A 57,671-nucleotide genomic window follows, 5' to 3' on the forward strand; every position below is an offset into this window, starting at 1 on the left:
AAAACTAATTTCAGACAAAAAAAGGGCCGCGGCAATGCCGCAGCCCGGGAATTATAGGTCAGGCCTCTTGTCTTAACGTTTCGGGCCTTTTGCAGCCGCTTTCGGCTTCATATCGTTATTCGGTTTGTTTACCGCACCGGCAAACAGAACCGTACCTGTTTTGATGTCTTGCAATGCGAAGGCAAAAGAACGGTCAAATTTGATGTCAATCCGTTTCGGCGGCATCTGGATGGATGTCGCGCGGATCACGCCGATTGTCGTCACGGCGGCGGCTTCACTGCCTTCCTCATCGGTTTTGAACACAACATCATGCGTGACTTTGTTCACGGCCAGCTGTTCATTCTTTTCTTCAATCATGGCTTTCAGATCCGCACGGTCTTCGTCAAACACCGTGTTGATGCCCATTTCTTTCAGAACGGGGATCAGATCATGTTTTTGCTTGATATCCATATGCGGCAGCTCGACCTGACCGATCACGCGTTCAAACGCATTCGGGTCGGTCCATGCCGGAACCTGGCCATCGGCCTGATCGGACAGCCAGTCGCGTGCGGCATTGCTGTCATCTTTCGGGCGCATCAGCACCAGACGCATGGTCGGCTCTTTGCCTTCCTTATAGTCCTGCTCACCATAAGTCATGGCAACGGCTTCGTAATCGCCGCCGTCAAGATAGGTGATGTCGCCTTTTTCGCTGAAGTTTTGCTGCATCATCGGCGTATCCGAGATTGCACCGTCATCCGTTGTAAAGCCGCGATCTTCGGTCAGTGCCTTGTCGAATTTCTTCGTCCAGTCACCTTTAAAGTAAAGGGCGGAGGCCAGGATGGCGTAATCATCTTTTGTCAGTTTCTCAACGATATTGTCGATCAAACCATTGGTGTTATCGGATGCCCATTTGTTGATTTTCGCCGGAACCGTGGGGTCGGAAAAACGCTCGCCGTTGATTTCCGCATCGAAGATGTTTTTCAGATCGGCAGCGTAATTGCCGTTCAATGTCAGAATGTCATCATTCGTCCAGATACCGTTTGCGGTTTTCAGCGTCACTTGCTCTTTATTCGCATCCAGAATTTCCGTGTTTAGCGCAGCCAGTTTGTCAATTTCAGCGTCCATCGCAGCGGCATCGGTGCCGAACAGCGTTTGCGCCAGCTCTTCCTTGGTCTGACCATTGGCAGCTTTGGACAGCATTGATAAAGCCGTCGTTGCGTTATAGGACGACAAAACGAGATTGTCGGATTTGTCATCCTGATGTTTTGCGGCGGCTTTTGCAAAAACCAGCGCCAACTTGTTCAGCGTGTTGACTTCCGGCTTATATTGGCGGCCGGCCTCATGTTGCGGTTGTCCTTGTCTTGAATCGCGGGGCATTGCGTATCCTTCCTGAATATTCAAATGAATTGTCAAAATGCTTATAACGGCGCCAAGCGCCAGAATCATGCGTAATTTTCCGGTCATGGCTTTATTCACCTTTCATGCCGAGCGGTAGCAATAACATGTTTACGAAATACAAGTCAATACGCTCTTGCTGATTGAGGTAACTGTGCTATATTTCCTAGTGTTAGAACGCTTTCTAGATAGGTATGGACGGTAAAAAATGAAAACGACAAACGATATCCGCAAACATTTTCTGGACTATTTCAAAAAGGCCGGGCATGAAATCGTGCCGTCCAGCCCTTTGATTCCGCGCAACGACCCGACTCTGATGTTCACATCCGCCGGGATGGTGCAGTTTAAAAACGTCTTTACCGGACAGGACAAACGCCCCTATTCCACCGCATCAACGGCGCAAAAATGCCTGCGCGCGGGCGGTAAGCATAATGACCTTGAAAATGTCGGTTATACCTCGCGCCACCATACGTTTTTTGAAATGATGGGCAATTTCTCCTTTGGCGACTATTTCAAGGAAGGGGCGATCGAACATGCTTGGAACCTTGTCCATAAGGAATTCGGCTTGCCGAAAGACCGTCTAACCGTTACCGTCTATCATACCGATGATGAGGCTTTTGACCTCTGGAAGAAAATCGCGGGTTTCTCCGAAGATAAAATCATCCGCATCGCTACCAAGGATAATTTCTGGTCGGCAGGCGATACCGGCCCTTGCGGCCCCAGCACCGAGATTTTCTATGATCACGGCGACCATCTTTTTGGCGGTCCGCCCGGCACGCCGGAGGAAGACGGTGACCGTTTCGTTGAAATCTGGAATCTGGTCTTTATGCAATATGACCAGATTACGCCCTCGCAGCGCGAAGACCTGCCCAACCCGTCGATTGATACCGGCATGGGGCTGGAACGCATGGCCGCCGTTATGCAAGGCACGCATGATAATTACCAGATTGATCTGTTCAAAAACCTGATTGCGGCCTCCGTTAATCTGACGGGGCAAGCCGAGGACGGCGACCATGCCGTTTCGCACCGCGTTATCGCCGACCATTTGCGCGCCTCCTCTTTTCTGGTGGCGGAAGGCGTTTTGCCCTCCAATGAAGGTCGCGGCTATGTCCTGCGCCGTATTATGCGCCGCGGTATGCGTCACGCGCATCTGCTGGGGGCGGATGATCCGTTGATGCACCGCCTTGTGCCAACACTGGTCTCCGAGATGGGCGATACCTATCCCGAATTAAAGGAAGCGCAGGAACTCATTACCGAGACACTGCGCCTTGAAGAACAGCGATTTAAAAACACGCTGGAAAAAGGCTTGTCCCTGCTGGAGGCCGAAACCGCGAAACTGGGCGAAGGTGAAGCACTGCCCGGTGATGTTGCGTTTAAACTCTATGACACATTCGGATTTCCGCTGGATTTGACCGAAGATGTACTGCGCCGTGAACAAAACCGCGCCGTTGATAGTGAAGGTTTCGAAACCGCGATGGAAAAACAGCGCGAAGCCGCCCGCAAATCATGGAAAGGCTCCGGCGAAGCCGCAACGGAAGAGCTATGGTTTGAAATCCGTGAAGAAAGCGGCGCAACGGAATTCCTCGGCTATGACTGCGAAGAAGCCGAAGGCCGGATTACCGCTCTGGTCGATGCCAAAACCGGCAAACGCGTTGACAGCGCCAAAACCGGTGACGAGATTTTCGTCATTGTAAATCAAACGCCGTTTTACGGTGAATCCGGCGGTCAGGTCGGCGATACCGGTGTCATTAAAACCGCAAGCGGTGCGGAAATCGCCGTTAGCGATACGCAGAAAAAACTTGGTGCAATTTTCGCGCATCTTGGAATCGTCAAAACGGGCACAGTCAAAACAGGCGAAAATGCAACACTGACAATTGACGCGCAGCGCCGCCGCGATATCCGCGCCAATCACTCGGCCACCCATCTTCTCCATGCCGCATTGCGCCGCCATCTGGGCACGCATGTCGCGCAGAAAGGTTCGCTTGTTGATAATGAAAAGCTGCGTTTTGACATCAGCCAGCCTGTTGCCTTAACGGATGAGCAGATTGCCGTGATCGAGGCCGAGGTCAATGACCGCATTCGCGCCAATAGCGAAGTCACGACACGTCTGCTGCCGATTGACGAGGCACGTGAGGCAGGCGCCATCGCCATGTTCGGTGAAAAATATGATGACGAGGTCCGCGTACTGGCCATGGGCGGCACAGACCCCGACCATCCGTCCAAAGCCTATTCGATGGAGCTCTGCGGCGGCACGCATGTGCGGCGCACGGGCGATATCGGGCTTTTGAAAATCACCGCTGAAAGTGCGGTTTCCGCAGGGGTACGCCGGATCGAGGCTGTGACAGGCCGCGGTGCCTTTGCTTATCTGACGCAGCAAGCTGCAACATTGCAGCAGGTCGCGCAAAATCTGAAAGCCTCCCCTGCCGAAATTCCGGCACGTATCGAAACCTTGCTGGCAGAACGTAAAAAGCTGGAGCGTGACGTCTCCGATATGCGTCAAAAACTCGCCACCATCGGCGACGGCGGCGCAGCAAATAGCGGCGCTTCCGCAACCAAAGATGTGAACGGCATTCCCTTTGCCGCACGCGTCTTGCAGGATGTGCCGCCGAAAGAGTTGAAACCGATGGCGGATGCCCTGAAAAAGCAACTCGGCACAGGCGTCATCGCGCTGATCGCCGTCAATGAAGGCCGCGCCTCGCTGGTCGTCGGTGTCACCGATGATTTGACCGGAAAACAGAATGCCGTGGAACTTGTCCGCATCGGCGCGGAAGCCGTCGGCGGCAAAGGCGGCGGTGGCCGCCCCGATATGGCGCAAGCCGGCGGTCCGGATGGCGGTAAAGCCGATGACGCCATCCACGCCATAGAAACCGCTCTTGCAAGTTAAGTTACCGCGTTTATCTCCTCAGAAGTTGACATGATAGCCTCTTATGCTATGATGCGGCTGTGCTTGTTGGCAAGCCTGCTCGTTCGTGCAAAGATTTCATCGGCCAATATCAATAGATAATGTAACCTTATCAAGTTTGTTATCTGATCAAAGTTTACGAACGCTAAAATATTCAGATAATCGGCTTGAGTAACATAAGGATATGTTATCATGACACCTATAAACTTTTTCAAACTCCAAGCAAAAAATCTTTTCAAAGATTATAAAACCCAAACACCTTATATTGATGAGGTGAATGGCCGCTCCTACTACAAATACACCCCCCAATATTTCGATATAGAGCGCATTTCCTTAAAATATGATTGGGATGAAGAAAATTTCAGTCTAATGAAAGCACAGCATCTCTTTGCACTTATGCTCGGATTTGACAAATGGACACATTTAGTGAAAGCCTCAGATGTAGAATTAGAGCTCACGAAACTATTATGGGACAATCAACATAAAATTTCCTTAGAAGACTGGCAGATGTATATTGCCAACGTAGAATTCGATAACAGCATTACTCTCAGCACTACGGATGAAATAGAAATCTTGAAACAAGTCTTTATTAATGTGGATGGGCATCACAACCCTTTTGGAGACTATCGCCTGAAGAAAAACCGACACCGTGTAGCCGAGACACCACAGCAAACACCCACGATCAGCACAGCTCCGCAAATTACCTCTCTTCCCTTAGACCAGGCAAATCGTGCAGAATTCATCGAAGCAGCCAACAGAGTTTTTGAAGCCGTCATATGGCGAATGGAACCGAACAACCCGGAACAAACACGCAAACTTTGGAACGCAGAAAATTATATTGATAACCTTCTATTGACTGACGATATGCTGCCCATCAGCAAGGACTATGCGCTATCATTGATAGATGCTTTTTTGGTTCACCATGTCCTTGATCTCGCTGTGCAAGCCGACAAAATGGCGGCATAATCTTATGGATAACAAATTACAGAATTAACTCTCTAAATTTATAGAACAAGACAAAAAGAAAAGACTGCGGACATATCCGCAGTCTTTTTTTATTCTGATCTGTCAGAAGTAATCAGGCTTCGCTGACACCTGCGGCGTCTTCGTCCTCATCATCTTCTTCCAGTTCAAGCGTACCGCTGGGATCTTGCTCCAGCAGATCGGCGACTTGCTCATAAACATCAGCATTGTCGTTCATCTGCTCTTTCAGCGGCTCATTCTGTTCGCCGACATTGCGGAAAAAACCTGCGGCATCGCGCAGAAGCTTTACAGCAAGATCGGAATAGGTCGTTGTTGCCATTGTCTTTATATCCTTTTATCCGTTGTTTTCGTGTCCGTTGATTACCGTTCCGGAACTCCTTGTCCTTTTCCAAGACTATCACAGGCTTTTTCCTCTGTCACCCGCCCCCGCCAAGTTTTTTAAGATTCTCATGGATTATAACCGGATTCTTGACATCGCCAGCATTATGTAATATTGTATTTCCCTGAAACCAATATATGGATCAATGTAAAATGCCGACAAATGCCGGAGAAAATCCCGCCCAGTTCTTTTTGGATGCCGTAAAAAACGGCAGTAAAAGCGGCGTTGAGGCCGCATTGCAACTTGGCGTGCAGATTGATGCCCCGATCGACGGTGACCTGACGGCGCTGCATATTGCCGTACAGCAACGGGACTATGATATGGTTGTCGAATTGCTGGCGCAGGGCGCAAATCCCAATATTCCGGACAGTCTCGGCGATACGCCCCTGTTTCTGGCGGCAGGTTACGGCGAAGCCAAAATCCTGACAAAACTGATTGAAAAAAACGGTGATGCCGATGCATTGAACAGTAGCAAGGCGAATGCCCTGATGCGCGCCGCCTATCACGATCATGCCGAATGCTGCGAAATCCTGCTGAAACACATGAAAACACTGAGCATCGACCATCAGGACAATTCCTACAGCACCGCTGTCATGTGGGCGGTCATCAGCGGACGCACAAAAGCACTGGAAGTGCTGTTGCAGCACGATCCCGATCTGAGCTTGAAAGACGGGCAAAACCGTACGGCTTTCGGGGTTGCCTCATGGTTCGATATGCTGGATGCCAATAATATGATGATTGACCATCAGAAAAACAGCCTTGCCGTTGCTGCGAAAGCCGCTTTTTCCGCGCAGGAGGCCGCCGAAAAACAAGCCCGCAACGAAACCCAGACCAGCAACCGCGTTAACCGTCATGCCGCCTTGCGCAGCTATCTGCGGCGCTGATTTTCCCTTTCTCCCCCCTTGCATTTCATATCAGGCGTGGTAAAGTGCCTCGTCATTTCGGAAATATATTAATGCAATTAAGGAGCAGCTCATGGGTGATATCAGTTTTGACTTTTCCAAGGAAGACCGTTTCCGCAAAATAACGTACGGAGCCGGTCTTGTCGGTGCCGTCGCAACAGGTGTCACAGCAGCTGTGCTTGGCGTTGCCGCAACACCGCTGGCCGCAGCAGGCATGATTGTCGCAGGCGGCGTTGCCACGGCCGTTGTCCTGCCTGCAGCCGCAACCGCCGCTTTCGGCCTGCTGTACACCGCCGCAAAAACCGTTGCTGCCGTCGGCAGTTGCCTGACACCTTCCGGCTTTAAGAAACAGCAATTCTATGCCAAAAATCGCAATCAATCCGTGATCGGACGCATTATCGGCAAAGGCCTGAAAGCCGGGAAAGAAGCCGGCGGTATGTCTTTGCTGCTGACAGCCGCTCTTGCGGGAAGTTCGGCCAAAGCCCTCTTCTACACGCCTTTCGTAGAACTGAAACAGGCCATCGGCAATCTCACCTCAGGTAAAGCCGAAGAGAAACCTGCCGCAACAACGCCTGCGACCCCGAAAGCTGCGGCACCGAAAACAAAAACGCAGAAAAATCTGGGTAAAACGGCAACGGAAAGCTTTAAGCCCGCGCCGAAAACGGCCAATGACGATCAGGCGCCGAAAACTGCTGCCAAACAGACGAAAAAGCGCGGCGGCCCGAAGAAATAACAGCGCCAATAATTGACATAATAATACAAATATTCTATACTCCATTCGCATCGTTGTGAATGGAGTATTTTTATGTCCGAATTGCAAAAAACCGTGAATGAGCATTTACGCGAAGCCGCGCAAATCGGCAATATCGCACTTATGCAGGACGCTCTGGATAACGGTGCGGAGATTCACCACGATCATGACAGCGCCCTGCAATGGGTCTGCTATAACGGTCATCGTGAGGCGGCGGAATTTCTGCTGGATAACGGCGCCGATCCGCACGCCGATGGCGGCAAGCCACTCAAACATGCCGCAGAACAGGGACGCTATAGCATTGTTCTGTTGCTGCTGGAGCGCGGAGCGGCATTCTCCACACTCAGCACGGCCATGCAGGTCAAATATGCCGGAGCTTTAGAAGAAAGCAAACTGGCGCAGGTTGAAGAACGGTTGAAAAATCCCTATCAGCTTTTCAACGACCATACCGTACTGAAATTTGAAGGCCGCATCCGCGAGATCGGCGATCTGCATAAAATTTTTGATTTCTCCGCCCGTACCGTCACACAGATGGTCGGTAAAACCCCGGCAACACCGCTGCTGTTTTCGCAGTTCCGTGACAACCGTGACGAAATTATGGACGCCTATGATTGGCTGAAATCCCAAGATAAAAACCCTCCCGCCCCCTTCACCGCTGTACAGCGCAAAGTCAGACACAACCGTTAATCCGGTTTTTTATTGCATTCCCTTATAATTTTTTTCATATACTGCCCTCAACAGGACAGTTTAAAAATCTTTAAAAAACAGGACGCTTTCAAACACGAAAGCGGCAGAAACAATGGATCAACAATCCTTTTGGACTCTGAATCTGGTCAGATATGCCAAAATCGGCGATGTCGAAGGCATTCTCACGGCGCTGGAAAAAGACGCGGATATTCATTATCAGGGTGATTCCGCCCTGCAATGGGCCTGTAATAACGGCAATTTTGACGCTGCCAAATGCCTGCTGGAAAACGGTGCCGACCCGCTTGGTCCCGTGCCGATCAGATGCGCCGCACAAAACGGGCACACCGATATTCTACGGCTGTTGCTGGAATATGGCGCAGACTACACCACCCTGCCCGAAGAGGAAAAGCTGCGGCATATGGAATTATTGGTCGCCTTTCGAACGGAAAGCAAAGAAAGACGCCTCGCCGACCCCTACCAGATTCTGAATGACAATGTCGTTGTCAAATTTGAAGGACAGGCGGAAAAACTGGGAGAGCTGTGCAAGATTTTTGACTTTGCCGCCCGCACGGTGACCCAGACTGTCGATAAACACCCTGCGCATCCTTTGATGTTTGATGATTTCCGCAATAATCGCGGTGAAATTATGGCGGCCTATGACTGGCTGAAAAAGCAGGGGAAGGATGTACCGCATCCCTTTATCACCGGCAACACACGCAATATCCGCCGCCGCTGATTATTCCTCTTCCACCACCTGTTCAAGAACCGGCGGCGCATCCATACCCGTTTCCGGCTTTGGTACGGCTTCCAGAAGATAAGTATAATAAATCAGCAGGGCCAGCACGATCAGGCTACGCGTCACCGTATCGGAGACAGGCTTGTCGTAGCGCAGAAAAATGCGGTGTACGGGCGGGAAGCAAAACAGCAAAGCCGTAATGATCGTGAAATAGCCGGTATAGCCCAGCTCTACCGGCGGATGATTGAAGAAATAATACAGGCAATAGGCAAAAATACCCCACATCCATGCTGTGCGGAATTTATAGGCAAAACCTTCCGCAACCGCGCTGCTGCTCTCTGTTCGCGCGCTTTGGGATGGTTTCTCCGCTTTGTCTGTCTCTTTTTCTGTCATCACAGGAATTATTTTATGCTGAACGCGAAATTCGCGCAAATTTTTTCAATGACAAAGCCTTTCTTATCAATTATATTACCGATGCTTTCATTATAAAGAGTCGGGGCGTGGCGCAGTCTGGTAGCGCGCTGCCTTCGGGAGGCAGAGGCCGGAGGTTCGAATCCTCTCGCCCCGACCATTTTTTTCTCAAAGCTGACACACCATGATCAAATCCACCAAATATGTGATTGCCGTCCTCGACCTTGAGGCTTCCGCGGAATATTACCAAAATATTCTGGGCTTTGAGGTGCGGGAGATCGGCGACCCCGGCTGGCGTTTTTTTGTCAAAGACAATTGCTGCATCATGGCGGGTGAATGCCCCGACGCCACCCCTGCGGGCGCGCTGGGCGACCATTCCTATTTCGCCTATTTTGAGCTGGATGATATTGATGCCTATTTCGAAACCGTCAAATCCGCAGGCGGCGAGATTCTGAAACCGCTGCGCGATGAAGACTGGGGCATGCGCGAATTTGCCCTGCGCACCATTGACGGTCACCGCATCATGTTCGGGCAGGAACTGGATTTTTAATCCTTGCCACCGCCCCGCCCTGTTTCTAAACTTCTCTCATGTCTTACAGCGAAGGATATTTCTACGGGCTGGACAGCGCCGGATTTCATAAACTCGTCTATAGCGACTGGGGCGCGAAAGACGGGCGGCTGATGATCTGCGTGCACGGGCTGACGGGAAACGGCTTTGATTTCGATTACATTGCCCCTGCCTTGGTCGAAAAAGGCTACCGCGTTATCGCCATTGATCTGCCGGGGCGCGGACGCAGTGATTTTCTCAAAAACCCGCTGGATTACAATTACGCGCAATATTGCCATGACCTTGCCGGATTGCTGGCGCATCTGGGTGTGAACAAGCCGGGCAGCGTTGACTGGCTGGGCGTGTCGCTGGGCGGCTTGCTGGGTATGCGCCTTGCCGGTATTCCCTTTTCGCCGATCGGGCGGCTGATTTTAAATGATGTCGGGCCGGAAGTGCCGCAGCCTGCACTGGATTTCATTTATGATGTAATTTCCAGAAGCTACCGCTTTGACGATATTGCCGCGCTCCAGCAGCGCATGCGCGAAACCCGCGGCTTGTCATGGGGACCGATTACGGATGAACAATGGCGGCATATGGCGCAGCATAATGCACGCCCATTGGAGGGCGGTGGCGTGACCTATGCCTATGATCCGAAAATCGCGGTGATTTTTGAAACCCAGCCGATCGGCGAGCTTGACCTGTGGCCGTTCTGGGATCATATCAAATGCCCCGTGCTGACGCTGCATGGCGGACAATCCTTTCTCCTGACACAAGAGATCATTGAAAAAATGCGCAAACGCGGCGGCGGCAAAAAAATGGATGTGATCAGCTTTCCCGATTGCGGTCATGTGCCTTCGCTGATGGCGCCCAATCAAATCACCGCCGTCACGGACTGGCTGGATAAAACTCCGTAAAAAAACAAAGAGCGGCAGTTTCCTGCCGCTCTCTATTTGTCTTTTTGTCAGGCGTGTTACGCGGAAGCGGCTTTGCCTCCGGTTGTTGTTTCTTCGCCTTCCTGCTGATCTTCAAGCTGGACAGCCGCTTCGGCAGCCTGCTCTTCGATCATCGTATGGGCAGCCATCGCGACTTTGTCACGCTCGGCAGCGATACGTTTCAGCGTATGAACAACCGAACCCGTACCGGCCGGGATCAGACGACCAACGATGACGTTCTCTTTCAAGCCTTGCAGACGGTCAACCTTACCATTGACAGCTGCCTCGGTCAGGACACGTGTTGTTTCCTGGAACGATGCGGCAGAGATGAAGGAACGCGTCTGCAGGCTGGCTTTGGTGATACCCTGCAAGACAGGAATCGCCGCCGCAGGCTGTTTGCTTGCCTCGCGCATTTTCGCATTGGCTTCTTCCAGCTCCAGACGGTCAACCTGTTCACCGACAAGATATGTGGTTTCACCCGTTTCCGTGATCTCCATTTTCTGGAGCATCTGACGTGTGATGACCTCGATATGCTTATCACTGATACGAACACCCTGCAGGCGGTAAACCTCCTGAATCTCGTTAATCAGGTAATGCGCCAGTGCCTCGACACCGAGAGCGGCCAGAATATCATGCGGAACCATGTTACCGTCAATCAGCGCATCACCCTTGCGGACATAGTCGCCTTCATTCACGGCAATATGCTTGCCTTTCGGTACCAGATATTCTTTCGGCTCGCCTTTGCCATCCGTCGGACGGACAACAATACGGCGTTTCGCCTTGTAATCCTTACCGAATTCGACCTGACCGTCGATTTCCGAGATGATCGCGAAGTCTTTCGGACGACGCGCTTCGAAAAGCTCGGCCACACGCGGCAGACCACCGGTAATGTCACGCGTTTTCGATGTTTCGCGCGGAATACGGGCAATCACGTCACCGGCCTTGACCTCTGCGCCATTCTCAACGTTCAGAATGGCACCGACAGGCATGTAGTAATTGGCTTCCATGCCGCTGGGCAGGACGACCAGTTTACCTTTTTTATCGACCAGCGAGATACGCGGCTTCAGCTGTGCACCTTTCGGCTGCTGACGCCAATCGGCGACAACTTTCGAAGAGATACCCGTTGCTTCGTCCATTTCCTCATTGATCGAGACGCCTTCCATCAGGTCGCTGTACTGGACGATACCGTCTTTCTCAATCAGAATCGGCACAGTGTACGGATCCCATTCAGCCAGCTTCGCACCTTTCTTGACTTGCTCTTCTTCTGCAACCAGAAGCTTCGCGCCGTAAGGCAGACGGTGTGTTGCTTTTTCCACGCCGTTTTTGTCGATCAGCACCACTTCGGTGTTACGCGACATCACGATCTGGACGCCGTCACTATTGGTGACGATGTTTTTGTTGCGGATATTGACGGTTGCCGGGAAAGCGGCTTCAACAGCGGTCTGCATCGCACCACGCTGTGCCGCACCACCGATGTGGAATGTCCGCATCGTCAGCTGCGTACCGGGCTCACCAATGGACTGTGCCGCCATAACACCGACAGCCTCGCCCATATTGACTTCCGTTCCGCGCGCAAGGTCACGACCATAGCAACGTCCGCAGATACCGTTTTCAGGCGCTTCACATGTCAGGACAGAACGTACCAGCACGGAATCGATACCGGCTGTTTCGATTTGCTCGGACATTGCCTCATCCATCATTTCGCCGGCTTTAACGAGTACCGTTCCCGAAAGCGGATCCAGCACGTCAACAGCAGCCGTACGGCCAAGAACGCGCTCGGACAAGCTGACGATCACGTCACCACCCTCAATAACCGGGCTCAGCGTAATACCTTTATCCGTGCCGCAATCGACATGCGAGATAATGGCATCCTGCGCAACATCGACAAGACGACGCGTCAGGTAACCGGAGTTTGCCGTTTTCAGAGCCGTATCAGCCAGACCTTTACGGGCACCGTGGGTGGAGTTAAAGTATTCCAGCACCGACAGACCTTCTTTAAAGTTCGAGATAATCGGCGTTTCGATAATTTCACCCGACGGTTTCGCCATCAAGCCACGCATACCGGCAAGCTGACGCATCTGTGTGGTGGAACCACGCGCGCCCGAATGCGCCATCATATAGACGGAGTTCATCTGCCCGTTTTCATCCGGGGCGGAAATCGCTTCCATCATTTTCTCGGTAACGCGGTCGGTACAGGTTGCCCAGATATCGACGACTTTGTTGTATTTCTCGCCTTTCGTAATCAGACCTTCCTGATACTGCATCTCGTATTCCTTGACGCGCTCATTCGCTTCATCAACAAGCGGCTGTTTCGCATCCGGAATAATCAGGTCGTTTTTACCGAAAGAGATACCGGCCTTACAAGCGTAACGGAATCCGGTGGCCATCATGCGGTCACAGAAGATAACCGTACGTTTCTGGCCGCAATGGCGGTAAACAACATCGATCAGGCTGGAAATTTCTTTCTTGGTCAGAACACGGTTGATGACCTCGAACGGAATTTCGTGGCTTTTCGGCAGCAGTTCCGACAACAGCAGACGACCCGGCGTGGTTTCGACCAGATTAACGGTCGCATTGCCGTCGGCATCCACATTGTGGTAACGCGCTTTGACTTTCGCGTGCAGAGAGACGGCACCGGCATCCAGCGCATGCTGCAATTCACCGGAATCCGTAATCAGCATACCCTCACCCGGCATACCGTCCACCGCAAGCGACAGATAGTAAAGCCCCAGAATGATATCCTGTGACGGCACGATAATCGGCTTACCATCGGCAGGACGCAGGATGTTGTTCGTGGACATCATCAACACGCGTGCTTCCAGCTGTGCTTCAACAGACAGCGGTACGTGAACAGCCATTTGGTCACCATCAAAATCGGCGTTGAAAGCTGTACAGACCAGCGGGTGCAGCTGAATGGCTTTACCCTCGACCAGTACCGGCTCAAATGCCTGAATACCAAGACGGTGCAATGTCGGCGCACGGTTCAGAAGAACCGGATGCTCACGGATAACTTCGGAGAGGATATCCCATACTTCCGGACGTTCCAGCTCGACCATCTTTTTCGCGGCTTTGACCGTATTGGCAAGTCCGTAAAGTTGCAGACGGTTATAGATAAACGGCTTGAAGAGTTCCAGCGCCATTTTCTTTGGCAGACCGCATTGGTGCAGCAATAGCTCCGGACCAACCACGATAACCGAACGGCCGGAATAATCGACACGTTTACCAAGCAGGTTCTGACGGAAACGACCTTGCTTCCCTTTCAGCATATCGGAAAGAGATTTCAGAGGCCGTTTGTTCGTGCCGGTAATAACGCGACCGCGGCGGCCATTGTCAAACAACGCATCAACAGCTTCCTGCAGCATCCGTTTTTCGTTCCGGATAATGATATCCGGCGCACGCAGTTCGATCAGACGCTGCAAACGGTTGTTACGGTTGATCACGCGGCGGTACAGATCATTCAGATCAGATGTCGCAAAACGACCGCCATCCAGCGGCACCAGCGGGCGCAGTTCCGGCGGAATAACCGGAACAACGTCCAGAATCATCCATTCCGGGCGCGTACCGGATGCAATAAAGGCTTCCAGCAGCTTCAAGCGCTTGATCAGCTTTTTGCGTTTGGCTTCGGAATTGGTTTCCGCCAGTTCCGTTTCAACTTTCACGCGTTCGTCTTCCAAATTGACCGTCAGCAGAATTTCGCGCAGCGCTTCAGCACCGATACCGGCCTGGAAGCTGTCTTCGCCGTATTCATCCTGCATCTCCATATATTCCTGTTCGGAAATAATCTGGTTCGGCTTCAGTGCCGTCAAGCCCGGATCAATCACGATATAGCTTTCGAAATACAGAACTTTTTCAAGATCTTTCAGCGTCATATCCATCATCAGACCGATACGGCTGGGCAGGGATTTCAGGAACCAGATATGTGCCACCGGTGCAGCCAGCTGGATGTGCCCCATACGGTCGCGGCGGACTTTTGACAGCGTCACTTCAACGCCGCATTTCTCACAGATAATGCCTTTGTATTTCATGCGCTTGTATTTGCCGCAAAGACATTCGTAATCCTTTACAGGGCCAAAGATACGGGCACAGAAAAGGCCGTCTTTTTCCGGTTTGAATGTCCGGTAATTGATGGTTTCCGGCTTTTTGATTTCACCGTAAGACCAGGACAAAATCTGTTCCGGGCTTGCAATGGAAATTCTAATCTGGTCAAAGCTCTGGGGGCCGCTGACCTGGCCGAAAAGATTCATCACTTCATTCATCGTCTCGTCTCCTAAAAAATCTTGAGTAACGCTTTTGTTGTTGTCGATAACCTTTTTCGGCTTACAAACCGCTCTGTTTCAGGTCAACATTCAGACCCAGAGCCTTCAATTCCTTGATCAGGACGTTAAAGGATTCCGGAATACCGATCTCGAAGGTATCTTCGCCCTGAACAATCGACTCATAAGCCTTTGTCCGTCCGGCGACATCATCCGATTTGACCGTCAACATTTCCTGCAACGTATAGGCTGCACCGTAAGCTTGCAGCGCCCAGACCTCCATCTCCCCGAAGCGCTGGCCACCGAACTGGGCTTTACCGCCCAGCGGCTGCTGCGTAACAAGAGAATACGGTCCGATGGAACGCGCGTGGATTTTGTCATCCACCAAGTGGTGCAGTTTCAGCAGATATTTGTAACCGACGGTGACTTTACGGTCGAATTGTTCGCCCGTCCGTCCGTCCGTCAGTGTCACCTGCCCCGATACATCCAGACCGGCTTTTTCCAGCAACACGTTAATGTCGGCTTCGTTTGCGCCGTCAAAAACAGGTGTCGCATAAGGAACGCCGCCGCGCAGGTTATCAGACATTTCAAGCAGTTCTTTGTCATCAAGGGTTTTGATGTCCGTTTTGAATGTCTCCTCGCCATAAGCATCCTGCAGTTTGCTCTGCAGATCCTTGCGCGCCTGTGTTTCGGTTTTGGCATCGTTGCGGTCCTGCGCATCATAGATGCGGTCCAGAACTTCACCGATCTGCTTACCAAGCTGTGCGGAGGCCCAGCCCAGATGCGTTTCCAAAATCTGACCGACATTCATCCGGCTCGGTACACCAAGCGGGTTCAGAACCAGATCAACAGGCGTACCGTCTTCCAGATACGGCATGTTCTCCATCGGCATAATTTTCGAAATAACACCTTTGTTTCCGTGACGTCCGGCAACTTTATCACCGGGCTGCATTTTGCGTTTCACGGCAACGAAGACTTTCACCATCTTCATCACGCCCGGCATCAGTTCGGCACCGCGTTGCAGTTTGTCGACCTTGTTTTCGAAGCGGTTATTCAGGTCTTCGATCGCTTTGTCAAAGCTGATACCCATTTCTTCGATATTTTCCATGGTCTTTTCATGGTCGACAACGATTGCACGCAGCTCGGTTTTCTTCAAACCTTCAAGGTCGCTTGCCTTGATGCTGTGGCCTTTTTTCATACCGGCAGCGGCTTTCACCAGTGATTTTCCGACCAGCTCATCTTTCAGACGGCGGTAGAAGCCACGCTCGTAAATGCTGCGCTCGTCATCGCGATCTTTTGCCAGACGGGCGATTTCTTCACGCTCAATCGCCATCGCACGCTGATCTTTCTCAACGCCGCGGCGAGAGAAGACGCGTACATCAACAACCGTACCGGCAACACCGGGGGGCAAACGCAGTGACGTGTCTTTCACATCAGAAGCTTTTTCACCAAAGATGGCGCGCAGAAGTTTTTCTTCCGGCGTCATCGGGCTTTCACCTTTCGGTGTCACTTTACCGACCAGAATATCGCCCGGAGACACTTCAGCACCGATATAAACGATACCCGCCTCATCCAGGTGACGCAGGCTTTCTTCACCGGCATTCGGAATGTCACGGGTGATTTCTTCCTGACCCAGTTTGGTGTCACGCGCCATAACCTCGAATTCTTCGATATGCACCGAGGTGTAAACATCATCGCGGACGATGCGCTCGGAAATCAGGATCGAATCCTCAAAGTTGTAACCGTTCCACGGCATAAAGGCACACAGAACGTTCCGGCCCAGTGCAAGTTCACCCAGACTTGTGGACGGGCCATCGGCGATAATGTCGCTGGCTTTTACCACGTCACCGACTTTGACCAGCGGGCGCTGGTTAATGCAGGTGTTCTGGTTGGAACGCTGGAATTTGCGCAAAGTGTAGATATCAACTGTCGAACGGTCATCTTCTTTAATGTCTGTAGCGCGCACAACAATACGCTGTGCATCAACCTGATCGACGACACCGTCACGGCGTGCCGTTACGGCAGCACCGCTATCGCGGGCGACTGTTGCTTCCATACCCGTCCCCACCAGCGGCGCATCAACGCGCAGCAGCGGTACGGCCTGACGTTGCATGTTCGACCCCATCAGGGCACGGTTGGCATCGTCATTTTCAAGGAAGGGAATCAACGCCGCAGCAACAGATACCATCTGTTTGGGTGATACGTCGATAAAGTCAATCGCATCGCGCGGCGACATCACGTTCTCACCGTTGATACGGCAGGAAACCAGCTCCTGTACAAAGGCACCTTTTCCATCCAGCTCGGCATTGGCCTGAGCAATCGTATATTTGCCCTCTTCCATGGCCGACATATAAACAACTTCATCGGTCACTTTGCCGTTTTTAATGCGGCGATACGGGCTTTCGATAAAGCCGTATTGGTTGACTTGCGCATAGGTGGACAGGCTGTTGATCAGACCGATATTCGGACCTTCCGGCGTTTCAATCGGGCAGATACGGCCATAATGGGTCGGGTGAACGTCACGGACTTCAAAACCGGCACGCTCACGCGTCAGACCGCCCGGTCCAAGCGCCGACAGACGGCGTTTATGCGTAATTTCCGACAGCGGATTGGTTTGATCCATAAACTGCGACAGCTGCGAAGAGCCGAAGAATTCACGGACAGCAGATGCCACCGGCTTCGCATTAATCAGATCATGCGGCATAACCGTATTGATATCGACAGAACCCATACGCTCGCGAATCGAACGCTCCATACGCAGCAGACCGAGATGGAACTGGTTTTCCATCAACTCACCGACCGAGCGGACACGACGGTTACCAAGGTGGTCAATATCATCCACATCGCCCTTACCGTCTTTCAGATCGACAAGGATTTTCAGAATGGCCAGAATGTCTTCGTTCCGCAGAACACGCAGCTGGTCATCGGTTTCCATGTCAAGGCGCGCATTCATTTTAACGCGGCCAACGGCAGAGAGATCATAACGCTCCGGATCAAAGAACAGGCTTTGGAACAATGCGTCGGCGGATTCCAGCGTCGGCGGCTCGCCGGGACGCATCACGCGGTAAATATCCATCAGCGCGTCAAGGCGGCTGGTGCATTTATCAACTGCCAGCGTGTTGCGGATATAGGGGCCGGAATTCGCGCCGTCAATGGCAAGAATATCCAGAACATCCAGACCGGCTTTTTCCAGCGTTTTGAAAGACTTTTTCTCAAGCTCGTCACCGGCTTCAAACAGGACTTCGCCGGTTTTTTCATCAACGATGTCATGGGCGACAAAGGCGCCGCACAGTTCTTCTGCCGTAACCAGATGCTCTTTCAAGCCGTCTTCGGCCAGCATTTTCGCTTTGCGTGCCGTGACTTTCGTACCGGCATCCAGCAGAACCTTTCCGGTTTTCGCGTCAACCAGATCGTAACCCAGCTTCACGCCGCGGTAACGCTCGGGATCATAGGCGCAGACCCATCCGTCTTTGGTTTTCTTGTAAGCGATCGTGGTGTAGAAGAGATTCAGAATTTCCTGTTTCGTAATGCCCTGAATTTTATCGGGCTCGACAGGCTTACCGGATTCAAGCTGTTTGATACGGTATTTTGCGGATTCTTCATTATCCAGCGCCATCAGCAGCGTTGTCACCGGCAGTTTGCGGCGGCGGTCAATACGGACATAAACAACGTCTTTGGCATCAAATTCAAAATCAAGCCAAGAACCGCGGTAGGGAATAACGCGCGCGGCAAACAGGTATTTACCGGAAGAATGCGTTTTACCGCCGTCATGGTCAAAGAAAACACCCGGGCTGCGATGCATCTGGGAAACGATCACGCGCTCGGTTCCGTTAATCACGAATGTACCGTTTTCAGTCATCAGCGGCATGTCTACCATATAGACATCCTGCTCTTTAATGTCATGGATCGAACGCAAGCCCGTATCTTCATCAATGTCAAAGACCGTCAGGCGCAACGTCACACGCAGGGGCGCAGCATAATTCATGTCGCGGTGCTGACATTCCTCAACGTCATATTTCGGCTCTTCCAGCTCGTATTTGACGAAATCAACTTCGGCGCGCTCGGAAAAGTCACGCACCGGGAAAATTGTTTTGAAAGCTTCTTCCAGACCTTCGCGCGCACGCTGGCTGGCCGGAATGTCCATTTGCAGGAATTTTTCGTAGGAACTGCGCTGAACCTCGATCAGGTTCGGCATCTGGCAGACTTCGCCGATTTTACCAAAGCTGCGGCGTACGCGTTTGCGGCCTGTAAAGCTGTGGTTGACGGATTGAATTGCTGGTTTCTTTGCACTCATTATTTTTTCCCCTTTGCTGCAACTTGGCAACACCGTTTATCGTGTTAATCTTTAGATACGACAACACCGCACGCCTTCCTGCTACTATTGCCTGGAAGCTGCGGTTCTTTAATAAAAACTGCGGTTTAAAACACGCCCCTTGATCTCCCCATCTCTTGTGCTGTGATAACACACGATCTTTTCTGCCCTTAAAACACTTATGCCGTTATATAAAAAACGGTGAAAGGGGCAACAGGTCATATTGTCCTGTTGCCACCTTCCAACATTTATTGGTAAGAATAGCTACGCAACGTCTTACTTCAGTTCTACGGTTGCGCCTGCTTCTTCCAGTTTTTTCTTGATTTCTTCAGCTTCCGCTTTGGCAACGCCTTCCTTCACAGGTTTCGGCGCACCGTCAACGAGGTCTTTCGCTTCTTTCAGGCCAAGACCTGTAATTGTGCGAACTTCCTTAATGACGTTGATTTTTTGTGCACCGGCAGCAGCCAGAATGATGTCGAATTCATCTTTTTCAGCAGCGGCATCAGCACCACCGGCAACGGCAGCAACAGCAACCGGTGCAGCAGCGGCGGAAACGCCCCATTTTTCTTCCAGAAGTTTCGACAGTTCAGCCGCTTCCATTACGGACAGTGCGGACAGATCGTCAACGATTTTTGCAAGATCAGCCATTTTAAATTACTCCTTTAATCAAGCTCTATTTTTAGTCGGTTAATATTTTTTTCTTCAAACTTTATTCGTGAGAAACACGCATCATTGCTTTTTTCTCGCGCCTGTTACCCTTTTTCAGCATAGGCCGCCGTTACACGCGCCAGCTGACTTGCCGGGGCTTGCAATACGGTTGCCACACGCGTTGCGGGTGCGACCAGAAGGCCAACCAGCTTGCTGCGCAGTTCATCCAGAGAGGGCAGTTTCGCCAGTGCTTCAACGGCTTGTGCGTCGAGGATTGTTTCCCCCAGCGCGCCGCCCATGATGACCAGCTTGTCATTCTCTTTGGTGAATTCATACGCAACCTTTGCTGCCGCAACAGGGTCTTGGGAAACGGCCATGCCGGTCGGGCCTGTAAACAGGTCAGACATAGCAGCGAACCGCGTTCCGTCGAGCGCAATTTTTGCGAGCGTGTTTTTCGTCACTTTAAAGCTTGCGCCGTTTTCCCGCATTTTTGTACGAAGTTCGCTGATTTCAGCGACAGTCAAACCGCTGTAGTGTGTAACCACAATCAGTTCGTTCTCTTCGAACATTTGATGCAGGTCTGCGACCGCTTGTTTTTTTTGTGCACGATTCACGGACATTCTCCGTTCGGTTTATGCCAATGCTTTTTCAAACACCGGCGGGTTGTACACTGCGAAGATCCGCTTTTCAGGCCAAAACCTTCAAGCTGTTCTTCACGGTTTATTCCCTGCCCGAAAAAGAAACGCCCATCGCCTAAAACCAAAGCGGTCACAGTGATGAAACTTTTTCTTTTCCTATCTATACAGGTCGGCTTGCCGATTAAGTCCTTAAAATTTTTCGGACACCCGTGGTCTTGGACAGGTTTTTTTTACCGTCTGTTTTCCCGAAACAAGTCCGAAAAAACGGGCGGCAAAACTGTTTTATCGCCTCTTACTCTTACGCAGCCTGCTGTGTGGCTGTTTCGATGTTGATGCGATAGCTCGGTCCCATCGTTGAGCTAAGGGAAATTTTCTTCAAGTAATTTCCTTTTGCTCCCGAGGGCTTGGCTTTTATAATCGCCTGAACAAATGCTCCGGCATTTTCAATCAATTGCTTTTCAGAGAAGCTGGCTTTACCGATACCGGCATGTACGATACCGGCCTTCTCTGCGCGAAACTCAACCGCGCCGCCTTTGGCTGCTTCAACAGCCGCGACGACATCCGGCGTCACCGTTCCCAGTTTCGGGTTCGGCATCAGACCGCGCGGACCCAGCACCTGACCGAGACGACCGACCAGCGGCATCATATCCGGCGTGGCAATACAACGGTCAAAGTCGATCTCGCCTTTCTGGATTTTCGCTGCCAGGTCTTCATCACCGACGATATCGGCACCGGCTTTTTTCGCTTCTTCCGCTTTGTCGCCTTTGGCGAAAACAGCAACACGGACGGTTTTACCCGTACCATTCGGCAGCTGCACCATACCGCGGACATTCTGGTCCGAGTGGCGCGGATCAACACCGAGATTGATCGCAATATCGATCGTCTCGTCGAATTTGGTCGTTGCGTTTGCTTTCGCTGCTTTTACAGCCTCTTCCAGAGAGACTTCCAGCATCGGATCGCGGGTTTCATAAACTTTTTTCAAACGTTTTCCGTAGTGACGTGCCATGTTTCCTGCCCCCCTTATCTCGCACCGATGACTTCAAGGCCCATGGAACGAGCGGAACCGGCAATAATACGTGCCGCATTCTCTTCGTCATTGGCGTTCAGGTCGGGCATTTTTTCACGTGCGATTTCAAGGCACTGATCCCATGTAATCTCTCCCGCAACTTCGCGTCCGGGAGCCGTTCCGCCTTTTTTCAGCTTCAAAGCCTTCATAATATAGTAAGACGCCGTCGGCTTTTTCGTGATGAAGGTAAAGGAACGATCCGCATAAACCGTAATAATGGTCGGCAGCAACACGCCGGGTTCCATGTTCTGGGTATCGGCGTTAAAAGCCTTGCAGAAATCCATAATATTTACACCGGCCTGACCAAGCGCGGGGCCGATCGGCGGTGACGGGTTTGCTTTACCGGCAGGAACCTGAAGCTTCAGGACGCCGGCAATCTTTTTCTTGGGTTTCGCCATTATTCTACTCCTTAAAAGTATTGCGAGTATTTTATCGCCGATGTGGTGCGGTCTCTATCTGGCCTTTGAAAGAGCAACCTCCCACAGGGCTGTTTTTCTTGTTTTTTTATCCTCCACAAATGGAGAACGCGCCTGATTCTTTCAGCAGGCTTGCGGAATTTACGTTATTTTCCAAAAATATGCAACAGTGAAAACGCTTTTTTTCAAGCTTTTCGTGTTTTGCAGGCGGATTTTTATAGATTAAAGAGATTTATAGCCGCCATTGACCTGAAAAAGCAGCTCTCCGCGTGTCGTTTTGCGCCCCAGAACCTTTTCCGCGCAATCTTCCACTTCCTGCTTCAGCTCCTGCGACAGAGGGCCTTTTGTACCGACATAAACAGCCGGGTCGCGCCAATCGACATCCGAATTGGTAATGCCGACAATATTCACCCCGTTCTCGTCAAAAGCGCGCGCTGATTTCATAAATGTGTCGGAGAGCGACTCCATGACTTTTTTTGCTTCATCGCGGGACAACGCCATCGAACAGGTCTCCCTTAGCTCGTTTTTTCAACTTGCGTATATTCCAGCTCGACCGGCGTGGAACGTCCAAAGATCGAAACCAGTACTTTCAGACGGCTACGCTCTTCATCCACTTCCTCAACAACACCGTTGAAAGAGTTGAACGGACCGTCACAGACACGTACCTGTTCACCGATATCAAAGCTGATGGTCGGACGCGGACGTTCGGCACCTTCCTGAATCTGATGCATGATATGCGCGGCTTCCTTCTCGCTGATCGGCAAAGGCTTGCTGCCGCCGCCACCCAGAAAGCCTGTGACTTTCGGCGTGTTTTTCACCAGATGCCAGGCATCGTCATTCATATCCATTTTAATCAGGATATAGCCGGGGAAGAATTTACGCTCTGCATTGACCTTCTGGCCGCGGTGCACTTCAACGACTTCTTCCATCGGAACAAGCACTTCCTCAATCGCCTCGGACAGCCCCTGCTTTTTCGCAGTTTCCTTGATGGCGTCCGCCACTTTTTTCTCAAAGCCCGAATAAACGTGCAGTACATACCAGTTTTTTGCCATTATCGTCTCTCTAACCTTAGCTTCCTATGCCCAGAACAAATTGTATGCCGAGGGAAATGAGCCAATCCCCAAAAAACAGGAACAGCGCGACAAAAATAACCATCAGAAATACCACAATCGTGGTAATACGTGTTTCCTTGGCTGTCGGCCAGGTCACCTTCGCACCTTCCAGTTTCACTTCCTGAATAAATTGCGCCGGACCACGTCCTGATGATTTCGCCATTTTATCTTCCTCGTTGCATTTCCTATGTTTTAAAGAACTGGCAGGAGCGAAGGGACTCGAACCCGCAACCCCCGGTTTTGGAGACCGGTGCTCTACCAATTGAGCTACGCTCCTTCTGCCGTTCTCTTATTTCTCTTGAACATCCCGCGGCCCGCTGTGCGGGTATCTTCGTTGCGATAATGTCAGGGAAATATAAAAACTATGCACGTTGTAACGGATATTCGGAAGAATTGCAAGCGTGTTTTACGCAGGTCATGTGTTTTTGCATTGATGTTTTCAGGATCAGGGACCGGGGTTCGGATTAGGCCTCTTCGGGGTTTCCCGCGCCGCATCCTTTAACTGCTTTTTTGCGGTTTTCGCAGCCTCCTTCGCTGCCTTCTTCTGCTGCTTTTCAGCGCGGCGTTCATCATCAAGGCCGTAGCCGAATTCCGCCTTGGAAACCGCACTGAGCTCAGCCCCCGGTGCCATGTCCAGAATTTTTTGGCACATAATATCAACCGCGGCAGGATCACCGGATTTCAGCTCCACTTCGATTTCAGAAATCTTCACACGGCGGTCGCTGTCTTTTGCATGTGTCACCGCACCTTTATCAAAAGCCAGTTCAACGACCCCGACCTCCTCGCCCGCCACCACGACGGGGACGGAGAAATAACGGCGATGCACATCTGCCGTGAAAATATGGCGCAATTTTTTGCCTTCCAGACCTTCCAGACGCTTTTTTGCCTCTTTGTCGTCAATCAGTGCGAGATCGGGCTCCTGCAGTTTCTCGCCAAGGACATCCTTGACCTCGACACGGGACATCACGGCTTCATCATCGCCCGCGACTTGATATTTCAAAGTCTGTTCATAGCCGACACCGTCCTTGTACTGGACACGCAGCGCCATTTTCTGCTCCTGCAGGCGGTGTTTTTTTGTATCATAATAAGCACGGGGGCGATGTTTGGTTTTCAGCTTGCCGTCGACAGCGTCTTTGGACAGTTTATTATAAACCGCTTCCATTTCCGCAGGAGAAACGAGGATTTTCTTTTCAATCTCGTGTTCCGTATCAGACATCTTCTCCCCTTTCGTTCAAATGCGACGACTTAAGTGAGCGCCGCGCAGGCCTTCTGGATTCGCAGACAGGCCTTTTCCAAAACATCTTCTGATAATGCATATGATACACGAAAAAACGGTGAAAGTCCAAAAGCTTCTCCATGTACCGTCACGACATTCTCGGATTTCAGCAGATATTGCGCAAAATCCTCGTCCGTCTCAATCACCTGTCCGTCCGGTGTCTTTTTGCCGATGGTCCCTTCGCAACTGGCAAAGACATAGAAAGCCCCTTCCGGCACGATGCAGGACAGACCTTCCGCTTTATTCAGCATCTCAACAACCAGATCACGGCGTTTTTTAAAGGAGTCGCACCAATCCGCCAGAAATTCCTGCGGTCCGTCCAGCGCGGCCAGTGCTGCAGCCTGACTGATTGAAGACGGGTTGGAAGTGCTTTGCCCCTGCAATTTCGACATTGCCTTAATCAACGGCACAGGCCCCGCGGCATAGCCGATCCGCCATCCGGTCATGGCATAAGCTTTGGACACGCCGTTTACCGTCAATGTACGGTCTTTCAGGCGCGGTTCGATTTGGGCAGGCGTGATGAATTTATAGTCATCATAGACCAGCTTCTCGTAAATATCGTCGCTCATCACCCAGACATGCGGATGGCGCACCAGCACATCGGTCAGCGCTTTCATTTCCGCTTCGGTATAGGCAGAGCCTGTCGGATTACTGGGAGAATTCAGCATCACCCAGCGTGTTTTCGGCGTAATCGCCGCTTCAAGATCTTCGGGTTTCAAACGGAAACCGTTTTCCATCGCGCAAGGGACGATTACCGGCTTACCTTCGGCGATCAGCACCATATCAGGATAAGAAACCCAGTAAGGCGCAGGAATAATCACTTCATCGCCGGGGTTCAGTGTTGCCATCAACGCATTGAACAAAACCTGCTTGCCGCCTGTACCGACGATCACCTGATCGGGCGTGTAATCAAGATTGCTGTCGCGTTTGAATTTGCGGCAGACGGCCTCGCGCAGCGCCAGCGTTCCCGGCACGGGCGTATAACGCGTATCGCCGTTATCCATCGCAGTTTTGGCCGCATCACAGATATGTTTGGGTGTATCGAAATCCGGCTCGCCGACCGACAACCCGATGACATCCTTGCCTTGCGCTTTCAATTCCTGTGCGACCGCAATCAGCGACAAAGTCGGCGACGGTTTTACCGCCTTCAGACGGTTCGCAACCGTCAGTTCCGGCGTTGCTGTTTTGTTATCGCTTTGGATAGCCGTTTGCATGTTCAAATCCCTCTTTCAAATCTTGCGTCAAATCGATATCGTTTTCGACAAACCAGTTTTTCAAAGCAGCCAGTTCCGGTTTTTGCAGATGCTGCCATGCGAAATTCCGCATGCGCGGAATATATTTCAGCAATTGCGGCTTGCCGTCACGGACGAACAGCCTTACGAGATTTCCGAAATTTTTGCAATGCCGCTGTGTCGTCATGACCGAGAACCAGAGATCGAATTCCTCTTCCGTCTCCGTGATGCGCGCCTGATCCAGATAGCGGCGGCGCAGCGTCTGAAACGCCTCCGGCGCAAGATCACGGCGGATATCTTCCAGTAATGACACAACATCATAAACGGCAGGACCGATCCGCGCCGCCTGAAAATCGAGCAAACCGCAATCATTCAAGCCGTCCCGTCCCGGGACATGCATCATATTGTTGAAAATGTAATCATACAGCACAATGCTGTCCTGCACCGGCGGCATAGTCTCCAGAATATCCTGCCAGATTTGGCGGTAGGCAATGCGCGCCTCATCACTGACGCCGCTGCCGCGCGCAGCAGGTGCATACCAGTTAATCGTATTCTCGGCTTCATTCAGCATCCGCTCCACCGTATAGGCGGAAACATCGGCCTTTGCCGCATCAGCATGATTATGCAGATAGGCCAGCACATCGATCGCCTTTTCGTAGAACGGCATCGGGTCGGCACCTTTATCAATCAGCACATCATAGGTGTCATCACCGAAATCCTCCAGCAGTGCCAGCTCATGCGTCTCCGTTGCTTCATAGTCATAGATTTCCGGTGCCGTCAGACCAAGACTGCGCAAATGCTGATCCACCGTGACAAACCACATCAGCGGCTCTGTTACATCCAGCGTCGCATCCATCACCAGCAGCGGGCGCGGCCCGCCATGAACGCGGTAATAACGGCGATAGGAGGCATGGGCAGGCAACGGCTCCAGCGTCACATTCTCCAAACCGGTACGCGCAAGAAAATCCGCGCGCTGTGATGCATAAGGTTCCCCGTTCAAAGCTTCGGGGCCTGCGACAATCTGCTCTTTTGCCTGCGCAAGAACCATGTTTTAAACTCTTTCGTTTTTATTCGTTTGTTTTGTTATTTTTGCTCTTTACCCGCAAGCTGTAAAATTGCTTCGATATGGCGGGCCGAGGTCTTTTGCGGTGCATCCATTTCATCGGTGACAAAACCGAATTGCTGCGCCCTTGCCCCGCCTGTCACATTCTGCAGCAACGCCAGACCGAATGCGCCTGCCGCTTCCTCTTCCACGGCCGCAGCCTGTTTTTTTACCGGCTTGGGCACATCCGGAACAGGAGCCTTTGCTTGCACGGCATGATGTTCTTCCGCTTCGTCAAACAACTGGCTTTGCAAAGCATAGCCGGCAATACTACGCAAATGCGGCTCGGCAATGGCGCGCAACAGCAATTCGTCAAAATCCATCCAGGCCAGTAACAGGCGCTGTGCCTGCGGCACATTACCTTTTGCTTCTTTCAGAGCATCGCGAACACGGTCGCGCGCATAATCCTGATGGCTGCTCATGAATATCTGTTCCTTTTCCGTCTTGAGGTCGTCTTTATGCGCACAAGAATGGCATATTTATATGGTTTTGTACATATTGCGAATGCACAAGCGGTGGATACGGCGCGGATCGGCATCCAGCACCTCGAATTCCAGACCGGCACTGTGAACAATTACCTCGCCGCGTGACGGCACGTGACCGGCCAGCAGATTGACAAGACCGCCAAGCGTGTCGACTTCTTCACGCTCTTCCTCCGTCATGAATTTGCCGTATTTTTCCTCCAGATCATCCACATCATAGCGCGCATCTACCAGAATAGTGCCGTCCTTACGCTCGATCAGCTGCGGCTGAATATGCAGGCTATGTTCATCATCAATTTCCCCGACAATCGCCTCAATCAGGTCATTAATGGTAATCAATCCGTCAATACCGCCGTATTCATCGACAACCATCGCCGTATGAAGGCGCGACTGGCGCATTTGCAGCAGCAAATCCAGCACCCGCATTGACGGCGAGACAACGAGCACATTGCGCAGGTAATGGCGCAAATCAAAGCTTTCATTCTTTTTCGGTTTTTCTTCACCGATGGTGGCGACAAGATCTTTCAAATGCACAACACCGATGACGTTATCCAGCGTATCGTGATAAACCGGCAAACGGCTGTGCGGCTTTTCGCTTAGTACCGTCATCAGATCAGCGCGGGTAATGCGGATATCCACCGCAACAATATCGGCGCGCGGCACCATTACATCCACAACGGGCAGATCTCTCAAATCCAGAATATTGGAAATCAAGGCACGCTCATGCGCTTCGACGGAATGATCATCCGCCCCGATTTCTTCTTCGATCAGCTCTTCAATGGCTGCACGGACAGATGTGTCCGCTTTGAAAAAAGGTATCTTCTTTTTCATGCGCTGCCACAGCCCTGCATCCTGTCCATTGACATCAAGAGGGGCATTGCCGTTACGCCGCAATAATTGCTGTGCCTGTTCTGCGGTTGCCGCCTCGGGCGGCTTGCTACTCTCGGGCTCCGTTTCACCGCCGGCGGCGGTTATATTGTCTTCCATTTTTGTCCGTCTCGTATCATACATATATGCAAATTCACTCTATATCATATTAAATACGGGTTAGCATAGCCTAATTTCATCAGAATGTCACTTTCAAGCTGCTCCATTTTTTCCGCCTCTCCGTCTTCCATATGGTCATATCCCAGTAAATGCAAAACACCATGCACCACCAGATGTGCGGTATGCGCCATCAGCGGTTTATCCTGTTCGCCCGCTTCGCGGCACATGGTTTCAAATCCTAAAATCACATCCCCCAGCAGTACCGGAACACCCGCCGGAATATCCTCCCCTGCCGCAACCAGCGGAAAAGACAGCACATTTGTCGGATTATCTTTGCCGCGATGGGTGCGGTTCAGTTCCTGCATGGCGGAATCATCGGTGCAGATAACCGTCACGCTGACATCTGCCGTTTTCTGCAGCACAGGCAGAGCCTCCCTCCCTGCGGCATAAGCCGCCAGAGCCGCTGACAAAATGACGGATTCAATCCCGGGATCGGCATCTTCCCAGCTATTGGTTTCAAAAATAATTTCGATATGCGGATTGTTCATCTTTTGCAGCAGAGGCGATTCCATGGCGGAGGGACGATTCTTAAATCCTGTTACGGCTTATCTTTACCATTGGGCTTATTTTGCGCCGCCTGACGTTCTTTGTCAAAGGCCTCATAAGCCTTGACGATTTTCGCCACCAGCGGATCACGGACCACGTCATCTTCGGTAAACTGGATGAATTTGATATCCTCGACATTGCTCAGCACATGCATCGCCTCGGTCAGACCGGATGTGGTCTTATAAGGCAGATCCGACTGTGACGGATCGCCCGTGACAATCATGTGACTGTCAGGACCAAGACGCGTCAGCACCATTTTCATCTGTGCCGTCGTCGTGTTCTGCGCCTCATCCAATACCACGCAGGCCTTTGATAATGTGCGGCCGCGCATAAAGGCCAGCGGCGCGATTTCAATCGCCTGCTGTGACAAATGATGAACAATCTGTTCCGGCGTCAACATATCATGCAATGCATCGTAAAGCGGACGCAGATAAGGATCGATTTTTTCTTTCATATCACCGGGAAGGAAACCGAGATTTTCTCCCGCTTCTACAGCTGGACGGCACAGAATAATGCGTTCAATCACACCTTTCTGCAGTTTCATCACGGCGAAAGCGATCGCCAGATAGGTTTTTCCCGTTCCCGCCGGGCCCAGACCGAACACCATACGGCTTTTTTCCATCGCCTCCATATAGGCGGCCTGCCGCGGCGTTCGTGCCGTTAATTGCTGTTTTTCGCGCCCATGCTGTAATTTCACCTGCGGCTCTTGAAAAGCGGCGCGTGCCATCTTTTGCGTTGCCGTATCCAGCGTGTTATCGGCAATACGGATGGCCGCGTCAACCTCGTCAAGCCCGACAGGGAGATTATGCGAGACGCGCTCCCATAGAGATTCCAGCACATGCCGCGCACGTTTCAGCTGCGCATGCTGCCCCGTCAGGACGACTTCATTGCCTTTGGAAAAAATCTGAATACCCAGCTGGTCTTCGATACGGGACAAATGCTCTCCGCATTCCCCGAACAGCAAAGGAACAAGATGATTATCTTCGAATTGTAAACCGAGCTGCTGAACCGCTTTCTTGCTCAAAGACCCTCACTTTGAAATATGCCGTGCCGCGAAACGACACCTTACCTACATATTCTATCCCGAAATTACTAAAAGAGACTTAATTTCAAGCATCTTGAGAAAAACTTCTGATGTGACGGATAAAAGTTATTTGTGCGGCCCGCGGCCTAAATAATTGCGTAAACGCTGCTGTTTCCGGTTGTTTTCACGTTGCTGTTCGACACGGATATGCGTAATTTGATAACTTTCCAGCCACAAATACAGCTGTGTTTCAACGCGTTTGTTTTTTTCTTTTTGCGCAAGTTCCAGCGCCTTTTCAATATGCGGCACCATTTCTTTATGCAGATTTCTGTCATCAACTTCTTTTAACAGAACGGTTAAAACATCACGCTTGCCCATTCCGGCGGCGCATTCAATCGCCGTTTTTCCTTCCGCCCCCATAGAGGTCAAAGTAATATCCGCCCCCGCATCCAGCAGCAGACGGCAATTTTCAACCTTCCCATACATTGCAGCATGCATCAGCGGCGTATATCCCGTCGCATTCTGATGATTGGGGTCGGCTTTGGCCTCCAGCAGGCTTCGGATAATGCCCGGAAAGGCATTCGCCGCACCGAAGATCAGAGCGGTATTACCGAATTTATCGGTCAGATCAATCGTTGCGTTATTAGTGACAAAAATTGACACACCGGTATCAAAATCCTGCCCGGCCATAATCATCAGACCGGTCTTGCCTTTATGCGTGCCTTCACAGCATTTGGCATCGGGGTCCGCACCGCCTTCCAGCGCCGCATAGAGAGCGGAACTGTCGCTGATAATCGCAGCGTTTATCAGTTCCTCATCCCATGCGTTTTTATAAAATGCGTCCATTTTTCCTCTGCGGATTATCTCCCGGGCTGGTTGCCGGCGTTTTTGCGGACGGACGGTGCCTGCCGGACCGGCTCGTCATCGGTTTCCAGCGCTTTGACAATTTTTGAAACCACCGGGCTACGAACGATATCTTCCGCCGTAAATTCACGGACAGCGATACCGTCAACACCTTTCAACTTAGGTACAACCAGTGCAAGTCCGCTATCCTCATGTTTCAAATCCGTCTGTTTCGGATCGCCGGTGACAACCATTTTGCTGCCTTCGCCGATACGGGTCAGGGCCATTTTCATTTGCTCATAGGTCGTGTTCTGACCTTCATCCAAGATCACGAAAGCGTTTTTAAACGTTCTGCCGCGCATGAATTCAACAGGAGCAATCTCAATCACGCCGCGCTGCTGCAAAGAATCCAGCATATCGCGTCCGATCAGGTTTTCCAGTTCGTCATAAAGCGGGCGCAGATAAGGTGCAAGTTTCGCCTTCTCATCTCCCGGCAAAGCGCCAAGATCCTTTCCGTTACCGACAGCCGGACGCGCCAGAAAAATTTTCTCAACCTCTCCGGCTTTCAGGGCTTTAACCGCCTCATAAGCCGCAAGGAAGGTTTTCCCCGTACCGGCAGGCCCGACACCGAAACTGACGTCATTCTGCTGAATATCAGTCAGAAAATCAGCCTGATTGGTGTTTCTGGCTTCAACATCAATCACCAGCTCAACATGGTTTTCGGGATGATTACGTTTATCCTGACGCAATTCTTTTTTCTGTACGCTTTGCTGGCGAATTTCACGACCATTGCGAATAATCTGCTGTTTATTTTCCGCAAACTGTTCCCGCACACCGACCTGTTTGGCAATGGCAGCAATGGAATTGTCATTGACGGCGCTGCCTTTGGCCAGCGCACTTGACAGAGAATAGAAAGCCTCTTTGGCTTTGCTGATTTCTTCCTTGGTCGTGCCCGTCAGTCTGATGCGGTCCATACGTCCCGGGTTTTCAAGTTTTACATGAAACGCTTTTTCGAAAGCTCTAAGGCAGTCGCGGCTTTCCTGCTCATCTGCGAACAAAAAGCTTGCCAGATTGTCGTCGGCGTCGTTGCGGATAGTAATCGTGTTTTTACGTTTTGTCATGCTGCCTCTCTTCCCTCATTTTTGTGTTTGGTGTTTTTGCTGGTGGTTTCCGTCGTTACAACCGCGCCCGACAAGCTGTTTGCCAGAGCGGTTTCAATCATCACATCTGCAATCTGTCCCTGCAGACGATCATGCGCCGTCACATGAACGGATTGCATATAAGGGGTTTTACCCAGCAACTGCCCGTCTTTCTGGCCTTTGCGGTCAAACAGTACCGGAAGCGTTTTGCCGACGGTAGAGAGGTTATAGTCCTTTTGTTGCGCATTCAGCAGCGCCTGCAATTCCTGAAGCCGCACATCTTTGATTTTCTCAGGAACAATACCGCCCATTTTCGCGCCGGGTGTGCCGGGGCGCGGGCTGTACTTAAAGGAGTAACAGAAGACATAGCCGATATCCTCGACCAGTTTCAGCGTGTCTTTATGATCGGCATCCGTTTCACCGGGGAAACCGACGATAAAATCGGAGCTCATCGCAATATCGGGGCGTGCCTTGCGCAGTTTCTCGATAATCGCACGGTAATCATCCGCCGTATGTTTGCGGTTCATCAGTTTCAGAATATTGTCCGACCCGCTTTGCACGGGCAAATGCAGGAAGGGCATCAGAATATCCACTTCGCCATGTGCGGCGATCAGATCATCTTCCATATCGCGCGGATGCGAGGTTGTGTAACGCAGGCGGGCAAGCCCGTCGATCTCAGCCATTTCACGGATCAAACGTCCCAATCCCCATGTTTTGCCATCCGGCCCTTCGCCGTGATAGGCATTCACATTCTGCCCCAGTAGCATCAACTCCTTTGTGCCAGATTTGACAAGCGCACGCGCCTCGGCAAGCACCTGCGCGGCAGGGCGAGAGAATTCCGCGCCGCGCGTATAAGGCACGACACAGAAGGTGCAGAACTTATCACAGCCTTCCTGAACGGATAAAAAGGCAGATACGCCCTGCGTGTTGCCCTCTTCGGGAAGAGAATCAAATTTCGATTCCATCGGAAATTCGGTATTGACGATACGGTTTGCGCCGTAAGCGCCCGTTGCCTTTGCCACCATTTCCGGCAATTCGTGATAGGTTTGCGGACCGAACACCATATCAACATAAGGGGCGCGATCCATGATGACATCGCCTTCAGCCTGCGCGACACAGCCCGCAACAGCAATCAGCGTTTCATCGCCTTTTTCGGCGCGTTGTTTTTTGAATTTATTCAGGCGACCCAGTTCGGAAAAGACTTTTTCCGTCGCCTTCTCGCGGATATGGCAGGTATTCAGAATCACCATATCGGCATTTTCGGGGGAATCCACAGTCTCGTAGCCCAGCGGCAAAAGCACGTCAGACATCTTGACACTGTCATAGACATTCATCTGACAGCCCCAGGTCTTGATAAACAGCTTCTTCTGCTTTTCAGCCATTTTGTTGATACCCCGCTTTTTACATGTTGCAATATTACATATTCATTATCAAAAAAGCAAGTTTTTTATACGAAAAATATTGACATATGGAATAATATTTGTCATATTCCAACATACCAAAGCGTATAATTATGCCTTGCGATTTTGCACGATGCATTAATGCCGACAAACAAAGCGGAAAGACACTAAAATGTCAAGCACTCCCCCGACAAGCACCCCATTGGGACAAATGCTGATTGCAGCCGTTGAAGACGGCGGGAGATTGTGGGAGATCAAAAACCTGATTGATGACGGTGCGCCGCTGAACGAAACAGACACCAAGGGTGATACGGCACTCATCAAAGCCGCTGCCAAAAATGATTTTGAGCTGGTCGAGATTTTGTTGAATGCCGGATGCAGTCCGGACACGCCCGACCGCGACGGTAATACCCCGCTGATCCGTACCATTGAGATTATCAAAGATGAAAGCAGCGCGCTGAATATTATCTGCGCCTTGATTGACCGCAATGCCGATGTGCTGGCAGTGAATGATCAGGGACATGATGTTATGTATTACGCGGATAAATGGAAGGACTTTCATATCGGCATTCATTCTTTTCTGCGCAGCTATTCCAGTAGTATCGCCGCCGACCGCGACACAGCCGATACCGCGTCCGCCGCCCCCAAGGAACAAAAGCCCGCTTTTGGTGCGCGTCACACGAATTTAAGACAATATATCAAAAGAGGAATGAAAAAATGAGCACACGCGATCTTGATAATGAGTTGCTGGGCGCCATCAAAGATGCCGATTTTGCCAAAATGCAGCAATTACTGGAATGGGGTGCAAATCCCGATGCTGCTGATATGCTGGGTGACACCGCGCTGATCTGGGCTGTGCGTGCCCCGATGTTTGCCGATGAGTATGATATGGATGAATTAACCGCTCGCCGTAGTTTCGCTGTCGAAGCTGTCAGACTGCTGCTGGAAAAAGGCGCAGATATCGACAAACCCAATAACCTGGGGCGCAGCGCCGCTTTTCAGGCCATCATGGACAAAAACATGGCACTGCTGACGGTTTTTGTCCAGCATGATGCCTCAATGCTGCTGAAAGATACGGCCGGGAATTCCATGGCCCGTTATGCAGAGCTGAGCAATGATGATGCCGTGCTGGAATGCGTTGAAAAAACCGCAAAGGCACAAATACAGGCTGCAGCATTACGCGCGGAAAAAGTCGAAGCCGTAAAAACGCGCCAGCAAAGCCTGCGCAGCTTTGTCCGTACACGGAAGATGTAATATTTCTTGAAGCACTATTCTGTCGCGAGACACTCGTTTTCGAGCCAGTGAATATCAAAATCACCGTTGCGGAAATCCTCGTGCTGTAAAATGCGTGCATGCAGCGGCAGATTGGTCTCAATTCCGGCAATCACGCATTCTTTCAAGGCGCGGTGCATCCGCATCAAGCATTCTTCACGACTAGTACCGCGAATAATCATTTTCGCAATCAGGCTGTCGTAATAGGGCGGCACTTTATAACCTTCATAAACCGCACTGTCGATCCGCACGCCCAGCCCGCCCGGCGGGTGATATTTGGTAATGCGTCCCGGTGACGGGATAAAGGTTTCAGGATGTTCCGCATTAATCCGGCATTCAAAAGCATGACCGCGGAAGGTAATATCCTCCTGCTTGAAAGACAGCGGCAATCCTGCCGCAACGCGAATCTGTTCGCGAACCAGATCAATGCCTGTAATAATCTCGGTAATCGGATGTTCCACTTGCAGACGGGTATTCATTTCAAGGAAATAGAACTGCCCGTCTTCATACAGAAACTCAATCGTGCCGACCCCGCGATAGCCCATACGGCGCACCGTATCTGCCGCCAGCTCACCGATTGCTTTGCGCTGTGATTCCGTTAGTGCGGGAGACGGCGCTTCTTCGATCACTTTCTGGTGATTGCGCTGAATGGAGCAATCACGCTCGCCCAGATGGATGGCATTGCCGTGCATATCGCCGATGACCTGAATCTCAATATGACGCGGCGCTTTCAGGAATTTTTCGATATAAACGTCACCATTGCCGAAGGCGGCTTTCGCCTCGCTGGACGCCATTTTAAAAGCGTTTTCAAATTCTTCCTCCGTCGGGGCGACTTTCATCCCCTTCCCGCCGCCGCCGGCAACCGCCTTAACCAGTACGGGAAAACCCATTTTCTTGGCAACGGCTTTTGCCTCGGCAATATCACGGATCACGCCGTCAGAGCCGGGAATGACCGGCAGGCCGAGCTCCGCCACCGTCTTTTTCGCAACGGCTTTATCGCCCATCTGTTCAATATGCTCGGGCGTCGGGCCGATAAAGGTAAAACCGTGCTCTTCCACCATGCGGGCGAATTCCGCATTCTCGGACAAAAATCCGATGCCGGGATGAATCGCATCCGCATTGGTCAGAGACGCCGCCGTCAGAATCGCCGGAATATTCAGATAGCTTTCACGGGCAGGCGGTGCTCCGATACAAACGCTTTCATCAGCAAGACGCACCGCCATACTGTCCGCATCCGCCGTCGAATGAACGACAACGGTTTCAATCCCCATTTCGCAACAGGCACGGTGGATACGCAGGGCGATTTCTCCACGATTGGCGATCAGAACTTTTTTGAACATTACAGGATTTACCTTGCAAGAAACGCTTTTTTCGACATGTTTGGCGACTGCCATAATACACCCGTTCGCTTATTCGATCACCATCAGCACTTCGTCGAATTCGACGGGCTGGGCATTTTCGATCAACACCTGTACCAGTTTTCCTGATTTCGGCGCTTTCATCGGGTTCATAACTTTCATCGCCTCAATAATCATCAGCGTATCGCCTTCTTTCACCGCGTCACCGATCCGCGCAAAAGACGGCGCACCGGGTTCCGGCTGGAGATAAACCGTGCCGACCATCGGCGATTTGATCGCGCCGGGATGATTGTCAAAACCCGCAGGCGCGGCCTCAACCAGTTGCGGCGCAGCCGTATTCGCCGCAGCAGGCGCGCCCGCAACAACAGACTGCACAGCCTGGCCGCGCGTCACGCGCAGGCTTTTATCGCCTTCGCAGACCTCAATTTCGGTCAGGCCGGTTTCATCCAGCAGTTCCGCCAGTGAACGGATCGTGTCGCTGTCAATCTTCATCGGTGCCATTCAAGCTGCTCCTTGAAAAAGTTTTTTCTTATAATTTTTAAGCTCTCTGTTCTAACAGATTTTTGGCTGCATGCAACGCCAAAACATAACTATTTGATCCAAAACCACAAATCACACCCGCCGCCAAAGACGAGATATAAGAATGGTGACGAAAGGATTCGCGTTTGTGAATATTCGACAGGTGAACTTCGATCACCGGAACCGTCAACATTGCCAGTGCATCGGCAATCGCAACGGAAGTGTGCGTATAGGCTGCGGCATTGATAATCAGCGCATCACAGCCGCCTTCCAGCAGGTTCTGGATTTTTGTGACGATCTCTCCCTCACCGTTTGACTGGAAAAAAGAAACGGACAGACCAAGGGATTCGCCCTCATTTTGACAAAGCGCCTCGATATCAGCCAGCGTCTCATGCCCGTAGATGTCAGGCTCGCGCTTACCGAGCATATTCAGATTGGGGCCGTTGATTACACAAATCTTTTGCACGTTTTTTCCCTTTTTTGCTGGAACAAACTCTGTTTATAGCATAAAACAAGAGAAAGTAAAAACAGGTTAACACACGAACAGAATTAAGTATTTCAAATGAAAAAGCTTCAGCAACTTATTGAAAACGGTTGGGAAATTCGCAGTCAAATTTCTCAGGAAACCCATGCGGAAATTGACGAAGCCGTCATTGAAGTCCTCGGACGGCTTGACAGCGGTGAGCTGCGCATCGCCACCCGGAACCCGGATGCCCCGCATGGTTGGCGCGTCCATGAATGGTTAAAAAAAGCAGTGCTGCTGTCTTTTCGCCTGAATGACAATATGCCGATTGACGGCGGCCCGAACGGCAGCACATGGTATGACAAAGTGCCATCGAAATTCACCGATTGGGATGAGGCGATGTTTGCGGAATCCGGCATCCGTGCCGTACCGAACTGCACCGTGCGCCATTCCGCCTATATCGCGCCGAATGTCGTGTTGATGCCCAGCTTTGTCAATCTCGGCGCCTATGTTGACAGCGGTACGATGGTTGATACATGGGCCACGATCGGCACCTGCGCCCAGATCGGCAAGGACTGCCACATCTCCGGCGGCACGGGAATCGGCGGTGTGCTGGAACCTTTGCAGGCCGCACCTGTCATTATCGAGGATAATTGCTTTATCGGCGCACGCTCCGAAGTTGCCGAAGGCGTGATTATCGGAACCGGCAGCGTCTTGTCCATGGGCGTCTTTATCGGCGCCTCCACAAAAATCATCGACCGCAATACGGGTGAGGTTTTCATGGGGCATGTGCCGCCCTATTCCGTTGTGGTGCCGGGATCGCTTCCGGGAAAACCCTTGCCCAACGGCACACACGGTCCCAGCCTTTACTGCGCCGTGATCGTCAAACGCGTTGATGAAAAAACCCGCTCAAAGACATCGATCAATGAACTCCTCCGCGCTTGATTCCACAGATCCCGTTGCCGTTGCACAGGCTTTAATCCGCTGCCCCAGCGTTACTCCCGCCGAAGGCGGTGCGCTGGATGTGCTGGAAAATATCCTGACATCGCTGGGCTTTACCTGCACCCGTTTGCCTTTTACCGAAGACGGCACACCGGATGTCGATAATTTGTACGCCGAATGGGGCAACGGCAAGCCGCATTTCTGCTTTGCCGGACATACCGATGTTGTCCCGCCCGGCGATGCGGAAAGCTGGCAGCACGATCCTTTCGATGCTGTCATTGCCGATGACAAGCTTTACGGTCGCGGTGCCTCCGACATGAAGGGCGGCATCGCCGCATTTGTTGCCGCCGCCGCGGAATTCATCGCCGCGCAGGACGGTCAGACATCCGGAAAAATCAGCTTGCTGATCACAGGCGATGAAGAAGGCCCCGCCTTAAACGGCACAAAGAAAATGCTGCAATGGCTTGAATCAAAAAATAAAATTCCCGACCATTGCCTTGTCGGAGAGCCGACCAACCCGACCACGCTCGGCGAAATGATGAAAGTCGGGCGGCGCGGCAGCATGACAGGACGGCTCAGCGTGCAAGGTACGCAAGGCCATGTCGCCTATCCGCATCTGGCGGATAATCCCGTGCCGAAGCTTATCAAACTGCTCTCCGCGCTGGATGTATTGATATTGGATGAAGGCTCGGAATTCTTTCAGCCTTCCAATCTGGAAATCGTCACGATTGATGTCGGCAATCCCGCCGATAACGTCATCCCCGAAAAGGCGACAGCAAAATTCAACATCCGCTTTAACGATCTGCACAGCGGCGAATCGCTGACAAAATTGCTGCATGATACGTTAACCGCAACAGATATCCCCTATCAGCTGGATATCTCGATCAGCGGCGAAAGCTTTCTGACCGGAGAAAACAGCCTGACCGCCATTATCGCCGAAGCTGCGAATGAAACCACAGGAAATACACCGGAGAAAAGCACCACAGGCGGCACATCCGATGCGCGCTTCATTGCCAATTACTGTCCTGTCATCGAATTCGGTGCCGTCGGCGAGAGCATGCATAAAATTGATGAACATATCCGCCTGCAGGATTTGCGCAATCTCAAATCCATCTATCTCAATATTTTGCATAAGTACTTTTAGTTTACATACACCAATAAGCATCCCATAAAATTAGACATTTTGTGTCTTTTTTTCATTAGCGCTGTTGACATGAAAAATAATTATGGTCAAGAATGAATGTCCGGAAATTTACGGCATCCGGAATATTTAACAATATTCAAATTGTTTGATAGAGGTAATGGAGCAGTTAACATGGCAAAACCGGCGCATAATTACAATGATAAGTTACAGGACCGCAAGGTGCTGGTCGAATGGTTCAAACAGGGCTGCGCGGCAAAAGAAGATCTTGTCATCGGCGCAGAGCATGAAAAAATCATTTTTTACAAAGATGATTACGCCATTGTTCCCTATGAAGGCAAGGACGGCAAGCCCGGCATTAAAGACTTGCTGGAGCATCTGCGCGACCACCATGACTGGACGCCGTTCTATGAGGATGACAACCTGATCCGTCTTGAGAAAAACGGGGCCAGCGTGACATTGGAGCCCGGCGGACAGATCGAATTGTCAGGTGCCGCCCTCCATAATTTGCATGAAGTCGCAAATGAGACAAAAAACCATTTCAGCGAATTGCTGGAAGCTTGCGAAGCCAACGGCATGGACGTGCTGGGTCTGGGCTATCACCCGACAATGACGCTGGATGACGCACCTTTAATGCCGATGTCCCGCTTCCAGACATTTTACAATTTCTTCAAATCCAACCATTTCGAAACAGCGCGCAAACTGATGGTCGCGACCAGTTCGACACAGGTCAATCTCGGCTATAGCAGCGAAGACGACATGGTCAAGAAACTGCGCGTCGGCCTGTCCCTGCAGCCCATCGCTTCCGCGATTTTTGCCAACTCCCCTTTTGAAGACGGCAAACTCTCCGACAGCGCCAGCACCCGCAGCCGCATCACTCATAATGCTGCCGACGGGCGCTACGGCTTTATGATGCCGGTCGCCTTCGAAGATGATTTCGGTTTTGAACGCTATACGGATTTCATATTGAACGAAATGCCGGTCTTTGGTATCTATCACAATGACCATTTCATGTGGATTGAGAAACCCGTCTCCTTCATGGATTGTGTCAATGGCCCCATTCCCGGCCTTGAAGAGCAGCATGACATGACTCTCAATGACTGGTTCAACCATATCAACACAATCTGGCCCGAAGTGCGTATGCGCCAATGGCTGGAGATGCGCGGCTGTGATGTCGGCTCGTCGGAAGATATGATCAATGCCCTGCCCGCTTTCTGGGTCGGTCTGCTCTATGATGACGAAGCGCTGGACAAGGCCTATGATTTGATTAAGGACTGGACGGCGGAAGATCGTGAATTTCTGCGTACCCGCACACCGGAAGACGGATTGCAAACCCCGTTCAAAGGCGGCACGGTACAGGATATCGCAAAAAAACTCGTCGAACTGGCCGAGCTGGGCCTGCGTAACCGCAATATCCAGAACGAGGACGGCGTGCATGAAGGTGTCTATCTGAAACCGCTGCGCGACATTGTCGATACCGGCCTGACACAATCCGATGTCATGAAGAAAAAATACGAAAATGAATGGGACAAGGATATCAGCCATGTCTTCAATGAGTTTTCTTTTGGAGCGCATCAGCGCAAACATGCGCGGGAAATGATGGCAGGCGCAGACCGCGCCGCCGCTTCCAAAACCTGCCCGGGAGCAGACCGCAAGGACTGGAAAAAAGCCGCGGAAAAACGCGCAGATAATGAAAACAAACAAATGCCGCCGCGCAGACCGCCGCAGAGCGGTGCCCGCACGGGCAAATAAAGCCCGCCGGATATCACGGCAAACACGAACATAAAGGGCGGTACCTATCCGGTTCCGCCCTTCTTATATTTCCGTGTTTTTCTTTTTATGCTGTTTTTTGCCCTAGTGTTTGCTTTTGCTTGAATAAAACAGGAGGCCGCCGTAAGATAATTGCGAGAGACCGTAAAGCACAGGCAGGGCGACGTCCATGACAGACAGCAAGTTAAGTGAAGAAAAAATCAGCGAAACAGCTGACGAAGCGGCAACGGATGCCCCGGCGGAAGAAGAGCTTCCCCTCTCTTTTTGCCATGCCTGCATGACTCCGTTCGAGGATTATTATTACCTCGGTGAAAAATACGGCTTTACGCTTGTCGGTTGCCTGAAATGCGGCAGCGCGGTTGCCGACCCCTACCCCACTGCCGAATTCATGGAGAAATTCCATGAAAAATATAATGAAAAACTTGTGCCGCCAAGCAATCCCGAGCGGGAAAACAAGCGCTATGAAAAACGTATTCGCACCTTGACCGCCCTGACCAAGGGAACGGATTTTTTGGCTGTCGGATGCGGTTTCGGCTATTCCGTGATTGCCGCCGCTTCGCTTGATCTTGAAGCCTTCGGCATTGATACGCGCGAACAGCCGATCAAAACGGCAAAGAAAAACCTTAGCAAAGATCATTTCGAACAGACCACGCTTGAAAAATACGCCAAAAAGGGCAAGCAGGCTGATATTGTCTATATCGAACACGGGCTTGAACAGTCCGTCGACCCGAATGCCTTTATTGAGGCGTTGAAAAAAGTACTGAAACCCGGCGGTGTGGTTTACCTGGAAACACCGGATGGCAATCATTTTACGATCCCGTCAAATTTTGCACGCTGGAAAGTTGTTACCCCGCCTGCGGTTCTGCATTATTTTTCCCGCAAAGGTATCGAAGCGCTGCTGGACCGTCACGGGTTGAAAGTCGAAAAATTCTTTTTCAGCCTCCGCCCGCGTATGCGGCTGATTGCCAAAGCCGCGTCTAAAAAAGCGGATAAAAAATAATGTCCCTGCCTGATTTTTCGATTGAAGACAGCCTTGCGCGTCACAGCCACGGTCATGATGCCGGTATTTGCGGCATTGACGAGGTTGGCCGCGGGCCGCTGGCAGGCCCCGTCGTCGCCGCCGCCGTCATCCTGCCCCGTCCGCTTCCTCCCGAACTCTCAGGCCATATCCGTGACAGCAAGAAACTCAGTGCCGCAAAACGCGCCCGCATTGCCGCTGCCATCCGGGAATTTTCCGTTTTCAGCATCGGCGCGGCCTGTGTGGAGGAAATCGACCGCGTCAATATCCTGAACGCGACCATGAATGCCATGACCCGCGCCTTTGAGGGCTTGCAGGAAAAGTCCCCTTGCAGTCATGCGCTGATTGACGGCAACCGCGCGCCGAAACTGCCCTGCAAAACCCTGACCGTTATCAAGGGCGATCAGACATCGCTATCCATTGCCGCCGCTTCGATCATTGCAAAAGAATATCGCGATACGCTGATGCGCCGTCTTGCCGAAGACCACCCTGTTTACGGCTGGGACAGCAATGCCGGATATGGCACAAAAATACATATGGAGGCGTTAAAACAGCATGGCGTGACGGTGCATCATCGCCGCTCTTTTGCGCCAATCTCTGAGTCATTACTTCAACAAAAAAATATAACCAGTTGAAATATAACGAAACTTAGATGTTGACGGATTCCGTCATTTCCATCATCATTAATAGTGAGGGTGGAGATAACGTATCATGACAAAATCTAAAAACATTCCATTGAAAAAGAACACGATTTATCAGGGCTCATGCGCCGAGATCATGAACGCCTTGCCGAAAGGCAGCGTTGATATGATTTTCGCCGACCCGCCCTATAATCTGCAACTGTCCGGTGAGCTGCACCGTCCCGACAACAGCCATGTTGACGGCGTGACAGAAGAATGGGACCAGTTCGAAAGCCTGAAGTCCTATGATGACTTTACGCGTGAATGGCTCAGCGCCGCACGGCAATCGCTGAAAGATGACGGCACGCTTTGGGTTATCGGCAGCTATCACAATATTTACCGCGTCGGGGCGATTTTGCAGGATCTGGGCTTCTGGATTTTGAACGATGTCGTCTGGTGCAAGAACAACCCGATGCCGAATTTCCGCGGTCGCCGCTTTACCAATGCCCATGAAACCATGATCTGGGCGAGTAAATCGAAAGACGCGAAATACTGCTTTAACTATGACGCGATGAAAAGCCTGAATGATGATCTGCAAATGCGCAGTGACTGGAATTTGCCGATCTGCAATGGCGGCGAAAGGCTGAAAGATGATGACGGCAAAAAGGCGCATCCGACGCAAAAGCCTGAATCCCTGCTCTACCGCGTCATTTTGTCCTCGACCGAAATCGGCGACACGGTGCTTGATCCCTTCTTCGGCACCGGCACAACGGGCGCGGTTGCCAAAAAGCTGGGCCGCAACTATGTCGGGATCGAGCGCGAAACACCTTACATCAAAGCCGCAGAAAAGCGCCTTGCCGCGATTACCGCCGGTGAAGATGCCGAAATTCTGCAAACGCCGGAAAAACGCAAACAGCCACGCATTCCTTTCGGGCAGCTTTTGGAAGAAGGCTTGCTGGAACCCGGTGCCATTCTGTTTGACCACAGCCGCAAGCACAGCGCCAAGGTTCATGCCGACGGCAATCTGATTGCCGAAGGCAAGCGCGGTTCCATCCACAAGCTGGGCGCAACGCTGCAAGATGCACCGTCCTGCAACGGCTGGACATATTGGCATTATCAAGACGGCGGTAAGACCCGCCCCATCGACGACCTAAGGCAGGAACTGCGCACGCGGCTTTTCTCCCCTGCCGACAATCCGACACAAAGACATTAATTGATTTTATTAGGTATTTATTTTAAGTCTCCAAGTTTTAAAAGTACGTCACTTCGCAACTTAAATGCCCCGCCTTAAAAAGCGGGGCATCTTTTTTTGATTTACTCTGCGACTGCTAACCGATGCATCACTTCAGCAGGCTCAAGGACTTCGAACCCAACCTAGTGCTGCCCCCTTCCTTTAATATCGAAAAGCATGTAAATTATAGCTCTAAAATTGGCCTTCTAAACTGGAAATGACACATTTTAATCCCTACCAATACAATACCTTTCCCACACGAAGAGGGATAAGAAAAGAGATTACATGACGACAGAAAACGAGAAGCCGACTCCCTCTATAGTTTTTCATGCCGACAAGCCTATCCAATCCGTACAAGAAGACCGTTTGGGTTTTTCTCCCATTGCCGACAATCTAGCAACGTCGATTCTAAAGATGAATGCCGATGGCGGATTTGTTATCGGGATTGAAGGGCCATGGGGGTGTGGGAAATCAAGCATCCTAAATTTGCTTTGTGCAAAAATAAAAGACGAGCAAAATATATCGATTATCAAGTTCTCCCCGTGGATTATCGGCGATAAAGATAGCATGGTATCTTCTTTAGCGGAAGAACTGTCAGAGGCCATAAAAAAAACAGGACAGCAAAACGAAAACCTTGCGAAAAAAATGAAAAAATACGGTAAGGCGGGGATAAAAAAAATCGCGCCATGGGCAGCATTAATTCCAACATATGGTGAGAATGCAAAGGAATTGTCCGATTTGCTTTCTGGCTCATTAACTGACCTTAAAGATGAACTGACGAGAGCTTTGCAAGCTATTAAGCAAACTTTTGTCGTTATCATTGATGATCTTGACCGCCTTGAACCGGAGGAAGCCTTAGAGATCACGCGCTTGATCCGTGCAGTAGGTGACTTCCCAAACGTAATATACATCCTCTGCTACGACAAAGAAATTTTATCTAAAAGCTTGGAAACTGCCCTCCATATTAAAGATGGAAACGCTTTCTTACAAAAAATTGTTCAAGCTAGTTTCTCCGTACCGAAACCAGAAGAATTTGACCTGCGAAACTGGATGAATAAAGAATGTCAGCTGCTTTACGAAGAGGTTACTGGCAAAAGCTTACCCGATAATCTCTCAAGCCGGTTACAAGAGGTTTGTTATACACATGGCGGAAAAATAGAAACGCCCAGAGAAATTAATTTAATTCTTAACTCATTAAAGCTGGCTTATCCGCCCATCTCTGAAAAGGTGGATTTCCCAGACCTATGCTGGCTTCATCTCGAAAAAATTAAGAATGATGCCTTTTATAGATGGATAGAAAACTATTTAAATGCATTCTCAGTTGTTGTGCGCGGTGAAGGTCATCTGAATGGAGCTGGACAGGCAAAGATGACGCAAGAACTTTTAAAACATTTGCAGATTACAGATGATATAGAAAAACAATCAGCCATGCATACCATCATAAACCTATCAGAACATATCCCAGGGATAGATTATGTGTGGGGAGACGATAAAACGCTCGTCATGACAAAGCCTACAGATGAAGAACTCTCAGCTTTAGAAAGAGGCCATAGACTAGGAAGTCCCTCACATTATCGCCTCTATTTCTCATTCGCCCAGCCTGCTGGAACGCTAGACGAATCCGAGCTATCTGCTATTATCAACAAAGCTAACAATAAAACACTTCATGCAGACGATTTTAATAAGTTTATTTATGCAAAGCGTTCTCAAGGAGGAACGATGTATTCCGTTCTTCTTGACAGACTAAATAGAACCCCTGTGGAGGTATTCACATCAGATGGTTGCGTAACACTTCTACAAGTCATTGCGGAGAGTATTGACGATGCCAGACGCGAGGAAAAAGACGATGAGGCGCATTTTAAGATAGGAATCGGTGAAATTGGTAATAAGCTGTTTCAGAAGCTGCTACCTCTAATAGACCAAAAAACAACTTTTTTACAAGATTTTTTCACGAGCGGTGCTTCCGTAGGCTGGCTTGTTTCAAGCGTAATTGGAAACGAAATCTTTGCACATGGGAAAAGCGGACTCGCCAAGAAAGGGCAGCCCAGTCTTACAACAGAGGAACTAGAAGGTGCTATTCAAATCATCAATGAACGCCTTACTAGCACCGATCGCGATAAAATAGAATCTGTCCCAGACGCTCTTTCCTTCTTCTATAGATGGCAACAATCTGGGGACGATGGGGCAAAGAACTTAAAAGAGTGGATGGATGAAATCTCCGTCACAGATGCTGGTTTCCTCGAATTACTGGAAAAATGCAGAGGATATGTCGTGAGCACAAACGGAAATTATCGCCCTCTTAACGAACGGGAATTAACACAGCTTTTCGGAAATTCTAAAGAGATTCTGGACAGAGTTCGAAACATCGCCTGCAATTTACAAAATGAGCCAGACTTAATAAAGCAAGCAGAAGAACTCATAGAGGCACATAAAATGGCACGAGACTTCTAAAGCATCCTAATTTTTCTGTATCCCTGATAAATAAAAGAAATGCCCCGTCTTCACAGGCGGGGCATCTTTTTATTCAAATATTAAAAGGCGTTTTAGGCTGCCAGTGTGCCGCCGGAGGGTTTCGGCTCATTGCCTTTTGCCGCAGCGCCGTCACGTGTTGCCAGCGCTTTGTCCACCAGTTCGCGGATACCTTTGTCCAGCTTCGGCGTGGCTTTGACGCGGTCGAGCTGCTCCAGCATCAATTTCTGGCGGTCTTTGTCGTAGCGTTTGAATTCCAAGAGCGGCTTGACCAGCCCCGCACCGACGCGCGGATTGATGGTGTTCAGCTTGATCACCGCATCGGCAAGGAATTTGTAGCCTTCCCCGTCTTTACGGTGGAAATGGCGCGGATTACCGGCGGCAAAGGCACCGACCAGCGACCGTACCTTATTCGGCACTTTCCAGCTAAAGGCTTCATGTTCCGTCAGTTTCTTGACGCGTTCCAGACCGTCGCCGCTGTCCATACGGGCCTGTACGCCCAGCCAGCTATCGACGATATTGGTGTTGCTTTTATAACGGTCATAGAAATTATCCAGCGCCGCCTGCGTTTCCGGCTTGTCCAGCTCGGACAGCGCCGTCAATGCGCCGAGACGTTCCGTCATATTGGTTGCCTGATCATATTGCAGTTTGGCAATTTTCGTTGCCTCATCGGATTTATCCGCCGCCAGATAATCCAGCGTCAGATTGTGCAGAGCGCGGCGTCCGACTTGCGCGGGCGTAACTTCGTATTTCTCGCCCGGCGGGGAGATTGTCGCGCTGTAAAGCATCGCCATATCGCCCTGATGCGCATCCAGAATCTGCTCTTTCAGCTTATCCGCCGCATCCAGCAGCGCATCGGGATTCACGACATCCAGACTTTGCACAAGGATGCTGTAGGACGGCAGTTCCAGCATTTTCGCCACAAAGGCCTTATCGCCGGATTTCGCATCCGTCGCCAGCACATGACCAACGGCATTCAGCAGTTTGGTCGGCGCTTTCGCCTCATTACCGGCCTCGATATCTTTCGCCATATCCAGCACGACTTTGGCCATATATTCCTGCGCCGCATCAAAACGGTTATAGCCGTCGCTGTCATGCTTCATGCGGAAGACAAGCTCGTCCTCGCTGGCTTTGGTCATGACTTTGACCGGTGCGGAGAAACCGCGCAGGATGGAGGGAACAACCGGCCCTTCAACGCCTGTAAATTCAAAGACCTGCTTGTCCTTTTTCAGATGCAGAACCCGTGTTGTCGACCCTGCTTCCGTATCGCCTTTCAGCGTCAGCGGAATATCCTTGCCGTCCTGACCGATCAGACCGACGGAAATCGGCATATACATTGCCTCTTTCTCCGCCTGCTCAGAGGTCGGCTTGGTTTCCTGCTCCAATGTCAGGCGGTATGTTTTGCTTGCCGCGTCATATTCACCGCTATAGCGCAGTTCCGGCGTACCCGCTTGCGAATACCATTTGCGGAAATGCGACAGATCAAGGCCGGAGACCTCCTGCATCACATCGACGAAATCGTCACAGGTCACGGCCTGCCCGTCAAAGCGGTCGAAATATTCGTTCATCGCCTCGCGCCACGTATCCGTGCCCAGCAGCGTGCGCAGCATACCCAGCACATGCGAGCCTTTCTCGTAAATCGTGCCGGTATAGATATTGTCAAATTCGGCAACATGATCGGGACGGATCGGATGCGCCGTCGGGCCGGCATCTTCGATAAACTGCCGTGCTTTCAGGTCAGTGGCATCTTCGATATCCTTAATCGCCTGCGAATGCATATCCGCCGTGAACTGGCGGTCACGCAGAACGGTCAGGCCTTCTTTCAGCGTCAGCTCGAACCAGTCACGCAGCGTAACGCGGTCACCCGACCAGTTGTGGAAATATTCGTGGCCGATCACGGCCTCGATCGCAATCAGACGGTCATCCGTCGCGGTTTCCTCATCCCCTGCCAGCAGGCTGATATTAAAGATGTTCAGACCCTTGTTTTCCATCGCCCCGGCGTTAAAGCTGGTCGTAGCGACAATGTGGAAAACATCCAGATCATATTCGCGGTCATAGGTGTCTTCATCCCATTTCATCGATTTTTTGATCGATTCCATCGCCCAGTCGATTTTATCTTCATAACCTTCCGGCGCGAAAATACGCAGCTCAACCTCGCGGCCCGAGCGCGTCACGAATTTATCCTCGATATAAGGCAAATCTCCGGCAACCAGTGCGAAAAGATAGGCCGGTTTTTTATGCGGGTCATCCCAGCTGATTTCATGGCGGCCATTACCCAGATCGGTGGTTTTGGTCGGGTCGCCGTTACCGTTTGACATCAGCAGCGGATATTTTTCCTTATCCGCCTCGACCGTGACATGGAAGGTGGACAACACATCCGGACGATCCAGATAATAGGTAATGCGGCGGAAGCCCTGCGCCTCACACTGGGTGCAGAAAATCTCCTCCTGCTCCGGAATATAAAGACCGGAAAGCATCGTGTTTTCTTTCGGATTAATCTCGTTTTCGATTTCCAGCGTGAAAGGCTGCTCCGGCGGGCGTTTGATAATCAGATGTTTATCCGTGACTTCAAAATCGCCGCGGTCAAGATTCTTGCCGTTAAGCTTGACGGAGACCAGTTTCAAATCCTCGCCGTTCAGCATCAGCGGACCGCCTTCGGGCGCATCAGGATTGCGGCGTACCGTCAATTTCGACTTCACCCGTGTTTCGGTTTCATGCAGGTCGAAATGCAAATCCGTTTCGTCGATCAGATATTCCGGCGGACGATAGTCCAGACGATCAAGTGCGTTTGAATCCGGATCAAAAAGAAAGTCGTTCGCCATAAAATTATCCTTTCGCTAGCGTTATTACTATTGGTCACAACCGAAGAATCGGTACGCGCCCTGCCTTAAGGGCCGCCGCTTCCGGCTGTTCTGGCTTTATTGAACCGTCCCAGATTACCAACTAATTGTTGCAAAACCGTAAACTCTTTCCCTGCGGTCGGTGTTTGACGGGTGACGGGGTCAATCTCCTGCCCTGCACCGGGATCAAGCTCGGCAATTTCCGTGACGGTTCCGGCAGTGTCAAAATCGACGCGGATGACGCGGCGGTCAGTAATCTCCGCCTTGAAAATACCCATCACTTCGCTTTTCTGCCCGATATAATACCAGGTATCCCCGCCGGTAAAGGGCGCCACAGCCGTCGGCGGGCCCCATATCTGGCGCAGTTCATAACGTGTGGTTTCATAAGGACGCACCTGATTATAGCGTACATCGGATACCAGATTACCATGCGTATTGCGCGCAGGCGTGCATCCGGCCAGAAAAATCATTCCCAGCAGCAGGCATATCCCCAGCCGCAAAGATGTTGTCGTTTGAAGACCTAAAGCTGTTTTCATGCCTTTTCGCTTTTTTTTCGTACAAAATTGTTCTACAACACTATCAAATCAAGGCTTATTTGGAAAGGAAAACTCAAGCATAATGTTTGCAAAACTCCGCAACAGGAAAAACGCCGCAGACCCGGCCTCAGTACAGCTTCTTTACCATGAGATTGTTGAGACCGCGCGCCGCCCCGAATTTTACCGCGACTGGCAGGTGCCGGATACGGTGGAAGGACGTTTCGAAATGCTGGTACTGCATATCTTCTTTGTCCTGCGCCGCCTGCAGGAAGAAAAAACCGCCAATGGCACGGAAGACCCGCAAGCCGCCGATTTTTCACAAAGACTGTTTGATCACATGTTTCTTGATATGGACCACTCGCTGCGGGAACAGGGTGTCGGCGACCTGGGCGTCCCCAAACGCATCCGCAAAATGGCCAAAGCCTTTTACGGGCGCGTTTTCGCTTATGAGAACGGGTTGAAAGACGGCACACTGGCCGCGGCCTTGCACCGCAACGTCTATGACGGCGTCGATGTGGAAAAAAAATCTTCTGCCGCCCTCGCCCGTTATGCCGAAAAGCAGTACCGGCACATCATGGCGCAATCCGCACAGGATCTGATGCAAGGTAAAATCGACTGGCTTTAATTTTAAGGATAGTCGCAGTGATCCGCCGTCACGGTGACAAAGCCGCGCGGCCCTTTTGCCACGGTAAAGCGGTGTTCCCGCCCATCTACAATCATGGAGTGATGAATCGGTAGCAGCTGCTCTTTGACCGTATCCGCCCCGCCTAAAATCGTGAATTTTATTGTGACGGATTTTCCGGGATCGAACCATGCCTCAGGCTGGCCGTTTTCTGCAATCGCTGAAACACCCTCTCCCGTAATCGTGATCGCCCCTTCTGCAAAAGAAACCACGGTATCCGCCCCTTTATAGGCCGGTGTCGGGAGAATAAAGCGTTTGGTTACAGGAGATGCACAATTACGCGGCGGCCGCGCCGAAGTAATCACAAAAGCCAGACGATCCTTATCGATACCGTCCGTCAATTGCTGTTCAACCAGCTTTGTCAGACTGCTTAAATCACCTGTCGGCACTTCCGTCTGGAAGCGTTCTTCCAGCTGCTGATAACGCATCTGGGTTTCCTGCACTTTTGTGCGGAGTTCCGTGACCAGCATATCCAGAGAGTCTTTTTCTTCCTGCAATTTCAGGGCGCGCTGTTTGAAGGCAATCTCGCTGCTGCGCACAACCTCACCGCCCAGCCAATAGCCCAACGCAAAAATTCCCGCAAACAGCGCCATGATAAACATCATGCGGCGGCGGCGTTCCTGCGCCTTGCGGCGGTAACGGCGGCTGGAATCATAAGACAAGATCATTTAAAAACTTCTGCGCAAAAATTCTGTATTATTTCATAAGCTTCGGAACATTATCTAACACATGGGGAGCTGTTTGGGAAGGCCAAAATAAGGTCTTAATTACTACCGTCCTGCGGTGCTTTTTCCAGCAGAATTTCCGGTGTGCTGAATTCTCCCAGATGTTTCAAGCCGATGCGAAACAGGATCGTGGTATCGTTTTCACCGCTGGCGCGGTCAATCAGGTTTTTCTGGCCGATGATGGAGAAGGAGAAACATTCATCCGTATAATGTAGTCCCAGCGTACCGCGGCGGAAGCCCGGCTCGGTTCCCAGATCGGTCAAAGAGCTCATATCCGTACGCCATGTATCATTGATCTGATACCCCGCACCAAACTGCACCTGCTCCCGCGATTCCAGAAAGCCCGTCCCCGCAACCGGCGTCGCAAAGACATAGCGGGCATCATAATCCAGCGCACCGTTATTGCCCAGATTACCGGACATCTGCACCTCATGGCGGCGCGGCTTCAGATTGCTGTCATCAAATTGCGCCTTGTAGTTCACAATAAAATGCTGCCCCAGATCAACATTCACCGCACTCACCAGATCGGAATACTCATCTTCCAGACCCGACCCCGTCGGAAACAACATCGGGTCATGGTCAAGCTGGACACTTTGCCCGACGAAGACTTCTGCCTTGCGCCCTTTATGACCATGTATGCCCGTTTTGATCCCGTAAGCTGCATGGCTGCGGTCCTCGACACGGTCCAGTCCGGGGAAACGCACCGCATCAAACAGATTACCGCTGTCCAGCTGTACATCAATGCTGTCCTCATTGGGCACAATCGGATCATCATTCACCTCATGCGCCAGCGTCAGTGATGCCATCGGCTCAATAATCAGGCTGCTGCGTTTCAGAGGTTTCACCAGCGGGTAACTCGTTTTGGTATGCAGATAAGGAAAAAAGCGGTAATCAGATCCTGTTGTTTCGCCCGGCACAACGCTGTCACGTATATGGTAGGCATCACCGCGGATATGCGCATCCACAACAGTTTTCAGCCCGCCCCTGCTGACAAATTGCCGCTCCCATCCGGTATCAATGGAACCGCGCAGCGTGTCCTGCTGTGATGTCTGCCGGTGCAGCCCCGCCGCGTTCAGGCCCAGCGTCCAGCGCCCGCCCAGCAAACTTCCCGGCGCGCCATACACACGGTGCTGCACCAGCGGCAGAATTTCCGGCTGTTTCAAACGGTTGCCAAGACGCACATCCTGAAAGCTGACCGCTTCAATCCGCGTGTAATTACGGTTTGAAAAACGCTCCGCAAATATCTGACTTTCAAGAACATTTTCTTTGCTGATATCATAAAGACGCAAATACCCTTTATCACTGGTCCGGTTCAGATCAAAACCGCTGCGCCATGTCCGGCTGTGGTCAAAGCGTCCATTGGCAAAGACATAGGCGCGCTCCTTTCCAGGCTCAACAATACCGCTTTCCTCCGTGCGGTCGGAATTTACCGCCACACCGCCATTCAGCTCGATAAAGCCGTTGTGAAAATGCTGGCGGTATTGCGCTTCGGTCAAGACCCCGTTCAGACTTGTCGGCTGGACAGACAAGGTTGCATCCTTGTTCCGCGAAAATCCCCAGTAATAACTGCCGCGCATAAAAACACCCAGATCGGATGTCCAGCCGAGTTTCGGACGCAGAAATCCTGACTTCTGCTTTTGGCGCGGATCGGGATGAGAGAAAATCGGCGTATACATGATCGGCAGCCCCAGAATTTCCAATCGCGCATTACGGTAGGAAATATCCTTTTCCGCTTCATCATAGACAACTTTATCGGCACGAATCTGCCACAGCGGGTCTTTATCCGGATCATCCGCGCATAATTTACAGGGCGTGTAAAAAGCGTTTTCCATGCTGATCTTGCGGGAATCAACACGTTGCGCCTTTTCAGCACGGAAATTCGAGCCATCCGACAACATCGCGCGCAGCCCTTTCACAAAGCCTTCACGCAAATCACCTTTCAGCTCCATTTCCTCGGCAAAATACACATCGCCGTTTTTATCCAAAAGTACGACATTCCCCATCGCATAGGCCAGATCTTCATGCAGATCAAAAATAATCCGGTCGGCACGCAAAATGCGCCCGTCCTGCACCATTTCGACGGCACCGTCAGCCACGATCTGCTGGGTGTTGTTATTGTGCACAAGGGTTTTGGCAGACAGATTGACGGGATCATCAACCTCGGACGGTGCCGCACGCGCCAGAGCCGGCCAGACAGCAACCGCCAGACAGGCCAGAAAAAATACACCGATATTCAACAGGTTTTTCAGATGCATACCCGTTCTTCTTAAACAAAAGCCGGAGACGGCCTAAAGCAGTTTTTCCGCAAGATATGCCTCCACCTTATCGAGCCCGATGCGGGTTTGTTGCATCGTGTCGCGGTGGCGCACAGTGACAGCCTGATCGTCATGCGTTTCCGGATCAACGGTCAGGCAGAAAGGTGTTCCGATTTCATCCTGACGCGCATAGCGCTTGCCGATATTCTGCTTGATATCGAGCTCGGTCATGAATTTCCCGCGCAGCGACATATAAAGCTTTTCAGCAATTTCAGGAAGCCCGTCTTTACTCAGCAGCGGCAGAACCGCCGCTTTGACAGGCGCAAGTTTCGGATTAAATTTCATAAACATTTTGCTGGGCCGCGACGGGTCAGCGGTATAGGCATCCGCCAGCACGGCCAGAACGCCGCGCGTCAGACCGGCCGCAGGCTCGATCACATGCGGGATAAAGCGCTTGTCAGGCTCCTGCGGATCAACATATTCCATCTTCGTGCCGGAATGTTTCTGATGTTCCGTCAGGTCAAAATTACAGCGGTGCGCAACACCTTCCAGCTCGCCAAATCCCGGTGCCGTAAAGGGGAAACGGTATTCCACATCCACCGTACCGTAACCTTCTTTCGCGTAATGCGACAATTCATCCGACTCATGCGGACGGATCAGCAGATTTTCATCGCGCAAGCCGACTTTTTTCCACCATGCCTTGCGCTGCTCCATCCAGAAATCAAACCACATTTTCGCATCATCCGGATGGCAGAACCATTCCATTTCCATTTGTTCGAATTCGCGGCTGCGATAGATAAAATTGCGCGGCGTGACCTCGTTACGGAAGGCCTTCCCGATCTGCGCAATACCAAAGGGCATTTTCACACGTGAGGAGGACAGCACATTGCGGTAATTCAAAAAGATACCCTGCGCCGTTTCAGGACGCAGATAGGCAACATCGTCTTCCGTCGCCGTTGCACCGATAAAGGTTTTGAACATCAGGTTAAAGCTGCGCGGTTCGGTCAGTGTGCCGGGCTCTTTCGCATCAGGTCCCTGCACTTTGGACAGGTTCTCGGAAACCGTCTTGTCCGTAAACGGCAAACGTGTGAATTCGCCATGCAGTTTCAGCTTATGAATGCGTTTTTGTACCGCCGCTTCGCTTTCACCTTCCATAAAGGCGGGCCAGACATCGCCCTCTTCAAAAACGCAGACAAACAGATGGTCGGCGCGGTAACGCAGCTTCGTTTCCTTACAATCCGCCATCGGGTCATTAAAACCTGCGACATGCCCCGAGGCTTCCCAGGCTTTCGGGTTTTGAATGATGGAACTGTCAAGGCCGACTATATCCAGCACTTTGCCGTCAGGACCGATCGGCGGCGCGATGACCATATCCTGCCACCACAAATCACGCAGATTGTTCTTCAGCGCCACGCCCAGCGGACCGTAATCCCAAAAACCGTTGATACCGTCATAAATTTCGGATGCCCGAAAAACAAAGCCGCGCCGTTTACACAGTGCGACCAGATCATCCATATCAACAATACCGCTTTGTGCGGGGGCTGCGGTCTCCGCCGTTTGTGCCTTTGTCATTTTTTTTAAGTCCTGTTCTTTTTAAGTACGTCTTTGGAAAGCCGTTTTCCGCACAGGAAAACATGCTTTTTTAACTGTACTGTATCTTACAGACAGGCACAAATATAAATCGGGTAAAAAACGGGAGAAATGCGGAGAAAAATCAGCGCTTCGGCTTGCGTTTTGCAGCCGCTTTTTCCGCCTTCACGGCTTTGCGCTCGTCATAAGCCGCCATCATCACCGCATAATGGCGGTCATGCGGTTTGGCTTTGATTTCCTGTAAAAATGCGGCATTTTGCGCGTCGGCATCATATTCTTTCAGGATAGCAACGGCATCTTTAAAAACCATGTCCGTTGCACGGTTGCCCGTCAGATGGCCGTAATATTGTTCGGTTTTTTCCGGCCCCGTCTGCACCTGATAAGTGTCGGGAATCGCCTCACCCATACCCAGAACGACATAGCGGTCTGCAGGCTCATAAGCAAAACCGTCCACACGCCATTTACCGTTCCATTGCCGACGCATGACAAGACTTTGGAATTCACGTTCACTGTCTTCCACAGGCGTACGATGGCTTTCCAGCCAGTCTTCGCGCAAATGCGAAAAACCGTTAAAAACGGATGTGATGGAATTTTTTATGTTTTTCAGAAACTTCATCTTTCATCTCTTTAAATCTTACACGCCAAGAATACTGGCATCATAATGCAAATTATGACAAGAAGTCAAGGGAAAACGGCGGTAAGACACAAGGCAAAAACAGGCTTGTTTGAACTTGACGAAAACACGGCTTTTGCCTAGTCTCAGGTGACATTCACCAACGGTATTCGCCAGAGCAACCAGACAGGAGCCGGAGACGATGACAGCACAACCCCTCACCGCACACCCCCCCACCAAGGAACACAGCGCAAAAACGGACACCGCCACGCAGAAATGGGTTTACAGTTTCGGCGCAGACGGCACCGATGGTGACGCCGCCCAGCGCGACCTTCTCGGCGGCAAAGGGGCTAATCTAGCGGAAATGTGCCTTTTAGGCCTTCCCGTTCCGCCCGGCTTTACGATTACGACAGAGATGTGCACTTATTTTTACAGCAACGGCAATACCTATCCGGACACATTAAAGGCGCAAATTAAAACAGCCATTGAAGCTATTGAAAAAGAAATGAATTGCCGCTTTGGTGATGAAACAAATCCACTGCTGCTTTCGGTCCGTTCCGGCGCGCGTGTTTCCATGCCGGGCATGATGGATACCGTCCTGAATCTGGGGCTGAATGACAAAACCGTTGCCGGTTTGGCCAAGCGCAGCGGCGATGCCCGTTTCGCATGGGACAGCTACCGCCGTTTTATCCAGATGTATGGCGATGTCGTCCTCGGCGTTGATCATGACATGTTCGAAGACATTCTCGATACGGTCAAGCGCCGTGAAAATATCTCCCACGATACCGCAATCAGTGCTGAAGGCTGGCAGGATATTGTTGCGCAGTTCAAAAAACTGGTTGCCGATGAAACCGGCCACCCTTTCCCCGATGATCCGGAGCAGCAGCTTTGGGGTGCGGTCGGTGCCGTGTTCCAGTCATGGATGGTGCCGCGTGCCATCACCTATCGCCGCCTGAACAACATTCCCGAAGACTGGGGCACCGCCGTCAATGTACAGGCGATGGTTTTCGGCAATATGGGCGACAACTGTGCAACGGGCGTTGCTTTCACGCGCGACCCCAGCACCGGAGAAAACCGCTTTTACGGGGAATATCTGATGAATGCGCAGGGTGAGGACGTTGTTGCCGGTATCCGCACGCCGCAGCATCTGACTATCAAAGGCAAGGAAGCCAACCATTCCGACCTGCCCGCCATGGAGGAAACCCTGCCGGAAATGTTCCACGAGCTGATGCGTATCCGCGACATTCTGGAAGAACATTACCGCGACATGCAGGATATTGAATTTACGATCCAAAGCGGCAAGCTTTACATGCTGCAAACCCGCACAGGGAAACGTACGGCAGCCGCTGCACTGAAAATCGCCGTTGATATGGCTGCCGAAAAACTGATTACAAAGGAAGAAGCCGTATTGCGGATCGCGCCGGAGGCGATTGACCAGCTGCTGCATCCGATGCTGGACCCTGCCGCAGAAAAAGACACGCTGACAAAAGGGCTTCCGGCCTCTCCCGGCGCCGCATCAGGAATCTTGTCTTTCCATGCCGATGATGCCGAGCAAAAAGCCAAGCTGGGCCACCATGTCATTCTATGCCGTATTGAAACCAGCCCTGAAGACATTCACGGCATGCATGCCGCAGAAGGTATTCTGACGGCGCGCGGCGGTATGACCAGCCATGCGGCGGTTGTCGCACGCGGTATGGGGCGGCCTTGCGTTGCCGGTGCAAGTGCGCTGAATATCAATTATCAGGACAAAACCCTGACCATTGGCGGCACGGTTCTGAATGCGGGAGATACCGTCACGATTGACGGCGCGACCGGCGAAGTTTTCGCAGGCAGCGTTTCCACAATCCAGCCTGATCTGTCCGGTGATTTTGAAACATTGATGGAATGGGCGGATGATGTCCGCACACTGGGCGTTCGCGCCAATGCCGACACCCCCGATGATGCCACTGCCGCACGTCAATTCGGTGCGGAAGGTATTGGACTGTGCCGTACCGAGCATATGTTCTTTGACACTGACCGTATTCTGAATGTCCGCCGTATGATTTTGGCTGAGAATGACGAGGAGCGTAACGCCGCTCTCGCCGCATTGGAGCCGGAACAGCAAAAAGACTTCGCCGCTCTGTTTCGCGTGATGGCAGGACTGCCGGTCACGATCCGCCTGCTGGATCCGCCGCTGCATGAATTCCTGCCGCATGAAACGCCCGAGATCACAAAACTTGCGGAGGCCATCAACCTGCCGGAAGAAACTGTCAAAACCCGCATCGCCCGTCTGCATGAAGCAAACCCGATGCTGGGGCATCGCGGCTGCCGCCTTGGCATCGTTTACCCCGAAATCTATGCCATGCAGGCACGTGCGATTTTTGATGCCGCGCTGACCACCCGCAAAGAAGGTCTGGATGTACCGACGCTGGAAATCATGGTGCCGCTGGTTGCCACCGCGCGCGAATTGGCGATTGTGAAAGACATCATTGACGGCGAAGCCAAAA

51 protein-coding genes and 2 tRNA genes (2 of these 53 running past the window's edge) are annotated in these 57,671 nt (G+C 51.4%); 21 read left to right on the forward strand and 32 right to left on the reverse strand.

Annotated features, from left to right (window positions below; genetic code table 11):
- On the forward strand, nucleotides 1-8 hold the 3' end of the coding sequence (locus tag HND56_07200) for an ankyrin repeat domain-containing protein (GenBank protein ID QKK05481.1). It extends 676 nt beyond the left edge of the window; the window shows 8 of its 684 coding nt (coding positions 677-684); the start codon falls outside the window, past its left edge; its stop codon occupies nucleotides 6-8.
- A gap of 64 nt (nucleotides 9-72) precedes the next feature.
- Here the strand turns inward: HND56_07200 and HND56_07205 are convergent, their stop codons facing one another.
- Nucleotides 73-1,443 (reverse strand): hypothetical protein, encoded by a 1,371-nt coding sequence (locus tag HND56_07205; protein ID QKK05482.1) that lies wholly within the window; start codon nucleotides 1,441-1,443, stop codon nucleotides 73-75.
- A 139-nt stretch (nucleotides 1,444-1,582) separates the two neighbouring features.
- On the opposite strand from HND56_07205, the gene alaS reads away from it, so the two are divergent.
- Entirely contained in the window at nucleotides 1,583-4,258 is a 2,676-nt protein-coding gene (alaS, locus tag HND56_07210) for an alanine--tRNA ligase (protein QKK05483.1), read from the forward strand.
- 210 nt (nucleotides 4,259-4,468) lie between these two features.
- Nucleotides 4,469-5,242, forward strand: a complete 774-nt coding sequence (locus tag HND56_07215) for a hypothetical protein (protein QKK05484.1) — start codon at nucleotides 4,469-4,471, stop codon at nucleotides 5,240-5,242.
- Nucleotides 5,243-5,354: 112 nt separating this feature from the next.
- Here the strand turns inward: HND56_07215 and HND56_07220 are convergent, their stop codons facing one another.
- Complete coding sequence (locus tag HND56_07220) at nucleotides 5,355-5,579, reverse strand: hypothetical protein (protein ID QKK05485.1); 225 nt, start codon at nucleotides 5,577-5,579, stop codon at nucleotides 5,355-5,357.
- A 197-nt stretch (nucleotides 5,580-5,776) separates the two neighbouring features.
- On the opposite strand from HND56_07220, the gene HND56_07225 reads away from it, so the two are divergent.
- From HND56_07225 to HND56_07240, 4 genes are all read left to right on the forward strand, one after another.
- Nucleotides 5,777-6,523, forward strand: coding sequence for an ankyrin repeat domain-containing protein (locus HND56_07225; GenBank protein QKK05486.1), 747 nt, complete (start codon nucleotides 5,777-5,779; stop codon nucleotides 6,521-6,523).
- Nucleotides 6,524-6,614: 91 nt separating this feature from the next.
- Entirely contained in the window at nucleotides 6,615-7,274 is a 660-nt protein-coding gene (locus HND56_07230) for a hypothetical protein (protein ID QKK05487.1), read from the forward strand.
- Between the two features lie 72 nt (nucleotides 7,275-7,346).
- Complete coding sequence (locus HND56_07235; protein QKK05488.1) at nucleotides 7,347-7,979, forward strand: ankyrin repeat domain-containing protein; 633 nt, start codon at nucleotides 7,347-7,349, stop codon at nucleotides 7,977-7,979.
- Nucleotides 7,980-8,091: 112 nt separating this feature from the next.
- Nucleotides 8,092-8,715: an ankyrin repeat domain-containing protein gene (locus HND56_07240; protein ID QKK05489.1), complete on the forward strand. Its 624-nt coding sequence runs from the start codon at nucleotides 8,092-8,094 to the stop codon at nucleotides 8,713-8,715.
- On the opposite strand, the gene HND56_07245 is transcribed toward HND56_07240, so the two are convergent.
- On the reverse strand, nucleotides 8,716-9,108 hold the full coding sequence (locus HND56_07245; GenBank protein ID QKK05490.1) for a hypothetical protein: 393 nt from the start codon (nucleotides 9,106-9,108) through the stop codon (nucleotides 8,716-8,718).
- Between the two features lie 101 nt (nucleotides 9,109-9,209).
- Here HND56_07245 and HND56_07250 point away from each other — a divergent pair.
- The 3 genes from HND56_07250 to HND56_07260 all read left to right on the forward strand — a co-directional run bounded on the left by HND56_07250 (nucleotide 9,210) and on the right by HND56_07260 (nucleotide 10,587).
- A tRNA-Pro gene (locus HND56_07250) sits at nucleotides 9,210-9,286 on the forward strand.
- A gap of 24 nt (nucleotides 9,287-9,310) precedes the next feature.
- The gene (locus tag HND56_07255) at nucleotides 9,311-9,676 is read left to right on the forward strand and encodes a bleomycin resistance protein (GenBank protein QKK05491.1); all 366 of its coding nucleotides are present in this window, start codon (nucleotides 9,311-9,313) and stop codon (nucleotides 9,674-9,676) included.
- A 38-nt stretch (nucleotides 9,677-9,714) separates the two neighbouring features.
- The gene (locus tag HND56_07260) at nucleotides 9,715-10,587 is read left to right on the forward strand and encodes an alpha/beta hydrolase (GenBank protein ID QKK05492.1); all 873 of its coding nucleotides are present in this window, start codon (nucleotides 9,715-9,717) and stop codon (nucleotides 10,585-10,587) included.
- A gap of 56 nt (nucleotides 10,588-10,643) precedes the next feature.
- On the opposite strand, the gene rpoC is transcribed toward HND56_07260, so the two are convergent.
- From rpoC to miaB, 20 genes are all read right to left on the reverse strand, one after another.
- Nucleotides 10,644-14,861 carry a DNA-directed RNA polymerase subunit beta' gene (rpoC, locus tag HND56_07265; GenBank protein ID QKK05493.1) on the reverse strand — a complete coding sequence of 1,406 codons (4,218 nt, stop codon included), beginning with the start codon at nucleotides 14,859-14,861 and terminating at the stop codon, nucleotides 10,644-10,646.
- A 61-nt stretch (nucleotides 14,862-14,922) separates the two neighbouring features.
- Nucleotides 14,923-19,152, reverse strand: a complete 4,230-nt coding sequence (rpoB, locus tag HND56_07270; protein ID QKK05494.1) for a DNA-directed RNA polymerase subunit beta — start codon at nucleotides 19,150-19,152, stop codon at nucleotides 14,923-14,925.
- A gap of 294 nt (nucleotides 19,153-19,446) precedes the next feature.
- Entirely contained in the window at nucleotides 19,447-19,818 is a 372-nt protein-coding gene (rplL, locus tag HND56_07275; protein ID QKK05495.1) for a 50S ribosomal protein L7/L12, read from the reverse strand.
- Nucleotides 19,819-19,922: 104 nt separating this feature from the next.
- A complete protein-coding gene (rplJ, locus tag HND56_07280) occupies nucleotides 19,923-20,432 on the reverse strand; it encodes a 50S ribosomal protein L10 (protein ID QKK05496.1) in 510 nt (169 codons plus the stop codon).
- A 322-nt stretch (nucleotides 20,433-20,754) separates the two neighbouring features.
- On the reverse strand, nucleotides 20,755-21,462 hold the full coding sequence (gene rplA / locus HND56_07285; GenBank protein QKK05497.1) for a 50S ribosomal protein L1: 708 nt from the start codon (nucleotides 21,460-21,462) through the stop codon (nucleotides 20,755-20,757).
- 14 nt (nucleotides 21,463-21,476) lie between these two features.
- Entirely contained in the window at nucleotides 21,477-21,920 is a 444-nt protein-coding gene (gene rplK / locus HND56_07290) for a 50S ribosomal protein L11 (protein ID QKK05498.1), read from the reverse strand.
- Nucleotides 21,921-22,160: 240 nt separating this feature from the next.
- Nucleotides 22,161-22,439, reverse strand: coding sequence for a hypothetical protein (locus tag HND56_07295; GenBank protein QKK05499.1), 279 nt, complete (start codon nucleotides 22,437-22,439; stop codon nucleotides 22,161-22,163).
- A gap of 14 nt (nucleotides 22,440-22,453) precedes the next feature.
- Complete coding sequence (gene nusG / locus HND56_07300) at nucleotides 22,454-22,990, reverse strand: transcription termination/antitermination protein NusG (protein ID QKK05500.1); 537 nt, start codon at nucleotides 22,988-22,990, stop codon at nucleotides 22,454-22,456.
- Between the two features lie 16 nt (nucleotides 22,991-23,006).
- Complete coding sequence (gene secE / locus HND56_07305) at nucleotides 23,007-23,213, reverse strand: preprotein translocase subunit SecE (GenBank protein QKK05501.1); 207 nt, start codon at nucleotides 23,211-23,213, stop codon at nucleotides 23,007-23,009.
- A 38-nt stretch (nucleotides 23,214-23,251) separates the two neighbouring features.
- Nucleotides 23,252-23,327: transfer RNA gene (locus tag HND56_07310), tRNA-Trp, on the reverse strand.
- Between the two features lie 168 nt (nucleotides 23,328-23,495).
- Nucleotides 23,496-24,266 carry a CYTH domain-containing protein gene (locus tag HND56_07315; protein ID QKK05502.1) on the reverse strand — a complete coding sequence of 257 codons (771 nt, stop codon included), beginning with the start codon at nucleotides 24,264-24,266 and terminating at the stop codon, nucleotides 23,496-23,498.
- Nucleotides 24,267-24,295: 29 nt separating this feature from the next.
- Nucleotides 24,296-25,540 carry a pyridoxal phosphate-dependent aminotransferase gene (locus HND56_07320; GenBank protein ID QKK05503.1) on the reverse strand — a complete coding sequence of 415 codons (1,245 nt, stop codon included), beginning with the start codon at nucleotides 25,538-25,540 and terminating at the stop codon, nucleotides 24,296-24,298.
- Nucleotides 25,515-26,606 (reverse strand): phosphotransferase, encoded by a 1,092-nt coding sequence (locus HND56_07325; protein QKK05504.1) that lies wholly within the window; start codon nucleotides 26,604-26,606, stop codon nucleotides 25,515-25,517. The genes HND56_07320 and HND56_07325 overlap by 26 nt, the downstream gene beginning before the upstream one ends.
- 35 nt (nucleotides 26,607-26,641) lie before the next feature.
- Nucleotides 26,642-27,082 carry a hypothetical protein gene (locus tag HND56_07330; protein QKK05505.1) on the reverse strand — a complete coding sequence of 147 codons (441 nt, stop codon included), beginning with the start codon at nucleotides 27,080-27,082 and terminating at the stop codon, nucleotides 26,642-26,644.
- A gap of 57 nt (nucleotides 27,083-27,139) precedes the next feature.
- Nucleotides 27,140-28,129 carry an HlyC/CorC family transporter gene (locus HND56_07335; GenBank protein ID QKK05506.1) on the reverse strand — a complete coding sequence of 330 codons (990 nt, stop codon included), beginning with the start codon at nucleotides 28,127-28,129 and terminating at the stop codon, nucleotides 27,140-27,142.
- A 44-nt stretch (nucleotides 28,130-28,173) separates the two neighbouring features.
- On the reverse strand, nucleotides 28,174-28,677 hold the full coding sequence (gene ybeY, locus HND56_07340) for an rRNA maturation RNase YbeY (protein ID QKK06592.1): 504 nt from the start codon (nucleotides 28,675-28,677) through the stop codon (nucleotides 28,174-28,176).
- A 50-nt stretch (nucleotides 28,678-28,727) separates the two neighbouring features.
- Entirely contained in the window at nucleotides 28,728-29,759 is a 1,032-nt protein-coding gene (locus HND56_07345) for a PhoH family protein (protein QKK05507.1), read from the reverse strand.
- Between the two features lie 126 nt (nucleotides 29,760-29,885).
- Complete coding sequence (locus HND56_07350) at nucleotides 29,886-30,605, reverse strand: hypothetical protein (protein ID QKK05508.1); 720 nt, start codon at nucleotides 30,603-30,605, stop codon at nucleotides 29,886-29,888.
- Between the two features lie 14 nt (nucleotides 30,606-30,619).
- Nucleotides 30,620-31,723 (reverse strand): PhoH family protein, encoded by a 1,104-nt coding sequence (locus HND56_07355; protein QKK05509.1) that lies wholly within the window; start codon nucleotides 31,721-31,723, stop codon nucleotides 30,620-30,622.
- A complete protein-coding gene (miaB, locus tag HND56_07360) occupies nucleotides 31,720-33,123 on the reverse strand; it encodes a tRNA (N6-isopentenyl adenosine(37)-C2)-methylthiotransferase MiaB (GenBank protein QKK05510.1) in 1,404 nt (467 codons plus the stop codon). Before miaB ends, HND56_07355 begins: the two co-directional genes overlap by 4 nt.
- Before the next feature lie 190 nt (nucleotides 33,124-33,313).
- On the opposite strand from miaB, the gene HND56_07365 reads away from it, so the two are divergent.
- Both HND56_07365 and HND56_07370 read left to right on the forward strand, forming a co-directional pair.
- Nucleotides 33,314-33,862, forward strand: coding sequence for an ankyrin repeat domain-containing protein (locus HND56_07365; protein QKK05511.1), 549 nt, complete (start codon nucleotides 33,314-33,316; stop codon nucleotides 33,860-33,862).
- A complete protein-coding gene (locus HND56_07370) occupies nucleotides 33,859-34,395 on the forward strand; it encodes an ankyrin repeat domain-containing protein (protein QKK05512.1) in 537 nt (178 codons plus the stop codon). Before HND56_07365 ends, HND56_07370 begins: the two co-directional genes overlap by 4 nt.
- Before the next feature lie 14 nt (nucleotides 34,396-34,409).
- Here the strand turns inward: HND56_07370 and accC are convergent, their stop codons facing one another.
- The 3 genes from accC to aroQ all read right to left on the reverse strand — a co-directional run bounded on the left by accC (nucleotide 34,410) and on the right by aroQ (nucleotide 36,756).
- The gene (accC, locus tag HND56_07375; protein QKK05513.1) at nucleotides 34,410-35,753 is read right to left on the reverse strand and encodes an acetyl-CoA carboxylase biotin carboxylase subunit; all 1,344 of its coding nucleotides are present in this window, start codon (nucleotides 35,751-35,753) and stop codon (nucleotides 34,410-34,412) included.
- A 69-nt stretch (nucleotides 35,754-35,822) separates the two neighbouring features.
- Nucleotides 35,823-36,272 carry an acetyl-CoA carboxylase biotin carboxyl carrier protein gene (gene accB, locus HND56_07380; GenBank protein ID QKK05514.1) on the reverse strand — a complete coding sequence of 150 codons (450 nt, stop codon included), beginning with the start codon at nucleotides 36,270-36,272 and terminating at the stop codon, nucleotides 35,823-35,825.
- Nucleotides 36,273-36,309: 37 nt separating this feature from the next.
- Nucleotides 36,310-36,756: a type II 3-dehydroquinate dehydratase gene (gene aroQ / locus HND56_07385; protein QKK05515.1), complete on the reverse strand. Its 447-nt coding sequence runs from the start codon at nucleotides 36,754-36,756 to the stop codon at nucleotides 36,310-36,312.
- 96 nt (nucleotides 36,757-36,852) lie between these two features.
- Between aroQ and dapD the strand changes: the two genes are divergently transcribed.
- The 7 genes from dapD (at nucleotide 36,853) to HND56_07420 (ending at nucleotide 45,926) form a co-directional block, all read left to right on the forward strand.
- Complete coding sequence (gene dapD / locus HND56_07390) at nucleotides 36,853-37,698, forward strand: 2,3,4,5-tetrahydropyridine-2,6-dicarboxylate N-succinyltransferase (GenBank protein ID QKK05516.1); 846 nt, start codon at nucleotides 36,853-36,855, stop codon at nucleotides 37,696-37,698.
- Nucleotides 37,679-38,839 carry a succinyl-diaminopimelate desuccinylase gene (dapE, locus tag HND56_07395; protein QKK05517.1) on the forward strand — a complete coding sequence of 387 codons (1,161 nt, stop codon included), beginning with the start codon at nucleotides 37,679-37,681 and terminating at the stop codon, nucleotides 38,837-38,839. The genes dapD and dapE overlap by 20 nt, the downstream gene beginning before the upstream one ends.
- A 171-nt stretch (nucleotides 38,840-39,010) precedes the next feature.
- Entirely contained in the window at nucleotides 39,011-40,588 is a 1,578-nt protein-coding gene (locus HND56_07400) for a glutamate--cysteine ligase (GenBank protein QKK05518.1), read from the forward strand.
- A 187-nt stretch (nucleotides 40,589-40,775) separates the two neighbouring features.
- Nucleotides 40,776-41,606, forward strand: coding sequence for a methyltransferase domain-containing protein (locus HND56_07405; GenBank protein ID QKK05519.1), 831 nt, complete (start codon nucleotides 40,776-40,778; stop codon nucleotides 41,604-41,606).
- Nucleotides 41,606-42,259, forward strand: a complete 654-nt coding sequence (locus HND56_07410; protein ID QKK05520.1) for a ribonuclease HII — start codon at nucleotides 41,606-41,608, stop codon at nucleotides 42,257-42,259. The genes HND56_07405 and HND56_07410 overlap by 1 nt, the downstream gene beginning before the upstream one ends.
- 76 nt (nucleotides 42,260-42,335) lie before the next feature.
- Entirely contained in the window at nucleotides 42,336-43,457 is a 1,122-nt protein-coding gene (locus HND56_07415; GenBank protein ID QKK05521.1) for a site-specific DNA-methyltransferase, read from the forward strand.
- A gap of 303 nt (nucleotides 43,458-43,760) precedes the next feature.
- Nucleotides 43,761-45,926, forward strand: a complete 2,166-nt coding sequence (locus tag HND56_07420; GenBank protein ID QKK05522.1) for a hypothetical protein — start codon at nucleotides 43,761-43,763, stop codon at nucleotides 45,924-45,926.
- A 92-nt stretch (nucleotides 45,927-46,018) separates the two neighbouring features.
- On the opposite strand, the gene pepN is transcribed toward HND56_07420, so the two are convergent.
- Both pepN and HND56_07430 read right to left on the reverse strand, forming a co-directional pair.
- A complete protein-coding gene (gene pepN / locus HND56_07425; protein QKK05523.1) occupies nucleotides 46,019-48,766 on the reverse strand; it encodes an aminopeptidase N in 2,748 nt (915 codons plus the stop codon).
- 65 nt (nucleotides 48,767-48,831) lie between these two features.
- A complete protein-coding gene (locus HND56_07430; protein QKK05524.1) occupies nucleotides 48,832-49,320 on the reverse strand; it encodes an outer membrane protein assembly factor BamE in 489 nt (162 codons plus the stop codon).
- Between the two features lie 82 nt (nucleotides 49,321-49,402).
- On the opposite strand from HND56_07430, the gene HND56_07435 reads away from it, so the two are divergent.
- Nucleotides 49,403-49,945: a ubiquinol-cytochrome C chaperone gene (locus HND56_07435; GenBank protein ID QKK05525.1), complete on the forward strand. Its 543-nt coding sequence runs from the start codon at nucleotides 49,403-49,405 to the stop codon at nucleotides 49,943-49,945.
- A gap of 2 nt (nucleotides 49,946-49,947) precedes the next feature.
- Here the strand turns inward: HND56_07435 and HND56_07440 are convergent, their stop codons facing one another.
- From HND56_07440 to HND56_07455, 4 genes are all read right to left on the reverse strand, one after another.
- Nucleotides 49,948-50,670, reverse strand: a complete 723-nt coding sequence (locus HND56_07440; protein ID QKK05526.1) for a hypothetical protein — start codon at nucleotides 50,668-50,670, stop codon at nucleotides 49,948-49,950.
- Between the two features lie 95 nt (nucleotides 50,671-50,765).
- Nucleotides 50,766-52,982 carry an LPS-assembly protein LptD gene (locus HND56_07445; GenBank protein ID QKK05527.1) on the reverse strand — a complete coding sequence of 739 codons (2,217 nt, stop codon included), beginning with the start codon at nucleotides 52,980-52,982 and terminating at the stop codon, nucleotides 50,766-50,768.
- Between the two features lie 33 nt (nucleotides 52,983-53,015).
- Entirely contained in the window at nucleotides 53,016-54,497 is a 1,482-nt protein-coding gene (locus tag HND56_07450) for a glycine--tRNA ligase (protein ID QKK06593.1), read from the reverse strand.
- 199 nt (nucleotides 54,498-54,696) lie between these two features.
- Complete coding sequence (locus HND56_07455; protein QKK05528.1) at nucleotides 54,697-55,188, reverse strand: hypothetical protein; 492 nt, start codon at nucleotides 55,186-55,188, stop codon at nucleotides 54,697-54,699.
- Nucleotides 55,189-55,387: 199 nt separating this feature from the next.
- Between HND56_07455 and HND56_07460 the strand changes: the two genes are divergently transcribed.
- On the forward strand, nucleotides 55,388-57,671 hold the 5' portion of the coding sequence (locus HND56_07460; protein QKK05529.1) for a pyruvate, phosphate dikinase. It continues 455 nt past the right edge of the window; the window shows 2,284 of its 2,739 coding nt (coding positions 1-2,284); it begins with the start codon at nucleotides 55,388-55,390; its stop codon lies beyond the right edge, outside the window.

It is taken from the genome of Pseudomonadota bacterium, from assembly GCA_013285465.1.
Classification (GTDB): domain Bacteria; phylum Pseudomonadota; class Alphaproteobacteria; order Micavibrionales; family CSBR16-224; genus CSBR16-224.

Bases quoted from the DNA above. Each gene is read 5' to 3' on its own strand.
- rplK (QKK05498.1), bottom strand. From the start codon at position 21,920: ATGGCGAAACCCAAGAAAAAGATTGCCGGCGTCCTGAAGCTTCAGGTT.
- HND56_07445 (QKK05527.1), bottom strand. From the start codon at position 52,982: ATGCATCTGAAAAACCTGTTGAATATCGGTGTATTTTTTCTGGCCTGT.
- HND56_07240 (QKK05489.1), top strand. From the start codon at position 8,092: ATGGATCAACAATCCTTTTGGACTCTGAATCTGGTCAGATATGCCAAA.
- HND56_07350 (QKK05508.1), bottom strand. From the start codon at position 30,605: ATGGACGCATTTTATAAAAACGCATGGGATGAGGAACTGATAAACGCT.
- rpoB (QKK05494.1), bottom strand. From the start codon at position 19,152: ATGAGTGCAAAGAAACCAGCAATTCAATCCGTCAACCACAGCTTTACA.
- HND56_07245 (QKK05490.1), bottom strand. From the start codon at position 9,108: ATGACAGAAAAAGAGACAGACAAAGCGGAGAAACCATCCCAAAGCGCG.
- HND56_07415 (QKK05521.1), top strand. From the start codon at position 42,336: ATGACAAAATCTAAAAACATTCCATTGAAAAAGAACACGATTTATCAG.
- HND56_07435 (QKK05525.1), top strand. From the start codon at position 49,403: ATGTTTGCAAAACTCCGCAACAGGAAAAACGCCGCAGACCCGGCCTCA.
- HND56_07320 (QKK05503.1), bottom strand. From the start codon at position 25,540: ATGCAAACGGCTATCCAAAGCGATAACAAAACAGCAACGCCGGAACTG.
- HND56_07440 (QKK05526.1), bottom strand. From the start codon at position 50,670: ATGATCTTGTCTTATGATTCCAGCCGCCGTTACCGCCGCAAGGCGCAG.
- HND56_07455 (QKK05528.1), bottom strand. From the start codon at position 55,188: ATGAAGTTTCTGAAAAACATAAAAAATTCCATCACATCCGTTTTTAAC.
- rpoC (QKK05493.1), bottom strand. From the start codon at position 14,861: ATGAATGAAGTGATGAATCTTTTCGGCCAGGTCAGCGGCCCCCAGAGC.
- nusG (QKK05500.1), bottom strand. From the start codon at position 22,990: ATGGCAAAAAACTGGTATGTACTGCACGTTTATTCGGGCTTTGAGAAA.
- ybeY (QKK06592.1), bottom strand. From the start codon at position 28,677: ATGAACAATCCGCATATCGAAATTATTTTTGAAACCAATAGCTGGGAA.
- HND56_07365 (QKK05511.1), top strand. From the start codon at position 33,314: ATGTCAAGCACTCCCCCGACAAGCACCCCATTGGGACAAATGCTGATT.
- HND56_07255 (QKK05491.1), top strand. From the start codon at position 9,311: ATGATCAAATCCACCAAATATGTGATTGCCGTCCTCGACCTTGAGGCT.
- HND56_07205 (QKK05482.1), bottom strand. From the start codon at position 1,443: ATGACCGGAAAATTACGCATGATTCTGGCGCTTGGCGCCGTTATAAGC.
- HND56_07230 (QKK05487.1), top strand. From the start codon at position 6,615: ATGGGTGATATCAGTTTTGACTTTTCCAAGGAAGACCGTTTCCGCAAA.
- secE (QKK05501.1), bottom strand. From the start codon at position 23,213: ATGGCGAAATCATCAGGACGTGGTCCGGCGCAATTTATTCAGGAAGTG.
- HND56_07325 (QKK05504.1), bottom strand. From the start codon at position 26,606: ATGGTTCTTGCGCAGGCAAAAGAGCAGATTGTCGCAGGCCCCGAAGCT.
- HND56_07235 (QKK05488.1), top strand. From the start codon at position 7,347: ATGTCCGAATTGCAAAAAACCGTGAATGAGCATTTACGCGAAGCCGCG.
- HND56_07225 (QKK05486.1), top strand. From the start codon at position 5,777: ATGGATCAATGTAAAATGCCGACAAATGCCGGAGAAAATCCCGCCCAG.
- HND56_07410 (QKK05520.1), top strand. From the start codon at position 41,606: ATGTCCCTGCCTGATTTTTCGATTGAAGACAGCCTTGCGCGTCACAGC.
- HND56_07355 (QKK05509.1), bottom strand. From the start codon at position 31,723: ATGACAAAACGTAAAAACACGATTACTATCCGCAACGACGCCGACGAC.
- HND56_07430 (QKK05524.1), bottom strand. From the start codon at position 49,320: ATGAAAACAGCTTTAGGTCTTCAAACGACAACATCTTTGCGGCTGGGG.
- pepN (QKK05523.1), bottom strand. From the start codon at position 48,766: ATGGCGAACGACTTTCTTTTTGATCCGGATTCAAACGCACTTGATCGT.
- HND56_07295 (QKK05499.1), bottom strand. From the start codon at position 22,439: ATGGCGTTGTCCCGCGATGAAGCAAAAAAAGTCATGGAGTCGCTCTCC.
- HND56_07400 (QKK05518.1), top strand. From the start codon at position 39,011: ATGGCAAAACCGGCGCATAATTACAATGATAAGTTACAGGACCGCAAG.
- alaS (QKK05483.1), top strand. From the start codon at position 1,583: ATGAAAACGACAAACGATATCCGCAAACATTTTCTGGACTATTTCAAA.
- rplL (QKK05495.1), bottom strand. From the start codon at position 19,818: ATGGCTGATCTTGCAAAAATCGTTGACGATCTGTCCGCACTGTCCGTA.
- HND56_07215 (QKK05484.1), top strand. From the start codon at position 4,469: ATGACACCTATAAACTTTTTCAAACTCCAAGCAAAAAATCTTTTCAAA.
- HND56_07315 (QKK05502.1), bottom strand. From the start codon at position 24,266: ATGTCTGATACGGAACACGAGATTGAAAAGAAAATCCTCGTTTCTCCT.
- HND56_07420 (QKK05522.1), top strand. From the start codon at position 43,761: ATGACGACAGAAAACGAGAAGCCGACTCCCTCTATAGTTTTTCATGCC.
- dapE (QKK05517.1), top strand. From the start codon at position 37,679: ATGAACTCCTCCGCGCTTGATTCCACAGATCCCGTTGCCGTTGCACAG.
- HND56_07330 (QKK05505.1), bottom strand. From the start codon at position 27,082: ATGAGCAGCCATCAGGATTATGCGCGCGACCGTGTTCGCGATGCTCTG.
- HND56_07260 (QKK05492.1), top strand. From the start codon at position 9,715: ATGTCTTACAGCGAAGGATATTTCTACGGGCTGGACAGCGCCGGATTT.
- HND56_07370 (QKK05512.1), top strand. From the start codon at position 33,859: ATGAGCACACGCGATCTTGATAATGAGTTGCTGGGCGCCATCAAAGAT.
- HND56_07405 (QKK05519.1), top strand. From the start codon at position 40,776: ATGACAGACAGCAAGTTAAGTGAAGAAAAAATCAGCGAAACAGCTGAC.
- accB (QKK05514.1), bottom strand. From the start codon at position 36,272: ATGGCACCGATGAAGATTGACAGCGACACGATCCGTTCACTGGCGGAA.
- HND56_07335 (QKK05506.1), bottom strand. From the start codon at position 28,129: ATGGAAGACAATATAACCGCCGCCGGCGGTGAAACGGAGCCCGAGAGT.
- HND56_07450 (QKK06593.1), bottom strand. From the start codon at position 54,497: ATGGATGATCTGGTCGCACTGTGTAAACGGCGCGGCTTTGTTTTTCGG.
- miaB (QKK05510.1), bottom strand. From the start codon at position 33,123: ATGGCTGAAAAGCAGAAGAAGCTGTTTATCAAGACCTGGGGCTGTCAG.
- rplA (QKK05497.1), bottom strand. From the start codon at position 21,462: ATGGCACGTCACTACGGAAAACGTTTGAAAAAAGTTTATGAAACCCGC.
- dapD (QKK05516.1), top strand. From the start codon at position 36,853: ATGAAAAAGCTTCAGCAACTTATTGAAAACGGTTGGGAAATTCGCAGT.
- HND56_07220 (QKK05485.1), bottom strand. From the start codon at position 5,579: ATGGCAACAACGACCTATTCCGATCTTGCTGTAAAGCTTCTGCGCGAT.
- accC (QKK05513.1), bottom strand. From the start codon at position 35,753: ATGTTCAAAAAAGTTCTGATCGCCAATCGTGGAGAAATCGCCCTGCGT.